The sequence below is a fragment of the Candidatus Methylomirabilota bacterium genome (assembly GCA_035709005.1).
GTDB lineage: Bacteria > Methylomirabilota > Methylomirabilia > Rokubacteriales > CSP1-6 > 40CM-4-69-5.
On sequence record DASTFB010000109.1, the window covers coordinates 1 to 48,156 of the forward strand.

Below are 48,156 nucleotides of genomic sequence, written 5' to 3' on the forward strand. Positions count from 1 at the left end.
TCCGGGTCGACGGGCAGGCGCCCGGCCCGCGCGGCCCCGCGCCCTACCGGGTCGGTGAGCACACGCACAAGGTCCTCACCGAGATCCTGGGCTACGCGCCGGAGCGGATCGACGAGCTCTGCACGCTGGGGGCGATCGAGACCGGATAGGTGCTCACCACGGGTCCGGTCGGTGCCATTGCGTTTCCTTTGAACGTGGCCGAGGCCCGCACGGCTGGCCGGTGACTCCTGCCGACGCTCGGCCGACGCCCCCCGGACAGCGGTGGGCGGCCGCGGTGCTCACCGCGTTCGGGATCGCGGCCATCGTGGCGGCCCGGCCACTACCGTTCGGCAGCATCACGCGGCCCGGCGCCGGCTTCTTCCCGTTGTGCCTGGCCATCGGGCTCACGGTGGTCTCCGCCGCCATCCTCGTGCGCTCGCTGCGGTCGCCGGACGCCGAGGCCCGGGCGGCCGGTCCCTCGCGCCGAGGGCTGACGCGCGCCGGGGCCACCTTCGCCGCCCTGTTCGTCTACGCGTGGGCCCTCACCGCGCTCGGGTTCGGCGTGGCCACCTTTCTGTTCCTCGCGTTCCTCTTCCGCGCCATCGAGCCGCAGCGCTGGGCGGTGGCGCTCGGCGGCGCCGGGGCGACGGTCATGGCGAGCCACCTGCTCTTCCGCGTCTGGCTGGGCGTGCGGCTGCCCGTCGGCCCGTGGGGCTTCTGAGCGCGCTCGTGTTCGATGCCGTCGCCTTCGGTTTCGGCGTCGCGGTGGAGCCCGGCAACCTGCTCGCCTGCTTCCTGGGAGTCTTCGTCGGCACGCTGATCGGCGTGCTGCCCGGTATCGGCCCGGTGGCCACGATGTCGCTGCTCCTGCCGGTCACGTTCGCGATGTCCCCGACGGCGGCGATCATCATGCTGGCCGGCATCTACTACGGAGCCATGTACGGCGGCTCGACCACGTCGATCCTCGTGAACATTCCCGGCGAGGCCGCCTCGGTCATCACCTGTCTCGACGGCTATCGGATGGCGCGGCAGGGCCGCGCCGGCGCCGCCCTCGGCATCGCCGCGTTCGGTTCGTTCCTCGCCGGCACCTTCAGCGTCGTCGGCATCATGCTGCTGGCGCCGCCGCTGGCCCGGGTGGCGCTCAACTTCGGCCCGCCGGAGATCTTCGCCCTCCTCCTCATCGGCTTCACGATGGTCACCTGGCTCTCGAGCGGCTCCCGGCTGAAAGCCGTGGCCATGGCCCTGCTCGGCCTGTTCCTCGGCACCATCGGCCTCGACCCCATCACGGCGACGCCGCGCTTCACCTTCGACACGCTCGCGCTCTCCGACGGCATCGGGCTCGTCCCCATGATCATGGGACTCTTCGGCGTCGCCGAGGTGCTGGTGAACATCGAGGAGGGGATCAGGCCGGAGGTCTTCCGGCCCCGGATCCGGGGCCTGCTGCCGTCGTGGCCCGACTGGAAGGCGTCGGCCGGCCCCATCGCCCGCGGGAGCGTGCTGGGCTTCTTCCTGGGGATCTTGCCGGGCATCGGCTCGATCATCCCGACCTTCATCTCGTACGCCGTGGAGAAGCGCGTGTCGAAGCACCCCGAACGGTTCGGCACGGGCGTCATCGAGGGCGTGGCCGGCCCGGAGGCCGCCAACAACGCCGCCACCGGCGGCGCGATCATCCCGCTGCTGACGCTCGGCATCGCGCCCAACGTGGTGATGGCCGTTCTCCTCGGCGCCTTCCTGATCCAGGGAGTCCAGCCTGGGCCCCTGCTCATCGCCGAGCACCCGAGCCTCTTCTGGGGCGTCGTCGCCAGCATGTACGTCGGCAATGTCATGCTGCTCGTGCTGAACCTGCCGCTGATCGGGCTGTGGGTGCAGCTGCTGCGGGTGCCCTACGCGATCCTCTTCCCGCTGATCCTGCTCTTCTCCGTCGTCGGCGTGTACGGCGTCGCCGAGAACATCTGGGACGTCGTCGTGATGCTGGTGTTCGGCGCGGTGGGCTACGCCATGCGTCGGCTCGCCTACGAGCCAGCGCCGCTCGTCCTCGCCTTCGTGCTCGGCCGGCTGGCCGAGGAATCGATCCGCCAGTCGCTGCTCATGTCGCGGGGCAGCTTCGCCATCCTCGTCGAGCGGCCGGTCGCCGGCTTGCTCATCGCCCTGGCCCTCGCGATCATGATCGCCCCCGCCGCCGTCGGCCGCGTCCGGAGCGTCCTCGCCTTGACCCGGTCGGCCTCGGCGGGCTAGAGTTCGGCGGGCATCCTCAGGGTCGTCTCGGGAGACTGAATGCTCTTCAACCAGCCGCGCGCTCGACGCATCATGGCGGACCAGGCCCTGGACGCGCTGGTCGCGACCTCGCCCGACAACGTCACCTATGCCTCCGGCTACTGGGTCATGTCGCACTGGGCCCGCCCGGGCGGACCCCAGGTGTATGCGGTGATTCCCGCCGCCAGCGCCGGCTCGCCGTGCGTCGTCGCCGGGTCGGGCAACCTCGATCTGGTCGTCGACGGCGAGGCCTGGGTCACCGAGGCGTACCGCTACGGCTTCTTCGCCACGAAGACGGACGGCCCTGCGCTCTCGGACCTCGACCGCCGCTACGCGGCGCTCCTCGGCGCACCCGATTACGGCGACGCGGCCGCGGCGCTCGTGGCCGCGCTCCGCGACCGCAAGCTCGATCGCGGCCGCATCGCGATCGAGGAGACGGGCATCCAGCCCGCGCTCCTCGAGCGCGTTCGCCGCGACCTGCCGGGGGCGGAGATCGTGCCCGGCGCCCGCGTGTTCCGGCAGGTCCGCACGCTCAAGACGCCCGAGGAGATCGAGCGCCTGCGCGGCGCCGTGCGCGTGACCGAGCAGGGCATCCTGGCCGCGCTCCGCCGGGCCCGGCCCGGCGTGCCCGAGCGCGAGCTCATCGCCGAGTTCGACCGGACGGTCGTCACCGAGGGCGGCGTGCCCGTGACCTCGATGTGCATCGGCAGCGGCCCGCGCAGCGCGCTGTCGAACTGCCAGGCGGGCGAGCGCCGTCTCGCCTCCGGCGAGGTGATCCGGTTCGACGGCGGCGTGCGGTTCAAGTGGTACCGGTCCGACATCGCCCGCATCGCCGCCCTGGGCGACCCCGGCGAGCGCGCCCGGCGCTACTACGCCGCCCTTCGCGCCGGCGCCGAGCGCGCGATCGAGGCCATCAAGCCCGGCGTGCGCACGGCGGAGATCTTCCGGCTGGCCATGGACACCGTGCGCCGCGAGGGCATCCCCCACTACGAGCGCGGCCACGTGGGCCACGGCATCGGCATCAACAACTACGACGCCCCCGACCTCGCCCCGACATCCGACGAGGTCATCGAGGAGGGGATGGTTCTGTGCGTCGAGACGCCCTACTACGAGCTGGGCTGGGCGGGGTTGCAGCTGGAGAACACGCTCGTCGTGCGCGCGCACGGCGCCGAGCCCCTCATGACGCTCGGCAACGAGCTACGCATCCTGTGAGCGCCGCGGGCCCGACGATCCCCGGCGACGCCGGCCGCCCCGGCCGGTAAGGGTGGCCTCGCTCGGCGTCGCTTTCGACGGTCGCAACCCGCTCGACGTCCTGCAGGAGCAGGCGCGCGCGGCGGAGATGGCGGGCGCCAGCACGTTGTGGATGTCGAGCCACCTGTTCCTCCGCGACCCCTTCACGATGGCCGCCCTCGTGCTGGAGGCCACGCAAACGCCGCGCGTGGCGTTGATGGCCGTGAGCCCCCACGCCGTGCATCCCGTGCACATCGCCATGGCGGCGGCCACCCTCGACGAGCTGGCGCCGGGCCGCGTCGTGCTCTGCCTGGGCACGGGCGCGCCCGGCGATCTCGCCGACGCCGGCGTGGAGCCCCGTCGGCCGCTGCGCATGCTCGCGGAAGCCGTCGAGGCTGTCCGCCTGCTGCTCTCCGGCGAGCCCGCCAGGTACGCCGGCGAGCTGGTACGGCTCCGCGGCCGTCGGATGGGGACCGGTCGGCACGCGATCCCCGTGTTTCTCGCCGCCTCGCACCCGCGCTCGCTGGAGCTGGCGGGACGGATCGCCGACGGCGTCGTTCTGTCCACGGCCTCGTCGGTGGAGTTCGTGCGCTGGTGCCTGGAGCACGTCGAGCGGGGCGCCCGCGGCCGCCGCCTGGTCTGCGCGGGACTGGTCTATGCGACGGCCGCGGACCGCCCGGCCGACGCGCTCGGCCGCTTCCGGCGCCAGCTCGCCATCACGCTCCGCGCGCCCCACCATGCGAGAAACCTGGAGCTGGCGGGCGCCAAGCTCGACCAGCCGGCCGTGCGCGAGGCGCTCGCGCGGGAAGACTGGGCCGCCGTCGAGGCGCTCGTCACCGACGAGACCGTGCGGCGTCACACCGCCTGCGGCACGCCGCAGGAGATGCGCGCCCGCCTCGCCGCCTACCGCGCCGCCGGCCTGGACGAGATCGTGCTCGCCGGCCTCTACGAACCCGAGGAGACGCGGCGGAGCGCGGCCGCCGCGCTCGATGGCGAGACCTGACACGATGCGGGTGAGCGTGCAGCTGCCCACGTGCACCGAGGGACTCGTGAACCCCATCCCCTTCGCGACGGCGCCCGCCGACCTCGTCCGGTTGGCGCAGGCCGCCGAGCGGCTCGGCTACGACGGCGTGTGGGGCAACGACCACGTCACGGCCGCGCCCTACGTCCGCGAGCACTGGAGCGTACCGCCCAACTTCTACGAGGTGCTCGTCACCCTGGCCACGGTCGGCGCCCACACGCGGCGCGTGCACCTCGGCACGGCCGTCATCGTGCTGCCGCTGCGCGACCCCGTGCTGCTGGCCAAGCAGGTGGCCACGCTGGACCGCATGACGGGCGGACGCGTCATCCTCGGCGTCGGCCTCGGCGCCTACCGCGAGGAGTTCGAGGCCCAGTGGCCGCGGCGGCGCGACGTGCGGCGGGGCGACCTGCTCGACGAGGGGCTCGCCGCGCTGCGCGCGCTCTTCACCGAGCGCGAGGCCTCGTACGCCGGCCGGCACGTGGCGTTCGAGCGCGTGGAGATGTTCCCCAAGCCGGTGCAGGAGCCGCTGCCGATCTACGTGGGCGGCCACAACGAGCAGGCGGTCGCCCGCGCCGCGCGGCTCGGCCAGGGCTGGCTGCCCGGCTGGCGCCCCTTCGACGAGATCCGACAGCGCACGGCGCTGCTTCGCCGGCTGGCCGCCGAGGCCGGCCGCGACCCGAAGGCGATCGAGGCCGCCGTGCAGTTCACCGTCATGCTCGGCCGGACTCCGGAGGAGGCCGCCGCCCGCTACCGGAAGACGGGCATGGTCCAGCACCGCCGCTCGCTCGCGCACACCGGCCGCGATCCGGCGCTGGCCGAAGCCAACAATCTGATCGGCAGCCCGTCCAGCCTGCTCGACATGCTTCCCGTCCTCGCCGGGGCCGGCGTCGATCACCTTTGCGCGCTGCAGTTCCCCCACGACTCGGTCACCGAGATGCTCGAGCAGATGGAGTGGTTCGCCCGCGACGTCGTCCGCATCTTCACAGGGAGGAAACCATGAGGCCTTCGTCCGTGATCCGTGCTCTCGTCGTCGTCGCCGCGCTGTCCACCCTGGCCGGCCTGGCCGCCGACGGCGTCGGCGCCGCCGACTACCCTACGCGCGAGGTGGAGCTGGTCGTATCCTTCCCGGCCGGCGGTCCGGCCGACAGCGGCGCCCGCGTCCTCGCTCCGCTGCTGTCCTCGATCCTCAAGCAGCCCGTCGTGGTGGTGAACAAGCCTGGCGGCGGCGGCGCGGTCGGCGCCGACTACGCCGCCAAGGCCAAGCCCGACGGTCACACGGTGTACTCCTCCACCAACTCCGTGCAGACGATCGCCCCGCAGCTCAAGAAGCTGCCGTACAAGCCCTCCGATTTCACGCCGCTCGGCGCCTTCGCGGCCGACCTCGGCGTCATCACCGTGCGCAACACCTCGCCGGCCAAGACCCTGGACGAGTTCGTGGAGTACGCGAAGAAGAATCCCGGCAAGCTCAACTACGGCTCCGCCGGCTACGGCACCGTCTCGTTCTTCACGATGGAGATGTTCAAGATGGCCTACGGCCTCGATCTCGTCCACGTGCCGTTCCAGGGCACGGGTCCGGTCAAGACGGCCATCATGGGTGGCCACGTGGGCATCGCCACCAGCGGCTTCGGCTCGCTCTCGCCGCTCATTCGCTCCGGCGACCTGGTGGCGCTGGTGACGACGTCGCCGACTCGGCTGAAGGATCTTCCCAACGTCCCGACCATGGCCGAGAAGGGCTTCCCCGACGCTTCGCTGAACATCTGGCTCGGCCTTTTTGTCCCGGCGCGGACGCCCCAACCCATCGTCGACACGCTGGTGAAAGCCCTCGCCCAGGCGGCCAAGGACCCGGCGCTGGCCGCCGGCCTCCAGAAGGCGGGGATGCACCTGGACTACCGCGACCCGGCCGCGACGCGGAAGCTGCTCGAGAGCGAGACCGCCGGTGTGGCCAAGGTCATCGAGAAGCTGAAGCTGCCGAAGGAGTAGCCGGGTTGGCGCAGCCGGGTAGGCTACGCTCCGAGCTCGTCCAGCAGCGCCTTGGCCGTACGGAGATCCTGGGTGTCGAAACCCTCGGTGAACCAGCCGTAGACGTCGGCGAGCGCGTGCCGGGCATCCTGATGCCGGCCCTCGTCGCGCCACAGGCGGGCGAGGCTCGTCGCCGCGCGTAGCTCCAGCGACTTGAGCTCCTGACGGCGCGCGAGCTCGACGGCGCGCTGAAAGCAGCGCGCGGCGTCATCGGGGGCCCGGGGGGCGAGACGCCGCCGCAGCTCGCCTTCCACCCGGCTGACCTCGGCGCTGTAGAGCCCGCAGTTCTCGGGGTCCCCCTGCGCGGCCAGCGCCTGCAGCCCCTGCGCGGGGGCATCGGCCTCACCGTACAACGAGGCGATGATGCACCCGCTCATCACGTAACGCCAGGTCCGCATGAACCCCTGGGCCGCCCGCTCGCGCTGCAGCACGTCCAGCGTCGCCACGTCGGGGCGATCGCCGCGGGCGGCATGCATGAGTACCGCGTGATCGATGGCGCGGGCGCGGAAGCCGTGCGTGTCGATGATGGCCGTGCACCGATCACCGGCCGCGAGGGCGGCCAGTCGATCGCCGCGCAGATGGAGGATCGCGGTCACGAAGTTCAGCGTCATGGTGGAGGTCATCGCGTGGCCCAGCGCATCCGCCAGGCGCGACGCCTCGTGCGCCGCGGCCAGGGCGCGCTCGGGGTACCCGAGGCTCCAGTGGCCCAGGGCCAGGTGGTAGCGACAGCAGGTGCCCGGATCATGGCCGCCGTACAGCGAAGCGAAGGAGCCGTGGCGCTCGCGGTCGTACAGGGCGATGCCGCGCTCCAGGTGGGGCAGGGCCCGGCGCACTTCCCCCATCGACACCAGCGTCGGCCACAGCGTGTGGTGGGCCTCGAGGAGTTGTCCCACGTCCGTCCCCCGACGGGCGATGTCGAGCAATCGCTCGCCGGCCTCGAGGGCGGATGGGTAGGCGGCCCGGGTGAACTGGACATACCAGAGCCCCCACAGGACGGGAAAGCGGCGGGACGCATCGTCCAGCCGGTCCACCAGCGCGAGGGCGGCCCGGTACGACGTCTCCACCGGCGGCGACGGTGGCCCGTGCATCGCGATGAGCGGGGCGCCCAGAGCGATCCGCACGTCGAGGGCGGCGGACAGCGTCTCCCGGGTCTCGGGAAGCTCGGCCAGGAGGGCCAGGGCGCGCTCCAGGAACTCGATGGCCTCCCGGTTCGCGGAGCGCGCGACCGCCTTCGTCCCAGCCTCGCGTAGATAGCGAACGGCTTTGTCGGGGATGGCGGCTCGCTCGGCGTGATGCGCAAGCAACTCGGCGTGTTCGCCGAGACGGTCGGCATAGAGTCGCTCGAGGGTCTCGAGGATCGTGGCGTGCAGGGCCCGGCGCCGCTCCTGCAGCACGCCGCCGTAGGCGACCTCGTGGGTGAGGGCGTGCTTGAAGGTGTACTCGAGGTCGGGAAATAGTCGCGCCTCGTAGAGCAGCTCCGCCGTCTGCAGCTCGTCGAGGGCCGCGTCCAGCGCGTCCTCTGCCATCTCGGCGACGGTGGTGAGCAGGGCCACCGGCACGTCTTTGCCCACGACGGCGGCGGCCTGAAGGAGGCGCTTGAGCTCGGGTCGCAGGCGATCGATGCGCGCGGCGAGGATGGCCTGCACGGTCGCCGGCACCTGGATAGTCGCCGCCGGGCGCGCCAGGCGGTAGGCGCCGGCCTCCCCCACCAGCGCGCCCGTCTCCACGAGCGTCCGCACGCTCTCCTCCAGGAAGAGCGGGTTGCCCTCCGTCCGCGTGATGAGCAGCGGGGCCAGGGGGGCGGTGGACGGGTCGGCGCCGAGCAGGGTGCGCAGCAATGCATCCGCGCTCTCCGGCGGCAGGGGGTCGATGCGGAGCTGGCGGTAGTAGGTCTTGCTGCCCCAGCCGTGACGGTACTCCGGCCGATAGTTGACGGCGAGGAGGACGGGCGCGCTGCCCAGGCTCTCGGCCAGGCTGTCGAGCACGGCCTGGGTCTCGGCGTCGATCCAGTGCAGATCCTCGAAGACGAGCAGCAGGGGCTGCACCTGGCTCTCGCGCAGCAGCACCCGCTTGACGCTCTCCAGGGCGCGCCGGCGGCGCTGGGGCGGCTCCAGCGCGAGAAACGCCTGCCCGGGCTCGGGGACGTCGAGAATCCACAGCATCGCCGGCACCGTGTCCTCGAGCGCCCGATCCAGGGTGAGGAGCGTGCCCGTCACCTTCGCGCGGATGGCGCGCAGGTCGTCCCGGTCGTCGATGTGGAAGTAGCCGCGCAGCAGCTCGGCCACCGGGAGGAACGGCGTGGCCTTGCCATAGGACACCGAGCTCGCCTCGAGCACGCGCCAGCCACCGGCCGGCACGTGGTGCGAGTGGAGGAACTCGTAGAAGAGCCGTGACTTGCCCACGCCCGCCTCGCCGACGACCGCGACGAGCTGGCCCCGTCCCTGCCGGGCCTGGGCGGCGGCCTGCCGGATCTGGTCCATCTCGGCGTCGCGACCCACGAAGCGGCTGAAGCCGCGGGCCCGCGCCGCCTGCAGGCGGGTCCGGACGGCAGCGGCGCCCGTGAGCTCGAACACCTCGACCGGCGCGGCGAGGCCCTTGACGGGGATCGGCCCGAGCGGCCGGACCTGCACGAACTCCTCGGCCAGGCGCAACGTCTCGGCGGTGAGCCGCGTGGTGGCCGCCGGCGCGAGCTGCTCCATGCGCGCGGCCAGATGCGTGGTCTGCCCAACGGCGGTGTAGTCCATGTGGAGGTCGTTCCCCACCGAGCGGACCACCACGTCGCCCGAGTTCAGACCGACGCGGATCTGCACCTCGACGCCGTGGGTGCGCCGCACCTCCTCGGCGTAGCGGCGGATCGTCTCGTGCATGCGGAGCGCCGCGTAGCAGGCCCGCACCGCATGGTCCTCGTGGGCCAGGGGCGCGCCGAAGAGGGCCATGATCCCGTCGCCCATGACCTGGTTCACGGTGCCCTCGTAGCGATGCACCGCCTCCATCATCCGCTCGAGCACGGGATCGAGGATCTTCCGCGCCTCCTCCGGGTCGCGGTCGGCGAGCAGCTCGGTGGACCCCTTCATGTCGGCGAAGAGGACGGTGACCTGCTTGCGCTCGCCCTCGACGGCGGTCTTGGAGGTCAGGATGCGCTCGGCCAGATGTCGCGGCGTGTAGCTCTGCGGCGACCCGAAACGGGCCGCGGCATCCGCAGCGACGATCGCGCTCCCACACTCGCCACAGAACTTCTGGCCCGGCGGGCTGACGGTGCCGCAGCTCGGGCAACGGGCGGCGAGCCGGGCCCCGCACTCCCCGCAGAACTTCTGGCCTGCCGGGTTCGCGTGGCCACACCGTGGACAGGAGCCTTCCATAGGCATCTCCAGGGGCGCAGCTAAGGCGCGCACGATCGCGCCCCCGGCGGCCGAAGTCAAGCGCTTCGGGAGAGCGATACCCGTGGCGGTGCTGGAGGCACTTGCCCGAAGCCGTGCCGGCGTTCCATGATGCACGGACGAGGCTGGAGGAAACGATGAGACAGGGGCTCCGGGTGATCGATTCGGACACGCACGTCAACCCGTCGCTCGACGTGCTGCTACGGTACGCCGACCAACCCCTCCGGGACCGCCTGGACGAGCTTCGCCCGTATGTGCGGAAGGTCAAGCCGGGCCTCGGCCGGGGCGATGCGGAAGATCAGGATGAGAGCAGCCTGCTGTCCATCAAGCAGCTCCGGTATCAGCGGGTGGCTGGCGAGAAGCCGAGCGCTCCGACCGGTCCCGAAGGCGATCGCGGCTTCCTCTCGGGACGGACCCAGATGGTCACGCGAAAACCCATCACCACCCGGGTTGCCGAGGACAACGCCCGCGGCCGCCTCGCGGACATGGACACCGAGGGACGCGATATCGATTTCATCATCCCCGGTCCCTGGGCCTACGGCGCCCCCGCGCTGCCGCCGCCACTGGTCAAGGGTCTCTACGGTGCCTATCACCGGTACATGGCCGACTACTGCGCGGCGGACCCTCGCCGATTGAAGAGCATGGTGCTGGTCCCGGCCGCCGATCCGGCGTGGGGCGCTCAGGTGATCCAAGACCTGGCCGACGAGGAGTGGGTGGCCGCCGTGTGGCCTCTGCTGCCCGAGGGACTGCCGATCGACGATCCCGACCTCGAACCGATCTGGGTGGCAGCCAACGACGCGGATCTGCCCATCATGTACCACGGCTTCACCATCGAGACGCCGTACTTCCCCGGCTATCGTGACGTCTGGGACAACCCGGCCATGGGCCGCTGCGCGGGCCAGACCTGGGGCGGCCAGCGGTTTCTCTCGTTCATGCTCATGGCAGGCGTGCTCGACCGCCATCCTCGACTGCGGATCGGCACGCTCGAATGCGGCCATGGTTGGCTCCCCCACTGGCTGCTCCGCCTGACCAGACAGATCGAGTACGTCCGGGGCTCGGTCTCACCCAAGCTCGCGCACACGCCCCTGGAGTACGCGCGGATGGGACGGGTCTTCTGCGGCATCGACTTCTCCGAGGGCGTGGAGATGACGCGCGCGGTGACCGAGCTCATCGGCGATCACGTGCTCATGTTCGAGTCCGACTATCCGCACCCCGAAACCATCTTTCCCGACCATGCCGACACGGTCATCGACTGGCGGCGAACACTGGGCGAGCCGGCCACACAGAAACTGATGTGGCAGAACGCCGCCCGCTTCTTTCGCCTGGCCTCCACACCGTGGCGTGACTGAGGACCCGGGAGGATTCGTCGCGAGCGCGGTGGAGACTGATGGCCGCTCCGGCCATGGCCTGGGGGCGATCGAGACCGGCCAGCCTTACATCCCCAGATAGGCGCGGCGCACGCGTGGATCCGTCATCAGCGTGTCGCGCGAGCCGCTCAGGGCCACCCGTCCCGTTTCCAGGACGTAGCCGCGATCGCAGGCCTCCAGAGCCTCCACCACGCGCTGCTCGACCAGCAGGACGGTCAGGCCGTGATGACGATGCACGAGGCGGATCCGCTCGAAGATCGCGTCCACCACCGTGGGCGCCAGCCCCATGGAGGGCTCGTCGAGCATCAGCAGTACCGGCGCGGACGCGAGCCCCCGTCCGATGGCGAGCATCTGCTGCTCGCCGCCGGACAGCGTGCCGGCGAGCTGGCCGGCGCGTTCGGCCAGGACGGGGAACAGTTCCAGGATCGTCGGCAGCGCTGCCGCCCACCGGGCCCGGCCGTTGCGGGTGTAGGCGCCCATCTCCAGATTTTCCATGACCGTCATGGAGGCGAAGACCTGGCGCCCTTCGGGGACGTGGGCGATGCCGAGCTGGGCGCGCTCGGCCGGCGGGAGCGCCAGGAGGTTGCGGCCCCGATAGACGATCTCTCCCGCCACCGGCGCCACCGTCCCCGATATCGTCTTGAACAGGGTCGACTTGCCGGCGCCGTTGGGTCCGACCACGGCCACGAACTCGCCCTCCTCCACGTCGAGCGAGACGTCGGTCAAGGCCCGCAGGCCCCCGTAGGCGACGCTAAGCGATCGGATCTCGAGCACGCTCCATCCACTTCTTGCCGAGATACGCTTCGATCACCGCCGGATTCATGACCACCTCGGCTGGCGGGCCCTCGGCGATCAGCTTGCCGTGGTCGAGCACGGTGAAGACGTCCGCGAGCTTCACCATGGCGTGCATCGTGTGCTCGATGATGACGATCGTGACGCCATCGCGGTTCACCCGCCGGATGATGGTCAACACGTCCTCGAGCTCGGTCGGGCCCAGGCCGGCCAGCGTCTCGTCGAGCAGGAGCAGGCGCGGGCGGGGCGCCAGCGCCCGCGCCAGCTCCATCAGCCGGAGCTGCCTGGTCGTCAGGCCGCTGGCGATCGCCTCGGCCTGGGCGCCGGCCAGTCCGACGCGGGCCAACGCCTCGTTGGCCAGCCGCTCGGCCTCCGCGTCGGTGGCGGCGCCGACGTAGGCGCCGACGATCACGTTCTGCAGCACGGTCATGCGCGAGAAGGCGCGCGCCACCTGGAACGTGCGTCCCACGCCCTGGGCGCAGATGTCATGCGGCGTCAGCCCCACGAGCTCCCGGCCGCGGTACCGGATGCTGCCGGCATCGGCGGCGAGGAATCCGTTGACGACGTTGAACAGCGTCGTCTTGCCGGCGCCGTTGGGCCCGATGATCCCGTGGATCGCGCCTTCCTGGATGGTCACGGTGACGCCGTCGACGGCCCGGAGGCCACCGAACCGGCGCACAACGCCCTCCAGCCGGAGGACCGCCTGCCCGGCCCGCTGTGCCGGCCCGCCACCGCCACGCGCCGTCAGGGGCGGCTCGACCGGCGCCGGGGGGGGCTCCGTCCACGCCGGCCGCGACTCCGCCCGGCCCGCCACGACACGATCGCGGATCCGCCAGTAGATCCCGTCGGGGGCCAGGAGGATGATGGCGATGATGGCGAAGCCGTACACCACCCCCTGGATGCCGGGAATGATGTGCCCGAGCTCGGCGTGCAGGGTCTCGGCGAGCGGCACCAGCACCGTGGCCCCGATGATCGGCCCCCAGAAGACTCCCACGCCACCGAACAGCGTGACGATGAGCGCCTGGGCCGACACCAGCATGCCGAAGACCGTCGGGGGAGTGACGACCAGGAGCACGACCGCGTAGAGCCCCCCGGCCGCCGCCGCCATCGCCGCGCTCAACGCCATGGCGCGCATCTTCCAGCCCCAGGCATCGATCCCCGCGGCTTCCGCCGCGGGCTCGTTCTGCTTGATGGCGAGCAGGGCCAGGCCGAAGCGGGAGCGTTCCACGTGCAGCGACACCGCCATGCCGATCACCACCAGGACGAGGGCAAGGGCCATATAGACGCGCGGATCGGCGAACTGCAGGTAGAGGGCCGGCGACTCGCGTTTCATCGGCAGCGACACTTCTTGATAGCCGAGCCACTCGAACACGTACAGCATGGCCAGCGGGTAGGCCAGCATGGACAGGGCGAAGTAGTGACCGCGCAGGCGGAACGTGGGGATCCCGATGGCGATGCCGGCCAGCATGCCCACGAGCACTCCGGCCGGGATGCCGACCCAGGGCGACACGCCGAACACGACGAACGCGATCGTCACCGTGTAGGCCCCCAGGCCGAAGAACCCGGCGTGGCCGAACGAGATCATGCCACTGTAGCCGCTCAGCATGTTCCAGCTGAGGCCCATGGCCGCCCAGACCAGGACCAGGGTCATCATCAACTGATAGTAGGAGTTGGTGACGGTGAGACCGATCAGCAGATAGGCGGCCGCGAAGGCGGCGATCAGCGCATATTGTCGGATCAGGCCGCGCCTCGCCGGCCTCGTCACGTCCGCTCCCAGACGCGGCCGAACATGCCGCGGGGACGGAAGAAGATGATGAGCAGGAAGACGACGAAGATCGCCGTGTTCTGCAACTGGTACGGCAGGATCAGGGTCGACATCTGCTGGACGAGACCGATCGTGAGCCCGCCCCAGAAGGCGCCGAAGATCGAGCCCATGCCGCCGAGCACCACGCCGGCGTACATGACGATCACGAAGTCGAGGCCGATGTAGGGCTGAAAGGACTGGGAGATGGCCAGGAGACCACCCGCCACGGCGGTGATCCCGACCCCCAGCCCGAAGGCCAGGCTGTGCGCGCGATCGACGTCCACGCCGACGTAGGCGGCCGCGATCGGATTGTCGGCCGCGGCGCGCAGGGCCTTGCCCAGCTGGGATCGCGTGAGGAAGAGGTACAGCGCGATGGCGAAGGCGACCGCCAGCACGAAGCCCACGGTCCGCGCCTGATTGAGGAAGACGGCCCCGATCTCCCAGGACTCGCGGGACAGCGGGGTCTGCACCGAGATCGGCATGGAGCCGAACAGGATGAGGCCGCCGTTGGCGAGGACCAGCGCCACCCCCAGGGTGAGGATGATCTGGGCGTAATGGCCTTCGGCTTCCGCCGTGACCACGCGGGCGCCGGTCACGCTCGACACCAGATAGCGGTGCACCAGCCATCCGACGGCGAAGACGATCGGGCCGGCCAGGACCGCGCCGACGACGGGGGCGGCGTACGGCCCCAGGAAGGTCAGGACGCCGACGCCGGTGACCAGGTAGTAGGCCGCGTACATCCCGAGCATCATGAAGTCGCCGTGCGCGAAATTGATGACGCGCATGACGCCGAAGATCAGGCCGAGGCCCACGCACATCAGGCCATAGGTGCCACCGACCAGCAGGCCGGCCACCAGCGCCTGGAAGAAATCCACGAGCACCCAGTAAAAGGCGTCCACGCCTCACCGTGCGGGGGGCGGCGGCGGGGCGGCCGGGCGCGCGCCCGGCACTACCGCTTCGGCCAGATCGGCTTGGCCACCGCCGCGTCCGCCGGATATACGGTGACGGGAACGCCGTTCTGCCACTGCACCACCACGACGTCCGCGTCCACGCGGCGGCCATTGCCGTCGAACTTCACGCGCCCGCCGGGGAAATACTTCGCCGGACCTTCGGTGGTGTCCATGGCCCGGATGGCCTCGGCCACCTTCCGGCGGTCGGCCGACCCGGCCTTCTCCAGCGCGTCCTTGAAGATCAACATCGACCCCGCCAGCGACATGGTCTCCTGCGTCGGCCAGAGCTCCCCCGTCTTCTGCGTGTACTCCTTGACGATGGCCTCCTGCCCCTTGATGCTCCAGTTGGCGACGATGGTCATGACGCCCTCGAGGAGGTCCTTGCCCAGGTTCTTCAGCATGTCGGGGGCGGCGATGTGCGCGCCGTTGGAGATGACCGGCACCCGCCCCCGCCCGAGACCGAACTCGTGGAGCTTTTCGAGGCACAGCTTGTCGTCGGGAATGGCCGTGGGCAGCAGGAGCAGGAGATCGGGCCGCGACGAGCGGACCTTCTGGACGAGCGGCGTGCAGTCGGACAGCGGCGGCGTGAAGGTCTCGTCGACCACGAGCTTCAGGCCGAGGGCGGCGATGCCGCCCTCGCGCATCGGCTTCACGAAGCTGACGGGCGCCGCCGTGTTGTCCATGATGATGGCGACGGTGCCCGGCTTCCTGCCGGTCGCGCTCTCGGCCAGCTTGACCAGCGCCGGCAGGGCCTGCTTGGCCTGGGTGCCTCCGGTCGGAGAGGTCTGGAACACGTACTTGAAGCCCCGGGCGGTGATCTGATCCGAGTAGGACAGGGTGAGGACGGGCAGCTCGGTGCGCTCGGTCACCTCCGTGACGCCCAGCGTGAAGCTCGACAGCCAGGCGCCGGCGGCGCCGATCAGGTCAGGCTCCTGGGCGACCATCCGCTGGGCGGCGTTCTTCGCCTTCTCGACGCTGTCGCCGGCGTCGAAGACGACGATTCGCATCTTGGCGCCGCCCAGCGCCTTGATGCCGCCCTGGGCGTTGATGCGGTCGACGGCGAGCGTGGCGCCCTTGAGCATGAGGTCGCCCTGGCGCGCCCACGGTCCCGACATCGGTGCGATCAGGCCGACCTTCACGTCCGCGGCCTGGGCCGCCGCCGGGGCGAGAACGCCGAGGGCGATTCCGAGCGCGAGCGGCAGTGCGGCGAATGCTCTGAAGCGATTCATGGTGTCCCCCGTAGCCTGGTGTCGGTGTTGAGCAGCGCGGTCGCGAGGCCGGAGCACGGCGCCACGGCGACCCCTGGCGCGGACAAACGGATAGCGCTATCGCCGCGGTCCGTCAAGATGAATATGGCGGGACGCTACTTGTCGTAGCCCAGCGCGCGATCCCGCTCGACGAGGGCGGGCTCGCGCTCGGCGGGCGAGCCGTAACCGCCGCCGCCCGGCGTGCGGAGCAGCACCGTGTCGCCGCGGCTCACGACGTGCTGGCGGCGGTGGTCGATCGACCGGCCGTTGATCTGCACGTCGCCCAGCCCGCCGTCGTGGCCGCCGGCGAACCCGGGCGCCGCGCGCCGCGTGCGCTCGGCCATGAAGCTCAGCACGATGGGCGTGTCCGACTCGCAGACCATCAGGATGTCCTGGCCCAGGCCCCCGCGCCGGCGGCCGGCGCCGCCGGAGCCCGGGCGCAGGCGCTTGTGCCGGAAGAAGAGGGGGCTGTTGCGCTCGGCCACCTCTACCGGCGTGGAGGAGATGTTGCTGGGCCACGAGCAGGCGCTCTCGCCGTCCTTGAGCGCGGTGGCGCCCATGCCGCCGTTGAAGAACAGCACGTTGGCGTAGGGCGTGTGATCGGCGCGCAGGCCCGACTGGGTGAGAGCCCACAGGGGTGAGCCCGCGCCAGCCATCACCCGCTCGGGAATAACCTGCTGCAGGGCGCCCAGCACCAGCGTGGGGACATAGTGGCCGGTATTGGAGCGGCTCACCACCGCCGCCGGGAAGCGGGGATTGAGCAGGCAGCCCTCGGGCGCGATCACCCGCACCGGGCGGTACATGCCTTCGTTGTTGGCGAGCGTCGGCAGCAGCGCGCAGCGGACGGCATAGGCCGTCATGGCGTAGGTGTAGGCCAGCACGCAGTTGATGGCCCGCGGCTGACTGGGCGAGGTCCCCGTGTAGTCGGCCACGATCTCGTCGCCGGCCACGGTGAGGGCCAGGCGGAACTGATAGGGCTCATCCACGCCGTCGGACTCCATGGCATAGCGGTAGGTGCCGTCGGGCACGGCGGTGATGGCGGCCCGCATGGCCCGCGCCGTCCGCGTGAAGAGCTCGTCGGCCAGATCCCCGAGGTCGGGCAGCCCGTAGTCGACCAGCAGGGCCAGGAGCCTGCGCTCCATCAGCTCGTTGGCGCCCGCCTGGGCCCAGATGTCGCCGGCGGTCTGATCGGGCGTGCGCACGTTGGCCCGCAACAGCTCGACCAGCGTCTCGTCGGTGCGCCCCTCGCGCTTGAGCTTCATCAGCGGGATGTAGAAGCCCTCCTCGAACACCTCGCGGGCCTCGATGGCCCGCACCCGCCCGCCGATGTCGGGCATGTGGGAGGTGGTGGCCGTGAAGGCCACGAGCCGCTGGCCGTGGAAGATCGGCTTCAGCACGCAGACGTCGCTCTTGTGGCCGGTGCCCATCCAGGGGTCGTTCGTGATGAGCACGTCACCCGGGCGCATACCGGCGGGGCCCCAGTGCCTCAGGAAATGACGCACGGTGGCCGGCAGCGTGGCGATGAACGAGGGGATGCTGCCGGTGTTCTGGGCCAGGGCGTAACCACGGGCGTCGGTCAGCACGCAGGCGAAGTCGTTGGCCTCGTTGGAGAGCGTGGAGAACGCGGTCCGGACGATGGCCTTGGCCGCCTCGTCGACGACGGAGATGAGCCGGGTCCACAAGACCTCGAGCGTCACCGCGTCGAAGTGGATCGCCGCCACGTCAGCTCCTTGTCGCCAGCGCGAGGACGATGTTGCCGGTGGCCGCCACGCGCGCGGTCGCCCCCGGACCGATCACCAGCGTGGAGCCGGCGTCCTCCACCACCGCCGGGCCTTCGAGAATCTCGCCGACCATCAGCCCGGCGCGGTCGAGCACGGCCGTGTCCACGAAGCCGCCGGCCTCGGGGAAGTAGGCCCTGCGGCGGCCCTTCACCGCGCTCAGCGGGGTCCGGCTCCGGCCGCGCAGCACGACGTCGCTTCCCGCCACCGGCGCCCGCACCGCCACCCGGATGTTGATGAACTCCACCGGCACGTCGGGAGGCGTGAGCGCGAACTTCTCCCGGTAGGCGATCTCGAAGGCCTCGCGCAGCACCCGGCGGGCGCCGTCGGCGTCGGGGCCGTCGTAGGGGCCGGGCGGCAGCGGCACCACCAGGTCGAAGCCCTGACCGACGAACCGGCCGTCGGCCAGGCGCTGGACGGTCGCGCTCTCGAGCTTGAGGCCGGTGTCGGCCATCACCGTGCGCGCCTCGTCCTCCAGCCGCCGGAAGGCGGCCTCCAGGGCCGCGCAGTCGCCGCGATCGAGGCGCAAGCCGACGGTGGCCACGCGGTCCACGCGCGCCGGCGCCACCAGCAGGCCCAGCGCCGAAGCCACCCCGGCCGAGGGCGGACAGATGACCCGGCGAAGCCCGAGCTTGCGAGCGACCTCGTAGGCATGGACCGGTCCGGCGCCTCCGGTGCACAGCAGCGCGTACTGCCGGGGATCGCGGCCGCGCTCGGCGACGTGCACGCGGGCCGCGGAGGCCATGTTCTCGTTGACGACGTCGTGGATGCCCCAGGCCACCTGCACGACCGACAGGCCGACCTCCCCGGCGATCCGGGTCAGGGCGAGCTGCGCGGCCTCCACGCTGATCGGCAGCGTGCCGCCCGCGAAATAGTCCGGGTTCAGATAGCCGAGCACGAGGTCGGCGTCGGTCACCGTCGGGGCCTGACCGCCCAGCCCGTAGCAGGCCGGACCGGGTTGCGAGCCCGCGCTGCGCGGCCCCACCTTGAGCAGGCCGATCTCGTCGACGTGGGAGATGCTGCCGCCGCCCGCCCCGATCTCGATCAGCTCGATGGTGGAGATTCGGATGGGCAGGCCACTGCCTTCCATGAAGCGCTTCTGGCGGGCCGCCTCGAACCCGTAGGCCGTCAGCGGCTCGCCGCCCTCGACCAGCGAGAGCTTGGCCGTGGTGCCGCCCATGTCGAAGGCCAGCAGGTGGCCCCCGCTGTCCTCGTGTCCGAAGAACGCGGCGGCAATGGCGCCGGCCGCCGGTCCCGACTCCAGCATCTGCACCGGCACGCGCCGGGCCTCGGCCACGTGGGTGAGGCCGCCACTCGACTGCATGAGCAGCAGCGGGGCCGCGATGTCCTGGGCGGCGAGCTGCCCGGCCATCAGCTTCAGATATCGCTGGGCCAGCGGCTTGATGTACGCGTTGGCCACCGTGGTCGAGGCGCGCTCGTACTCGCGGATCTCCGGCGCCACCTCGTGCGAAGCCGACACGGCGATCCCCGGATGGCGCTCGGCGATCGCGGCCAGCGCCGCCGCCTCGTGGGCCGGATTGGCGTAGGCGTGCAGAAACACCACGGCGATCGAGGTGACGCCGGCGCTCACGAGCTGGCCCACCTGCTCCAAGAGCTCCTTCACCTCCAGCGGCTGGCGAACGGCGCCGTCCGGGCCCACGCGCTCGGCGACTTCCCGGCGCCAGTGGCGCGCCACCAGCGGCTCGGGGCGCGCGATGTTCAGGTCGTAGAGCTCGTACTTGCGCTCGCGCCCGATCTCCAGCGTGTCGCCAAACCCCGCCGTGGTGAGAAGCCCGGTGAGCGCTCCCTGGCGCTCGATGAGCGCGTTGGTGAAGAGCGTGGTGGCGTGCACCACGCGGGTGAAGCGCGAGGCCGCCAGCCGCTCGTCCCGGAGCATGGCCGCCACGCCGGCCGCCACCGCCCGGGCCGGGTCGTCGTGCGTGGTGAGCACCTTGCGGCTCCACTGCCGCCCACTGTCGTGGTCGTAGACCACCAGGTCGGTGAAAGTGCCGCCGATGTCGATGCCGAGGGAATAGTTCATGGCGTTGGAGGAGCGATGTGGGTTGGACGGTAGCAGGAGGCCGAGAGTCCGTCAAACGGTGGAGCGGGCTTCTCCCGCGGGATCTGGATCACACCGTCACCTCGCAGCCGTAGCGCTCACGGATCGCCTTCGCCAGCCGCAGCAGACTCGCCGGCCGCGGGAAGCCCGGCATCGGGGGTGCCAAGTCGATCAGCGCCGGGTAGGCGTACTGCGCCCGGTAGCCGCGCTCGTGCTCGATGACGGTGCCCCAGAGCGCAACCTGGCCCACCACCATGCCGGACTGATCGGCCGTCAGGGTGTAGCCGCGCCCGTCCAGCTTGGTGCGGTCCTTGAGCGCGTAGACACCCTCGCCCGGGTTCTTGGGGTTGGCGCGGAGCGGGGTGCCGGCACGCCAGAGCACGTCCTTGTAGACGGACATGAGCGTGCCGTCCGCCGTCGTGCGCCAGAGGCGCCAGCCGAGGATCGGGCCAGCGACGAAGGCCTCCTCTAGCCACTCCCCAAAATTTTGACCCATCACTTCTCCTCCTCCGGCTCGGCCACCGGCTCGGCGTGCGGCTTCATCTTCTGCGGCTGCACGGCCGGCCACTGCATGGGCTCCACCTGAAGTTCCCGTTGCGGTTGCCCGAGGTCCATCAGCTTCCTCCCGAGATTTGCCCGGACACCATCCCCTGCGAGGTCGAGCCCGACGGCAAGGCGCCGACCAAACCTCGAGCGTCGACGGCTGCGCGACCAGGGGGGCGGAGTATGGCCCGGATATCGAGGCCGAAGATGTCCACGACCGTGCCGACCTTGCCGCGCCTGGGCCGCACCAGTGCGATGCCCAGCGGGCCGGGAATCTCGTCGGCGTCCACACGGTCGATCCGGAGGACGTTCCCGCTCGCGTCGTAGGTGCACAGCGCGATGTTGCCCTGCTGATCGACCACGGCGATCAGCCGCCCGACCTCGGCGTAGACGTACTGGACGACTGCGTCCCGCGCCACAGCAGCGGCCGACCGCAGTCCCATCGAGATCGCAACGGCGATCGCGAGAACGGCCAGCGGGCGTCGGATACGCAGCGCGTCCATGAGCGAGCGCAAGATTCATCGACGCGCGACCGGTGTCAATGGACGAATCGGTCGAAAAAATGAGTTTTTGGGGATGGCGCTGTCTTCAAAAAGCTTGGTGCGAGCCGGCGGCGGGCCGATACTTCAACAACTTATCGTGACAACCGGCGACCGTCAGGCTCGGCCCACTGTGCTGGCAGTCGATGACGACCCGGGTTTCCTCGAGGCCCTGGACGTTATGCTTTCCGGTGATTTCACACTCCTCGCCGAGCAGAGCGGACCGCAGGCCCTCGAGCTCGTCCGCAAGCACCGTGTCGACGTCATCCTGCTCGACCTCGTGATGCCCGAGATGGATGGCTTCGAGGTGCTGAAGCGCCTGCGGGCGTCGCGCTCGACCATCCCCGTCATCATCGTCACCGCGTACAAGGACGTCGATCGTGTCGTGAGGGGCATGAAAGGGGGGGCCTATAACTACGTGACGAAGCCCTGGGACGACGATGACGACCTCATCGAGCTGATTCGCGCCGCGGAGCGGGACCGCGCGGAGAGGACGGCCGTGCTGTGCGTCAGCGATGACCCTGCCGCACTGGCGCCCCTGGAGGTGGCTCTCCAGGCGCAGACAAAGGTGGTCGCGTGCACGCCGCAGCACGCCGCCGCCATGGACATCCAGCCCGACATCGTCGTGATCGAAAGCCCCCTCGCCGCGATCGACGAGATGAAGTCGATCCTAGCCGTCCGCGCCCGTTTCTGGGACGTGCCCCTTGTGCTCATCACGAACGGCGCACACGGGGAGGCCAGCCTGACGGACATCGCCGCCCTTGCCCCGACGGCGATATTCGTCAAACCCTATCCCCTGGATGAGATGCTAGGCCGCCTCGCCGCGCTGCTCGCGGCACGTGGCCGGCTCGTACGTGGCTGGCCCCGGTTCGGTCCTCAGTTAGAGCGCGCCATCGATACCCTGGCGCGGCGCTATTCAGACCCGCTGACCGTGCACGAGCTCGCCCGAGTAGCGGCCCTGTCGACCGACCGGCTGGTCCACGCGTTCCGGGAGGCGCTCGGGATGAGCCCGAAGGAGTTCGCGAAGCGGCTCCGGGTGGCCGTCGCCTCGCGGCTGCTCCGGGAGACCGATCTCAAGCTCGAGGAGATCGGGTGCCGGACTGGGTTCAGCGACGGCTCTCACCTGTCGCGGCAGTTCGAGGAGGCCAAGGGAGTCAGACCGGGCGAGTATCGGCGGAAGGCAACCGGATTCGGAGGCGTCCGGCCGCACCAGTCTGGTCAGTGACCGTCGTTATCAACCTCCGCCCCCACCGCGGGTTCGGCCACGACGGGCAGGGCGATGCGGAACGTCGTGCCGGCGCCGGGCCGGCTGCGGAAGTCGATGGCGCCGCCGTGGTCCTCCACGATCTTGTGGGTCAGAGCCAGGCCCAGCCCGGTCCCGCGATCCCTGGTGGTGAAGAAGGGGTTGAAGACGCGCTCGGCGTCGCGCGGCGCGATTCCGGTACCGGTATCGCTCACCTCGATCATGATCCGGCGGTTGAAGAGGCGCAATCGCCCGGCCCGCATCTCGGCGCCCTCCGGCCAGCCCAGTCGGAGGGTCAATCGCCCTCCCTGGCCCATCGCGTCCACCGCGTTGCTCACCACGTTGACCAGCGCCCGGTAGATGGCTTCCTCGTCGGCCTGGATCGGGGGCACGTCACGGGCGTACTCGCGCACGACCAAAATCCCGCGCGCCTCCAGCTCGTGGGTGTGGAGCTCCACTACGCGGTCGAGGAGCAGGGGCAGCCGCACCGTCGAGAACGTCAGGCGGGCCGGGCGGGCCAGCTCCATCAGCCGCTCGACGATGCCGTTGATCCGCTCCAGCTCCCGCGGCACCACGCTCTGAAAGCGCCCACGGAAGTACTCGTCGTCGAAGCGACGCACCAGCTGACGGGTGAAGGTCAAGATCGACGTGAGCGGCGTCTTGATCTCGTGGGCCAGGCCGGCGGCCAGCGTCCCCAGGGCCGCCAGACGATCCGAGCGTCGGAGCTGGGTCTCGAGATTCCGCACGGTGGTGAGATCGCGCACGACACTCACCGCGCCCAGATCTTTGCCGTCGCCGCCCTTGAGCGGCGCCGTGCTGACCTCCACCGGCAGCGCCGCTCCCGTCCGCCGGCGCAGGCTCATGTTGACGTTGACGATCGATGCGCGGCTGGCCAGGGTCTCCATCAAAATCTCGCCCAGCTCGGGCGTGGCGGCGAAGACCTCGGTGCAGTAGCGGCCCGCCGCCTCCCCGGCGAAGTAGCCGGTCAGCAGTTCGGCCACGGGGTTGAGCGTCACCACCCTTCCCTCCAGATCCACCGTGACGATCCCGCTCGTGACCGAGCTCAGGATGCTGTCGGTGTACGTCTTGAGGTCGGCGAGCTCCTCGAACCGCCGCTTCAGCTCGCCGTGCACCTCCTCCAGCGCCGCCCGCTGCTGCGAGAGCTGGGCCGCCATGTGATTGAAGGCCGCGGCCAGGCGCCCGATCTCGTCGGAGGTCGTCGGCGCGATCCGCTGGTTCAGCTCACCGCGGGCGATGGCCGAGGCCCCGGCCTCGAGCTGCTGGACCGGGCGGGCGATGCGGCGGGCCACGAGCGCGGCGGCGGCGGCGCCCAGGAGGAGTGTCACCCCCGCGATGGCGATCAGCTCCAGGCGCGTCCTCGTGATCTCGGCGTCCATCCGCCAGCGCGAGAGTCCGACACGGACCGTGCCCCATTTCTGGGCGCCGACGAAGACTGGCATGGCGAAGTCGTAGATGGGCTCGCGCGTGTCGCCGGCGAGGGTCTGCTGCACCAGCGGCCCGGCGGCCCGGGCGGCCGCCTCGTGAATCGGTCCGGCCAGCACCGTTCCCACCCGCTCGGGACGGCGGTTGTGCGCGGCGACCCGGCCCTCCGCGTCGAGGACGATGGCGTAGACCACGTCCGTCTCCCCGCTCACGCGCTCGACGTTCTGCTCGAGCGCGGTGAAGTTGTAGAGGAGCAGGGGGCCGTAGGACATCGCGGCCAGGTTCCGCGCCAGCACCGCGCCGCGCCGCTCGAACTCCGCCACGATGGCGTCGCGTTGCCGGTGCTCGACCACGGCGGTGACCGCTCCCATCACGAGCACGATGATGAGCACCGTGCCGGCCAGCAGCCGGGCCCGCAGAGACGAGAAGGCGAGTCGGCCGCCCATCAGCGGGTCCGATCCAGCCAGATTTTGCGGAAAGGGATGTAGGGATCGCCCAGGCCGTTCACCTCGACGCTGCGCACGTAGGGCTGAAAGAGCCGCTCGTACGTGTGGTGCAGGATCGGGATGACCGGGACGTCCGCGATGACCTGCTGTTCCGCCTTCCGGTACAGGGCGATCCGCCGGCTGAGGTCCCGCTCGCCGCGAGCCTGATCGAGCAGGTCGTCAACGGTGGCGTTCGCGTACCCGAAGAAGTTTTGGGGACTGCGGGACTGGAACAGCTTGGACAGGAAATTGTCGGGATCGGGCACGTCGGCATACCAGCCGTGCAGGAACACGGGGAACTTGCCCTGGTCCAGCCCTCTGGCGAACACGGGCCAGTCGGTCAGGTACTCGACGTCAGCGTCGACGCCGATGGCCGCCCAGTATTTCAAAACTTCCTCGTGCTGCCGCACGATCTCGTGCCGCTTGACGCTGGACCAGATCACGATTCGGGGCAGGCCTCGCCCGCCGGGAAAGCCAGCCTCGGCGAGCAGCGCGCGGGCCTTGTCGGGATCGTAGACATACCCGCGCAGGGCCGGGTTGAAGCCCTGCGTTCCTGGCGGCAGGATTCCCCGGGCCAGGACGTGACGATTGGCGTACACGTCCCGGAGCAGCGCGACGCGGTCGACGGCATGGATGAGCGCCTGGCGGATACGGCGGTCATCGAGCGGTTTGTGGCGCGCGTTCAGGCCGTACCACCGGATGCTGATCATCGGGCGTCTGACGTGTAGATGGTCCTTGGAAGCGAGAGCCTGCTCGTACTCTCGCGCGGGCGCCGGGGCATCCTCCAGGCGGCCCCGCGCGAACTCCCGGTACATCTCATCCGCGTCATTGCCGGGGAAGATTTTGAACCGGATCTCCGACAAGCGCGGAGGGCCATCGAAGTAGGCGGGATTGGCCGCGAGCACGATCTCCCGGCCGCGATCCCAGCGGACGAAGCGAAACGGGCCGCTCCCGACAGGGCGGCTCCCGAAGCCCTCCCCCTCTCGCTCGACGACATCTCGGGGCACGATCTTGGCATGACCCACGGCCAGCGCCGAGACGAACGGCGTGAACGCCTTGCTCAGGGAGATCCGCACCGTGTGGGGGTCGACCGCTACGAGGCCGGCCAGGTGGCTGGCCCGTCCCTCGCGGAAGTCTCGAGCGCCTTTGATGCCCAGGACCAGATCAGCGGCTCCCGACCGGGTCCTGGGATCCAGGAGTCGGGTGAGAGAGAAGATCACGTCGTCGGCGGTGACGTCTCGTCCGTGGTGGAACTTCGCTCCCTTGCGCAGCGTGAATGTCCAGTTGAGCCCGTCGCGGGACGCCTTCCAAAACTGGGCCAGGCCAGGGACGATGCTCAGTGTCCGGTCGAACTGAACGAGACCGTCGAAGATCTGCTGGGACACCGACCGACTATAGATGTCCTTGATCCGGGCAGGATCCAGGGTCGCCGGGTCGTGCCCTAGGGGACGTCGATACACGGTGGCCGCGGCCGGCGCCGTCGGCCGGTCGTCGGCGTCGGCGAGCGCCGCCGGCCAGACGAGCAGGAATGCCAGCAACAGGGCAAGGAGAGGCAAGCGGAACCTGCCTGCCTCTCCCTCGACCGGCTGACACCGTGACGTCAAGCCGTCCCCGTCAAAACGGGGCCGACCCCGCTCGGCTAGTCGCCACCACTGTCCGCGGTACCGACCGCCTGGAAGAGCTCCGTGGACGAGGTGCCCGACTCCATCACCGGGGCTGCCAGCAGGAACGACGCGAGGATGAGAACTGCCGCCCAGAACTTGGCCATATCGCTCTCCTCCTGTCTCCGAGTTGCGGACTCTCCCCATGAGAGTCCGACCAGTCGGGCGACCGGAGAGCAACACCCTAGCCAGTTTTGCAGTGAGCGCCGTTGTCAGAGAACCACTCCGTTTCGCGACCTTGCGCGGTGGGCTCCAGCCCCGGCCACCGTAGGCCCTGGCCCGTGGCGGTACAGCCTGGACGAAACGCCGGCCCGGAACCTCGGCAACCTGCCGTCCCACCTGACGCTTTTCACCTCTGCCCTGCTACGAGCAACGTTGGCCAGAACCTGATGGCTAGGCGGCTCCCTCCGGACGCCGCAGGCCCCAGCGGGCCAGCTTCACCTTGAGCGAGTTACGGTGGACGCCCAGCAGGCGGGCGGCCTCGCTGACGTTCCACCGCACGCGCTCGAGGATGCGCAACACGATCTGACGTTCGAAGTCCTCGGTGGCCTCGACCAGGGAAAAGCCCGCCGCGGGCGGGCGGACGCGCTGGTCAGGGACGAGCAGGTCGAGCGGGAGGTCACCGAGGCCGATGACCGGCCCCTCGGCGAGCGCCACCAGCCGCTCGACGACGTTCAGCAGCTCCCGCACGTTGCCTGGCCAGCGGTACTCCTGGAGGACGGCCATGGCTTCCGGCGAGAGCCCTTCGATGCGGCGGTTGAACTGCTGGCTGTACTGGCGGACGAAGTGCTGGGCGAGCAAGGGGATGTCCTCCCGCCGTTCGCGCAGCGGCGGCACCGCGATCGGCACCACGTGCAGGCGGTAGTAGAGGTCCTCCCGGAACCGTCCGTCGGTCACGGCCTGCTTGAGGTCGACGTTCGTGGCCGCGATGATCCGGGCGTCGAACCGTATCGAGCGAGTGCCGCCTACCCGCTCGAACTCGCGCTCCTGCAACACGCGGAGCAGCTTGGCCTGCAGCTCGGGCCGGATCAGGCTGATCTCGTCCAGGAACAGCGTGCCGCCGTGGGCCATCTCGAACCGTCCTACCTTGCGCTGGAAGGCTCCGGTGAACGCGCCCCGCTCGTGGCCGAACAGCTCGGACTCCACCAGGCTGTCCGACAGCGCGGCCGGGCTCACCGGCACGAAGGGCCGGTCGCGCCGCGGTCCCTGACGGTGGATGGCCCGGGCGACCAGCTCCTTGCCCGTGCCACTTTCCCCTGCGATGAGCACCGTCGTGGTCGTCCGGGCCACCTGGGCGATCAGGTGGTAGAGCTTCTGCATCTCGGGGTGCTGTCCCACCAGCTCGTCGAAGTCCTGCTGGCGGGCCAGCTCCGAGCGCAGGAAGACGATCTCCCGCTCCAGCGAGCGCCGCTCCAGGGCCCGCCGGATGAGCGCCAGCAGCTCGTCTTCCTCGAAGGGCTTGGTGAGGTAATCGAAGGCTCCGAGCTTCATCGCCGCCACGGCCGTGCGCACGGTCTTGACGGCGGTGACGAGGATGACCTCGACCGCCTCGTCGATCGCCTTGATGCGCTCCAGCACCTCGATGCCGTCCATCTCGGGCAGGCGGATGTCGAGGAGCACCAGATCGACCTGGCTGGCGCGGAGGATCCCGAGCGCGGTCGCGCCGTCGGCGGCTTCGACCACCTCGTACTCGTCCTCCAGGATCAGGTGGAACGACTCGCGTAGTCCTGGATCGTCGTCGACGACGAGCACGACGGGCCGCATCGTGCGGCCCGGCTCAGCCCCCCCGGAGGGCCGCACCTCGGGCATTCGAGGACTCTACCACCGCCCGGGACGGAGTTGAACCGCTCCCCGGGACGAGCGCCGGCGGGCCCCACGCTGCACGAGCACGCGGGCTGGGCCTCCGCGGAGGCGCCAACGGACACCGTTCGACGCCCGATCACCCGGTCGGCCGATACACGCAGGCGGTGGCCACCGCCTGGGCCAGGTAGCCGTAGTCGAACGGTTTGGACACGTAGTCGAGGGCCCCCATCTTCAGCGTCGCCCGCGCCAGGCCGATGTCGTCGTTCGCCGTGATCATGATGACCGGGAGCGTCGGGTGCGCGGCCCGGATCCGACGGAGCACTTCGACGCCGTCCATGTCGGGCATCCGGATATCGAGCAGGACGACGTCGGGCGGCGCCCGCTGGATCAGCGTCAGGGCATCCCGGCCCGTCAGGGCGACGTCCACGGTGTAGCCGGCCTCCGCGAAGAAATCCAGGAGCACCTCGGCGACCGCCGGTTCATCGTCGACCACGAGGATTCGGGACGCCTCACTCATGGGAGCTGGCAAGTCTGCGGACGTCACTGCACAGCAATCATCGGACCAGGCCCCGTCGGCGCAATCCCGAGCAAAGTCGCCGTTTTCGAGGTGTCCCGGCCGACCCGGCCGTGTGGAGATGCACAGCCGTTGGTCAGCCGAATGGGGTGCGGGCCGAATTTTCTTAGTTGCTGCGAACTTGGTGGGCTGTCCGTGACCTGGCCACTGATGGCCCGCCACGGTGCGCCGTCGTCGAGCTGAACGCGTCCGAGGAAGCTCTACGACATCGCGGCTCTGCTGCGCGATCCCGAGCGGTACGTCGTCGAGTCGTGTGGTGGAGGACGACGGGAGAGCAGGCGGTCGGGCCGACGACGACCAGGCAGCGGCGCCCCACCTGTCCCGCGATCGCCCCACCCTGTCTGGTAGGCCGCAGGATAAGTGCGGCTACCAGGTATCCGGGTCTTCGGCACGAGCCTTGCTGATATGATGAGGGCAAGGAGGGGCGTATGGCGACGATCAAAGGCTTTCTCGTCGGCCTTATCACCGGCGCCGTGGTGGCCTACTGGTTCAGAGACTGGATCGCCGCTCGGATCGACGCCCGGACCGAGACCGTCCGCTCGCGAACTGCCCATAGGCTCCACGCCGCGGCGGACGCCATCGAGAAAGGGATCGCCGGCGCGGAGGCGACCGCCACGCCTACCCGGATCGTCCGTAGTTCCTGATCAGGGTCGGCGCCAGGTGTCGTGATGACGCCCCGCCGAATTCTGGTGCCGCTCGACGGACGCCGGGCCTCCGAAGCCGCGCTGGCCATCGCCGGCGAGCTGGCAAGCGCGGCCGGAGGAACCCTCTACGTGATCCGGGTGCTGGAGACGCCGGGGCCCAGTGCAGAGGCGTCGGTTCGGCACCGAGCCGCCGCGCAGCAAGCCACGCGCTACCTGGGCTCGGTCCGCCAGCGGGTCACGGCTGAGGCCGGTGTCGAGCTCAGTACCGCCGTGTGGTCGGGGTCGCCGGCCGCGGCCATCGTCAAGGCCGCGGAGTTGATCGAAGCGGACATGATCGTCATGGCGACCGGTGCCCGTTCCGGTGCCCCGCCGAAGCTGGTCGGCAGTGTCGTCGAACGTGTGCTCGCCGGGACGAGACGCCCCGTGGTCGTGGTCACCGCCCCCGAGGCGCTGGTCGACACATCGCTCGGTGATGCCGCGCCGCTCCCCAACCGCGTGCTGACCGACGCGGAAACTCGTCTGCCGGCCGACCCGCCAGCGGCTGGCGATCGCGCGCTGGCGCCGACCGAGGCCTACCTCGAGTCTCTGCGCCCCGTGGAGGAGTGCGAGCGAGACGTCGTCCGCATGGTGACGACGATCCAGGACGCGGCCAAGCGCCTCGAGCGCTGGCAGGCGGTCCACGTTGCCCACGCCGGGGCCGGCTTCCCGAAGGAAGTCACGATGGCGGGCCGGGCCATCGACGCCACCACGTGGCCCACGGCCGGACAGCTGGCCGACACCCTGGCCGACTGGCATTCCGCGGCGGAGTCGGCGCGGGTCGCCTGGAGCCACGTCCCGGACGAGGAGCGCTCCGGGCTCCCGCCACCGCCGTAGCGCGCGGGCGGCGACGGTCAGCCGGCGCGCCCTCGGCCCCGGCCTGGCGCTCGGACGCCGAGGCGGAACGCACGCTCTCGCCCGCCAGCACGCGGGTGCGGGTGCTCGGCCAAATCGCGAGCTGCACGGAGACAACCGCCCGAGCCGGATTTCGGCCGATCAAGACAAGTAAATCAGCTAGTTATAAAGACAATGTGAATAGTTGATAATTTCGCTCGGAATTGTTGTATTCTCCCGCGCATCGTGCGGGAGGAACGCGTCATGAGCGAGCTCGAGCTGCACCACCACTGGGCGGACGACGAGGAAATCGACACGTTCGAGTGCTTCGTCCAGGATTTCTGGACCGGCCGCGTCAACCCGGACGACTTCAAGCGGTTCCGTCTGCAGCACGGCGTCTACGGCCAGCGACAGCAGGACGTGCAGATGGTGCGCGTGAAGATCCCGTGGGGTGGGCTGACCGCCGATCAGATCGAGCGTCTCGCCGACGTCGCGGACAGGACGCCGCGCGGCGTCGGGCACGTGACCACGCGCCAGAACGTGCAGTTCCACTTCGTCCCCCTGGCCGAGGTCACCCCCCTGTTGCGCGAGCTGGCAGAGGTGGGGCTCACCACGCGCGAGGCGTGCGGCAACACGGTGCGCAACGTGACCGTCGGGCACTGCGCCGGCGTGTGCCCCGCCGAGATCTTCGATCCCACTCCGTACGCGGATGCGGTGGCCCGCTTCCTTCTGCGCAATGCCATGAACCAGAACCTGCCCCGCAAGTTCAAGATCGCCTTCTCCGGTTGTCCCGACGACACGGGCATCACGCCGATCCATGACGTCGGTGTCCGCGCCGCCGTGCGCGAGGCGGAGGGCGTCGCGACGCACGGCTTCGAGGTCCTGCTCGGCGGCGGACTGGGACCGGCGCCGCAGCTGGCCCAGGCCCTGGAGGAGTTCACGCCCGCGGCCGACCTGTTGCCGACCGTCGCCGCCATCGTGCGCGTGTTCGACCGCCACGGAAACCGGGAGAACCGGAACCTGGCCCGGCTGAAGTTCGTCGTCAAGAAGCTCGGCATCGACGCCGTCCGTGGCCTGGTGCACAAAGAGCGCGAGGCGCTGCGGCTGACGATGACGTTCCCCGCCGTCACGCCATGGGTGGAGACGCCGCCGCCCGCCGGCCCGGCCGATGGATGGCCCGCCGGTCCGGCCGATCCGGGGTACCCTCGCTGGCGGTCCACCAACGTGCTGGCCCAGAAGCAGCGGGGTTACGCGATGGTCCACATCCGGCTCGTCCGCGGCGACGTCACGGGGCGCGAGCTGCGCACGGTGGCCCGGATCGCGCGCGAGCTCGGCGATGGTCGGGCGCGGACGAGCAACCAGCAGAACCTGGTGCTGCGCTGGATCCCCGTGAAGGCGCTGCCCGGGGTCCACGCCGCGCTGGCGGCCGTGGGCCTCGCGCTGCCGGGCGCCGAGCGCCTCATCGACGTGACGACGTGCCCGGGCGCCGATACGTGCCAGCTCGGGATCACATCGTCGCGGGGGCTGGCCCTGGCCCTGAGCGAGCGGATCGAGCGCGCGCTGCCCGAGCTCGCCGACGCCGAGGGCGTGCGCATCAAGATCTCCGGTTGCCCCAACTCCTGCGGACAGCACCACATCGCCGCCATCGGGCTCTTCGGCGGCGCGCGCAAGTTCCACGGCGAGCAGGCGCCGACCTACCAGCTCCTGGTCGGCGCGCGCCTCGCCGGCGGCGCCCCGCGCTACAGCAAAGCCCTGGCCCGCATCCCGGCGCGGCAGGTCCCCGACGCCGTGCAGGCGCTGCTCGAGCGCTTCCGGGACGAGCGCGCGCCGGCCGAGACGTTCGACAGCTTCGTGGACCGCGTCGGCGTTCAGCGCCTCGCCGAGATCGTCGCGCCGTGGTCCGAGCTGCCGCCGCTGGCCGAAGCGCCCGAGCGGTACCTGGACTGGGACTCCGGCCAGCGGTTCACCCTCGAGACCGGCCCGGGAGAGTGCGCGGCGTAGCCGCGATCACATGCCGTCGCTTCTCGGCAGGACGATCGCGCTGACGGAGTCCCGTCGTGCCGCCGAGCTGGCCACGCTGGTCAGCAACCTGGGCGGCCGGCCATACGCGGCCCCGGCCGTCCGCGAGGTGATCCGGCGCGACCGCGGTCCGGCGCTGGCCGCGCTGGAGCGGGTGGTCGCGGGCGAGGTCGCGGCGGTGATCTTCATGACCGGCGTCGGCGCGCGGGCGCTGTTCGCCCTGGCCACGGAGGCGGGGCGACGCGAGGCCCTGCTTTCCGCGCTGGCGCGGTTGCTGGTCGTTCCGCGTGGCCGCAAGGCTCTGGCGGCCCTCCGGGAGGCGGGGGTGACGCCGGGCGTGGTCCCCGCCGTCCCGACGTCCGCGGGGGTGCTCGACGCGCTGGCCGCCTGGGACCTGTCCTCGCGGGCGGTGGCGATCCAGCTCGCGGGGGACGAGAACGCGGTGCTCGTCGATGGGCTTCGCGCGCGGGGTGTCGAGGTCGTGGAGGTCCCGCTCTACGAGTGGACCCTGCCCGAGGACTGCCGGCCGCTCGAGCAGCTCGTCCACGACTTGCCGACGGGGCGGGTGGACGCGATCGCCTTCACCAGCGCGCCCCAGGTGCGGCATCTCTTCCTCGTCGCCGAGCGGGCCGGCCTGGCCGACACCGTGGCGGCGGCACTGCGCGACCGGGTGCTCACCGCCGTCGTCGGACCCGTGTGTGGCGCGGCCTTGAAGGAGCGCGGGGTGACCCCTGCGGTGGAGGCGGAGAAGGACACCATGGGCGCGCTCATCCACGCGATCGCCGCCCGCCTGGGGCAGGCGTGAGCTTCTCCTACCCGATCGCGCTGGATCTGGCGGGGCGCGCGGTGGTCGTCATCGGCGGCGGCGCGGTGGCCCAGCGCAAGGTCGAAGGCCTTGGTGCGGCAGGCGCTCGGGTGACCGTGATCGCGCCCGAGCTGACGTCCGCGCTCGGTGACCTGGTCCGGGCACAGGTGTTCGTTCATGTCCCGCGCGAGTACCGCGACGGCGACCTGGAAGGGCAGGACCTGGCGTTCGTCGCCGTCGGTGACCCGGCCGTGGGCGACGCCGTAGTCGACGAAGCCCGCCGCCGGCGCGTCTGGGTGAACGCGGCCGATGATCCAGCGCGCTGCGACTTCGTCCTGCCCTCCATCCTGCGCCGCGGCGCCCTGATCGTCGCCGTGACGACAAGCGGGACCTGCCCGGCGCTGGCCCGGGCGGTGCGAGAGCGCGTCGCCGACGTCGTCACCGAGGAGTACGGCGAGCTAGCGGCAGTCGTGGCCGACGTCCGCCGGGAGCTACGCCAGCAGGGGGCCAGCCCGGAGGCCGAGATCTGGCGCCGGGCGATCGACGACGAGCTGCCGCGGCTGATCCGTGAAGGCCGACGGGCCGACGCCCGCCGGCGCCTGCGCGAGCGGCTCGGAGCCACCTGATGCCTCGGGGAACGGTGGCCCTCGTCGGCGCCGGACCCGGTGATCCGGGCCTGCTCACCGTGCGCGGTCGCCGCCTGCTCCGGCGCGCCGACGTGGTGGTCTACGACCGCCTGGTCGATCGGCGGCTGCTGGCCCTGGCCCCGGACGGCGCCGTGCGCATTTTTGCGGGCAAGGCCACCGGCCGGCATGCCCTCGACCAGCGGCGGATCAACGACGTGCTGATCGCACACGCCCGGCAGGGGTGCCGGGTCGTGCGGCTCAAGGGCGGGGACCCGTTCGTGTTCGGCCGCGGCGGCGAGGAGGCCGAAGCCCTGGCGGCGGCCGGAATCCCGTTCCAGATCGTGCCCGGTGTCACCTCGGCCATCGCCGTCCCGGCATACGCCGGCATCCCGGTCACCCACCGGCGGCTGGCGTCGTCGTTCGCCGTCGTGACGGGGCACGAGGACAGTCGCCGGGCGAGCCCCCGGGTCGACTGGACGCGACTCGCCACCGCGGTGGACACGCTGGTGATCCTCATGGGCCGCACGGCCCTGCCGAGCATCGCGCGCGAGCTGGTCACCGCCGGACAGGCGCCGTCGACGCCGGTCGCCGTGGTGCGGGCGGGGACAACCCCGGACCAGCAGGTGCTCAGGGGAACCCTCGGCGACATTGCCGCCCGGGTGGCGGCGGCGCACCTCGACTCGCCGGTCGTCATCATCGTCGGCGAGGTCGCGCGCCTGCGGCTCACCGCGCCCCGAAGGCCGCCGCCGGCCTCCACGAACGGCTTGACTGGAAGGGGACGTCCAGAGTACGTCTAGAGTGGGTGTCCAGCGAGCAACAGGTCGAGGCGCTCCTCGCCGCCGCCCGTGACGGCGTGATCGTGGTCGATGACGAACGGACATTCGTCGATGCCAACCCGGCCGCGTGCCGGCTGCTTGGCCGCTCCGTCCAGGATCTTGTCGGTCGCCGGTTCGACGACCTCCTCCAGCCCGGCGTGAATCTCGAGAGCGCCTGGCAGGGGTTTCTCCACTGCGGCGAACAAGTCGGCGAGGTGCGGCTCATCCGCCCCGACGGGGCGGTCACGCACATCGAGTACAGCGCGACGGCTCGGTTCGTGGCCGGCCGTCACCTGGCGATCCTGCGCGACATCGCCGACCGCAAGCGAGCCGAGAGGGAGTGGACGGAGTTACGGCAGCGCGAGCAGTTGCGCTTGCGGGAGACGGAGACGTTACTGGCGGTGAGCCGGGCGCTGAGCTCGACGCTCGACCCCGCCGAGACGATGCGGCGGGTGGCCCGGGAGATCGCCCGGGCGATCGGGGCCGACATGGTGGGCGCCTACCTCTCCGACGCCGCGGGGGAGCATCTTTGGCCCACGGCCGGGTATCACGTGCCTCCCGATCTGCTCGACGCCTTCCGGCAGATCCCGATCCCGATCAACAACCATCTGGCCATCGAGGAGGCGTGGGCGCACCGGCGCGCCGTGTGGACCGACGACATGCCGAGCGACCCGCGCGTCGACGTGTCGATCCTCCGGCAGTTCCCGCATCAGTCCTGCGTCTTCGTGCCGATCTGTACGAAGGACCGCCCGGTCGGCGGCTTCTTCGTCGTCTGGTGGACGGCGCGGCGCTCCATCACGGAGTGGGAGATCGGTCTGCTCCAGGGCATCAGCGACTTCGCGGGGATCTTCCTGGAAAACGCCCAGCTCTATCGCGAGACGGCCGAGGCCAATCGCGCGAAGGAACAGTTTTTCGCCATGCTGTCCCACGAGCTGCGCAATCCGCTCGGTGCGATCGCCAATGCGGTGGCCGCCCTCGATCGTTGCCGGGCCGGCACCGACACGGCCGTGCGGCTGCGTCAGATCATCGATCGCCAGACCCATCACCTTACGCGGCTGGTGGATGACCTGCTGGACGTGGCCCGGGCGACGGCCGGCAAGATCAGCCTGCAGCGTCAGCCCGTGGATCTGAGCGACGTGGCCGGCGGCTGCGTGCGCTCGCTGCGCGAGAGCGGGCGTGTCCGGCGCCACCGGTTGACGTTTCGGGCCGAGTCCGTCATCGTGAGCGCCGATCCCACGCGGCTCGCGCAGATCATCACGAACCTGCTCGACAACGCGGTGAAGTTCACCCCCAGCGGGGGCTCGGTAGACGTGGACATCCTCCGGGAGGGTCAGGAGGGCGTCGTCCGCGTCAGCGACACCGGGATCGGCATGGATCCCCAGATGCTGCCGAGGGTCTTCGAGCTGTTCGCCCAGGCCCAGCAGCCGGCGGACCGAGCGGTCGGCGGGCTCGGTATCGGCCTGGCCCTGAGTCGCCACCTGGTCGAGCTGCACGGGGGCACGATCGCCGCGGCCAGTGAGGGCCGCGGGCGCGGCGCGCAGTTCACCGTGCGCCTGCGACTGGAGCCGGCCGGCGTACCGGCGGCGGCGCCGGCGGCGCCGAGCACGGATCGCAGCCGGAGCGTGCTCATCGTCGAGGACAAGGACGACACGCGCGAGGCGCTGCGGCTGCTGCTGGAGTCGCTGGGGCATCGGGTGCTCGAGGCGCCCGACGGCCCCCGCGGTCTCGAGCTGGCGCTCGATCACCAGCCCGAAGTGGTCTTGATCGACCTGGGGCTGCCAGGGCTGGACGGCTACGAGGTCGCGCGAGCCCTCCGGGCAAGCCCGGCTGGCAAGACGGCCCTCCTCATCGCCGTCACCGGGTACGGGCAGGCCGAGGATCGGCGCCGGTCGAAAGAGGCGGGGTTCGACGCCCACCTCGTGAAGCCGGTGTCGCAGAGCTTGCTCCTGAGCTTCATCACGGCGCCGTCAGCCTCGGACTCCGACCTCGCCGCCCGCTGACGGTCGGTCAGTCCTCCTTCGCCGGGACCTGCCGCGCCGCGCGCGGTGACGGGCTGGCCATCGCCCGCGCTCTCCGCGGGGCCGCGATCCAGGCGGCCAGCGCGGAGGCGCCGATGGCGAGCGCGGCGACGGCGAACGCGATCCGGTAGCTTCCGGTGACGTCGAAGAGCCAGCCGCCGAGGAACGGCCCGATGAACCCTCCCAGTCCGCCGCCGCCGTGGGCCGCCCCGAGAATGACCCCCAGATGCCGCCCCGCGAAGAGGTCGGTCGGGATGGCCGCCAGCAGAGAAATGCGCATGCCGAAGCCCACCCCCGACACCACGTAGCCGAGCAGTCGCCAGAAGTGTTCGGGGCCATCGAGCCAGGCGAGGCATCCGATGCCCGCCATCCCGATGGCCGAGCCGAGGGCAAAGACCCACTCGCGGCCCCAGCGATCGGAGAGGGCCCCGCCGAGCACGTTCCCCGCGACCGTGCACACGCCGCTCAGCCCGAACAGCCACCCGAGCGTCACGGCGCTGAACCCCCGGTCGAGCGCGTGCGCCACCTGATGTGTCGTCACGATCTGGTACCCGATCACCCCGAACCCCCACATCGCGAACACCGCCCAGAACGGGACGCTGCGCAGTGCCATGCCGAGCGTCCAGTCGCTGCCGGCCATCGGCGGCGGATCGACGGTGAGCCCGCGCGAGTGTTCGCGCGTGTCCGGCGGGTCACGATAGAAGAACGCGGCGAGAGGGATGGTGACGACGGCCACGAGGAGGCCGAAGATGGCGAGCGCTTCGCGCCAGCCGAACGTGACGATCAGCCAGGTGTTGAGGGGATAGAAGACGATGGCGCTGGCCGAGGCGCCCGCGCTGATGATACCCATCGCCACGCCGCGCGAACGAACGAACCATCGGCTGACCACCGCCGCAGCCGGCATCTGGATCCCGGCGATCCCCGCACCCGCCAGGACGCCGAACGCCAGGTAGTACTGCCAGAGCGTCGTGACGTGACCGGTCAGCGCCAGAGCGACGCCGAGGAGGATCCCGCCCGCCGGTACCAGGAGCCGGGCCCCCCAGCGATCGTAGAGCCAGCCGGCCAGGGGAGAAAACACCAGGAGCAGCAACCAGCTCAAGGAGTACCCCAGCGCCGCCTCGCCGCGTCTCCAGGCGAACTCGCCGAGGAGCGCGACGTAGAACACCGCGAACGTCGAGCGAACCGACCAGGCGAGCGAGTTGACGGTGGCGGAGACGCCGACCACGACCCAGCGATACGGTGACTGCGCCTCCCCGCCCAGCGGCGCCACAGGCGCGATCACGAGTCCTGTTGAAGCTGCCCGCCGACGGGCATACCGTTTAGCGGTGACCAGGGAGACGAGGCTGAAGCGGCCCGACGCGTCGAAACGCATCCGGATCAAGCGGGCGTACGACCCCTCTGCCGCGCAGGACGGCCGGCGCATCCTGGTCGACCGCCTGTGGCCGCGCGGGCTCAGCCGGCAGAGCGCCCGGATCGAGGAGTGGGCCCGCGACCTGGCGCCCTCGGCCCCGCTGCGCAAGTGGTTCGGCCACGACCCGAAACGGTGGCCCGAGTTCCAGAAGCGGTACCAGGCCGAGCTGCGCGCGCGCCCGGATCGGCTCGCCTGGCTGGCGGGACTGGCGCGGCGGGGGCGGATCACCCTCGTCTACGCGGCCCGGGACCCCGACCACAACAACGCCCGCGTGCTGCAGCGTCTGGTGGCCAGACGGTTGGGACAGCCCGGCCGGCGCTGGCGCGATACGGCGCGTTGAGTCAGGCATCGATGTCAATCGTGTCGGTCTCGACCTCGCTGAGCTCGGTGGCATCCAAGTTGCCACACTCTCACTCAGTACACCAACGGGAGGCGAGCTGCATGGCGACCATCGAGCAATCCATCAACGTCGACGTGCCCGTGCGCACCGCGTACAACCAGTGGACCCAGTTCGAAGAGTTCCCCAAGTTCATGGAAGGCGTCAGAGAAGTGCGCCAGCTCGACGACAAGCGCTTGCACTGGCGGGCGGAGATCGCGGGCAAGGAGAAGCAGTGGGAGGCCGAGATCACCGAGCAGACGCCCGACCAGCGCATCGCCTGGACCAGCCGCACGAAGCCCTGGAACGGCGGCGTGGTCACGTTCCACCGACTCGCCGATAGTGTCACCCGCGTGATGGTCCAGCTCGAGTACGACCCGGAGGGCGTCATCGAGAACGTCGGCGACACGCTCGGCGTCGTCTCGGCCCGAGTGAAGGGCGATCTGCAGCGGTTCAAGGAGTTCATCGAGACCCGCGGCTACGAGACCGGGGCCTGGCGCGGTGAGATCAAGCAGGATCGCGTGGAGAAGACCGACAGAGAGCGCCGGGCCTCGTAACGCCCGGGCCGAGCCTGGCGGAAGGGCCGCCGCGACGGCCCTTCCGCCTCCGTCATGCCCGCCATTGACTGCCGGAGACACCCCGGCTACGCTTGCCGCGCCCGGGTCCACGCATCCCAACACAGGGACGCTCCGCGGTCAAGAATCGAGCCGAGGAGGCAGCCATGGCCCGTCCACAGCCGTCTTCCCCTTTCGTGTCCGCCATCATCATCCTGTCGTGCGCCATCGTGCTCGTGAGCGGCGCCGCCGGCGACGTCGCAGCGCAGGCCAAGCCGGGGGCGGCGTACAAGCCCGAAGGGGAGATGCGCTGGGCGCTGTACGTCACGCTCGCTCCGGCGTGGTTCGATCCCGGCGACGTGGCCGGGTTCATCACGCCCTTCTGGGTGCTCTACGCGATTCACGACGCGGTGGTGAAGCCGATGCCGGGCAACCTCATGACGCCCAGCCTGGCCGAGTCGTGGACGGTCAGCAAGGACCAGCTCGTCTACGAGTTCAAGCTGCGGCAAGGGCTGAAGTTCCACAACGGCGATCCCTTCACCGCCGAGGACGTGAAGTTCAGCTTCCTGCGCGCCAAGAGCTCCAAGATCTTCAAGGACAAGGTGCGCGAGGTCGAGGTGGCCAGCCCCCACCGGGTGCGGTTCCATCTCCACGAGCCGTTCCCGGACTTCATGGCCTTCTACGGGACGCTGGCGACCGGCGCCAGCTGGGTGGTGCCGAAAAAGTACGTCGAGAAGGTGGGGCCGGACGGCTTCAAGAAGCACCCGATCGGGTTGGGCCCCTACAAATTCGTGAGCCACACACCCGGGGTCGAGCTGGTCATGGAGGCCTTCGAGGGCTACTGGCGCAAGATGCCGCACGTGAAGCGGCTGGTGTTCAAGAGCGTTCCCGAGGCCACCACCCGCGCGGCCATGCTGAAGAACGGCGAGGTCGACATCGCCTACCTCCTGGATGCGCCGACGGCCATGGAGATCAAGCGCGACCCGCGTTTGACCCTGGCGTTCTCGGGCGCGATCGGCATCCACTTCCTCGAATTCTTCGATCAGTGGGATCCGAAGTCTCCGTGGCACGACCGGCGGGTGCGGCTGGCCGCCAACTACGCGATCGATCGCCGGGCGCTGAACGAGGCCGAGACGCTCAGCGCCTCGCGCCTCACCGGCGGCATGGTGCCGCGCAAGTTCGAGTTTGCCCTGAGCATCGAGCCCTATCCCTACGATCCCGCGAAGGCCAAGCAACTCCTCGCCGAAGCGGGCTTCCCTAACGGCTTCGACGGGGGCGACTTCTACCCGTATCCGCCCTATTTCTCGATGGGCGAGACCATCGCCGGCTACCTCGCCGCCGTCGGCATTCGGACGAGGTTCCACACCATGGAGCGGGCGGCCTTCCAGACGGCGTGGAGGAACAAGAAGCTACGCGGGATCTGCTCGTGCATCACGGCGCAGTACGGCAACGCGGCCACACGACTGGCCGACCTGGTGACGAAGGAAGGGGTCCTCGCCGTGGGCCACGATCCCGACGTCGACGCGCTCTTCAAGCGCCAGGCTCGCGAGACCGATCGTGGCAAGCGCGAGGCGATGCTCCACCAGCTCCAGCATCTCATCCACGAGCGGGTACGGTTCGGACCCATCTGGGAGTACATCTGGCCGAGCGCGATCGGACCACGCGTGGCCGAGCCGGCGCTGCTGGCGATCGACCCCTACCCGTGGTCGGCGCCCCTGGAGGACGTGCGGCTCAAGCCGTAATCGGCTCCGAGGCGAGACGCCCGAGGAGGGCTAATCGGCCCGGAAGACCAGGTCGGGCTTGAGGTCCGCGATCCTGGTCCGGCCGCAGAGCCCCATCGCGACGTGCATCTGATCGCGCAGGATCTCGAAGACGCGCGCAACGCCCTCGGCGCCGTCGGCGGCCAATCCCCAGAGCGCGGTCCGTCCGATCATCACGACCTTGGCCCCGCGGGCCAAGCCCTTCAGCACGTCGGTCCCCCGCGAGAAGCCGCCGTCCACGACGATCTCGGCGCGACCGCCTACCGCCTCGACGATCGGTGGCAGCGCCTCGATGGACGACTGGGTGTGGTCGAGCTGACGCCCACCGTGGTTGGAGACCCAGATGAGGCGTACGCCGATCTCGACCGCGCGCCGGGCGTCGGCCACCGTCATGATGCCCTTGAGGCCGACCGGCAGCTTCGTCGTCTTCATGAGCCATTCCACGTCGGACCAGGTCAGGCGCATCTGGTAGTCGTGAAACGGGCCGCGGGGGTTGGGCGCGATCTCCATGGCCTTGCGCGGGCTCCAGCGCGCGAGGATGTCGCGCTCCCGCCGGCTGTAGTGCTGGGTGTCGACCGTGAGGGCGACGGCCTTGTAGCCGGACGCCTCGACTCGCTGGAGCAGCTCGCTCACCCAGCCGCGATCGCCGTGGTGGTAGAGCTGGAACATCTGCGGCGCCCCGCCCGCTTTGGCGACGTCCTCCACTGGCCACCCCGTGGCGCCGGAAAGCCACTGGAGCGTGTCGGCCTTGCCGGCCCCACGGGCCATCTGCACGTCGCCCTCGGGGTGGAAGAGGACGAGACCGCCCATGGGCGCCACGCCCACCGGCGAGGAAAGGGGCACGCCGAGCAGACTCGTGCGCAGATCGATCTCGCGCACGTCGACCAGGACGTTCTGCGCGATCGCCAGACGGTCGAGGTGGCGGCGGTTGCGCCGCAGCGTCGCCTCCGACTCGCTGCCGCCGTCGCCGAAGTTCCAGGCCTCACGGGAGAGCCGAGCCCGCGCGGCCCGCCGGATCTCGGACAGTGTCGCGAATGGACGTGGGAATTCCTCTTGTGGCGTCATGGCCCGGTACTATACGACAGTCCGGCCCGCGGAGTCTGGCAGGGAGGCGCCTCCTACGGCCTCTGTCCTGCTCACGTCCGAAGGTAGGCGTGGCGGACGATCTCGGAGGCCCACAGCTCCGCGGCGGTGCCGCGGGCGACGATCTCGCCCTTCTGGATGAGGAACCCGGCCCGGGCGATGTCGAGCGTCTTGCGCGCGTTCTGCTCGACGAGGAACACCGTCGTGCCCGAGTGGTTGATGGTGGCGATCATGCCGAAGAGCTGCTCGACCAGGACCGGGGCCAGGCCCAGCGAGGGCTCGTCCAGGAGCAGGAGCCGGGGCCGACTCATGAGCGCGCGCCCCATCGCGAGCATCGCCTGCTCGCCGCCGGACATCGTGGCCGCCTTCTGGTCGCGCCGCTCGGCCAGGCGCGGAAAGAGCGTGAAGACGTGGTCGCGCCGGGCGGCGAGGTCGGCCACGGCCCACTCCCGGAAGGCGCCCATCCGGAGGTTCTCGTCCACCGTCATGCGGGGGAATACCCGCCGGCCCTCCGGCACGACCGCGATGCCGCGCTGCACGATCTGGTCGGGACGCAGCCCGTCGATGCGCTCGCCGTCGAACAGGATGGTGCCGGCAACCGGCTTCACGACGCCGAGGATCGTCCGGATCAGCGTGGTCTTGCCCGCGCCGTTGGGGCCGAGCAGGCAGGCGATCTCGCCCCGCGCGACCGCGAGCGACACCGAGCGGAGAACCGTGATCGGCCCGTAGCGGACCGAGACGTCCCGCACCTCAAGCACGGACGGTGTCCCGTCCGAGGTACGCCTCGCGCACCTCCGGGTGCCCGGCCACCGCCGCGAAGGACCCCTCGGCGATCTTCCGTCCGTAGTTGAAGGCGATCACGCGCTGGCTCACGCCCTCGATCACGAACATGTCGTGCTCGATGATGACCACCGCCAGCCCCGGCATCTCGTCGCGGACGATCTGGAGGTCCTTCATCAGCTCCGCCGTCTCCTCGGGGCTCATGCCGGCCGAGGGCTCGTCGAGCAGGAGGAGCCGCGGCCGCGTCGCCAGAGCGCGGCAGATCTCCACGCGGCGCCGGTCGATCTGGGGCAGCTGGCCGACCCGTTCCCACCCGCGGGCCGGCAGCTCGGGATTGAACAACCCCAGGAGATGGCCGGCCCGAGCGATCGCCTCCTGCATCTCGACGCGCACCCGCCCGCGCCGCACGACGGCGTCGAGGAGCCCCGTGCGCCGCGCCGCGACCATGCCGGCGAGGACGTTGTCGAAGACCGAGAGGTTCGGGCAGAGCCGGCTCGACTGAAACGTCCGCGCCACCCCGAGGCGCGCGATACGGTGCGGCGGGAGGTCGCCGACGTTCTCGCCGCCGAGGAGGATCGTTCCCGCCGCGACCCGGTACAGCCCGGTGAGGGCGTTGAACAGCGTGGTCTTGCCCGACCCGTTGGGCCCGATGATCCCCACGCTCTCGCCCTCGGCGACGCGCAGATCGACGCCGTCGAGCGCGACGAGCCCTCCGAAGCGGATGGTCAGGCCGCGCGTCTCGACCAGGCTCACCGGTAGCGCCGCACGGCGGCCGGCCACAGACCCTGGGGCCGGTAGAGCAGCATGACCAGGATGACCACCCCGTAGAGGAGCAACCGGTATTCGTGGAGAAAGCGGAAGCGCTCCGGCAGCGGCACCAGCAGGCAGGCGCCGAGGACGACGCCGGGGATGGAGTCGACGCCACCGATGATGATCACGCTCAGCATGATCAACGAGTACCCGAAGTCGAAATCCGGGGGCGATACGAACCCGACCATGACCGCGTAGAAGGCGCCGCCGAGCCCGATGAAGAAGTTCCCGACGCAGAACGCGGTGAGCTTCGCGCGGGCGATCGAGATGCCGCAGCACTTCGCGGCGATCTCGTCGTCGCGGAGCGTGTTGAGCGCTACCCCGAGCCACGAGTCGTGGAGCCGGCGGATGACGCCCGTGGCGAACGCGGCCAGGGCCACAGCGGCGAAGTAGAAGTTGGCGTGGGCCGGCAGGGCGATGCCCAGGACCGTCGGCGCCGTGGTGAACGAGTACCCGAACAGGCGCAGGGTGGGGATGTTCTTGATGCCCTGGGGGCCGCCCGTGAACTCGAGGTTGTTCATGAGGACGTTGAAGATGAAGACGAACGCGATGGTCACCAGCGCCAGGTAGTGCCCCCGCGTGGTCAGGATCGGCACGAAGAGCAGGGTGCCGACGACGACCGCCACGACCGGGCCGGCGAGGAAGGCCAGCCACGCCGGCCAGCCGGCCGACACGGTGAGCAGGCCGACCGTGTAGGCGCCGAGGCCCGCGAAGGCGGCGCCGGCGAGGTTGATCAGGCCCGCCGTGCCGATCTGCAGATTCAGGCCCTGCCCGATGACGACGTAGAGCAGGGCCAGGGTGGCGACGAACGTCCAGTAGGGGCTCGTCCGCAGCGCGAACGGCAGCGCGAGCGCGCACACGGCGCCGCCGGCGAGGGCGGCCGTCGGGTGCCCGGCGAAGGCGCCGGCCAGCGCCGCGCGCAGCCGCGGCAGCGCGCGCACCAGCACGAGGGCGGCCAGCCCGGCCGCCGCGGTGCCCGCCAGCGCCAGCGGCGACTCCGCCAGGATGCCGAGGATGACCAGCACGAGCACCACGGCCTCCGCCGCCCAGACCAGGATCACACGCGCTCCACGCTCTTCGCGCCGAGGATGCCGCTGGGGCGCGCGACCAGGAAGAGCAAGACCACCGCGAAGGCGACAACGTCTCGGAACTCCGAGCCTCGAGGGATCAGCGCCGCGGCCATCGTCTGCACGAGCCCGAAGAGGAGGCCGCCCAGGATGGCGCCGTAGACGTTGCCGAGCCCGCCGATGGCCGCCGCCGAGAACCCGATGACGCCCCCGGTGACCCCCATGATGAAGTGGATCTCGCTGTAGTAGAGGCCGCTCAGGATGCCGGCCACGGCGGCGAGTCCCGACCCGAGAAAGAACGTCGCGTCGACGGTCCGGTCGAGGTTGACCCCCATCATCTGCGCCGCTTCCGGGTCCTGGGCCACCGCGCGGATAGCGGCGCCCATGCGGGTGCGGTTGATGATCCGGTCGACGGCGACCATGGCGGCGAGACCGATGGCGAGGATGGCGAGGTTGTCGTAGCGGATCACCACCCCGCCCACGTCGAACGCGCCCTGCGGCAGCAGCCACGGGAAGGGCTTGGGGTCGGCGCCGCGGGGGTAGAAGATCAGCACCGACTCGCGGATGACGAGACCGAGCGAGAGCGTCGCCAGCAGGGTCATCAGGGGCGACGAGCGGGCGAGCGGCTTGACGCACACCCGCTCGGCGGCCACGCCGATGAGCCCCGTGATCACGATGGAGGCCGCGAACGCCACGGGGAGGGCCACGGCCGGCGTACCGGCGCCCGCGGCCGCCAGCCCGGTCAGGACCGAGAGCCCCGCGAAGGCCCCGAGCATGTAGATGTCGCCGTGCGAGAAATGGATCACGTCGAGGACGCCGAAGAACAGCGTGAACCCGACGGCGATCAAGGCGTACATGACTCCCAGCATCAGGCCGTTCAGCGCCTGCTGGAAGAGCAGCTCGAGCGGCGGCATCGAGCCCGCAGCTACATCTTCTTGTACTTCAGGCCCGGCAGCGTGCGCTTGCCGGAGGCGTACTCCGAATCCTCCCAGAGCACCCACTTGCCGTCCTGGCTGACGTACTTGGAAATCAGCGGCACCGTGTTCTGTCCGTACTCGTCGAACTCCACCGGGCCGATGATCGTGTCCTGCTTCTTGGTGCGCTTGAGCCGCGCCGCCACCTTGGCGCGGTCCGGCCCCACCGCCTCGATGGCATCGATGACGAGGTTGGCGGCCACGTACGCGAACGGGCCGTAGGCCTCCGACGGCTCCGGGAACCCGGCCTTGGCGTAGGCCGCGAGGAACTTCTTGCCGCCGGGCAGCTTCTCGGTCGGCGCGCCCTCGACGAAGGCGAGCGTGCCCTCGGCCGACGGCCCGGCCGTCTCGTTGAAGGTGTCCGACTTGATCCCGCTCGTGCCCTGGAACTGCGCGCGGAAGCCGAGCTTCTCCATCTGCACGCGCACGCGCACGCCGTCCGGGGTGAGGCCCCCGTACCACAGCACCTCCGGCTTGTCGGCCTTCGCCCGCGTCAGCTCCGCCGCGTAGTCCTTCTGGTCCTTGGCCGTGCCCTGGCTCGAGAGGATCTTCCCGCCAGCCTTCTCCACGAACTGCGAGAACCACTTGGCGTGCGCGCGCCCGTAGTCGGTCGTGTCGTGGACGAGGGCGAAGGTCTTGAACCCGAGGGTCTTCACCGCGAAGTCGGCGGCCACGTTGTTCTGGTTGATCATCGTCCCGTTGACCCGCGTGATCTCGACGTGCTTGTGGCCGTACGTGATCTCCGGCAGCACCGCACCCCACACCATGGCCGGCATCCCGGCCTTGTGGTAGGTGTCCACGGTCGCGATGGCGGTGACCGAACAATAGTGAGTGACGCCCGCAATGACCGCCGGGTCCGAGGAAGCCTTGAGGGCCGCCTGCACGGCCACCGTCGGCTTGCACTCGTCGTCGAGGATTTCGGCCTCGTAGCGGTACTTCGCTTTCGGGTCGGCGTTGCGCTCCCGCAGCGCCAGCTGGAACGAGTTGCGGCCGCCGAGCCCGTTCGACGCCGTCCCGCCCGTCAGGGGACCGATGAAGGCGAGCTTGACGGCCGGTTTCTGGGCCCAGCCGCGGAAGGGACGCAGCCCGAGCCCGAGGGCCGCTCCTCCCGCGAGAAGCTGACGACGGCTGACGTGGTAAAGAGTCGCTCTCATGTCGCTCCCTCCTCAACCCCGACCGTGGACGTGGGTGCCCGGCGGCAGGGTCCACACATTAGCCGAGGACGCCGCGCCGGGGCGGAAAAAAGTCACCGGGGGCGGTCCGCCCCCCCGGATGTGGGCGGGGGGACGAAGAGGTAGCGGGCGATCAGCTGGAGCGTCCTCGCCTCTTCGAACACCCGCACGCCGTCGGCGTGCGCGATGCGCGCGAGGACCTCGAGGAACGCGCGCCGCTCGTCGCTCGTCGTGCCGTCCACGATCGTCCGGGCCAGGTATGTCAGCTCGAGCAGCTCGTCGGGAATCTGGAGGAGCTGGTGGACCAGCGGGCTGGCCACGTCCGGCGCGACCCCTGCCTCGCGGGCCACGAACGTCCGGAAGGCTTCCAGCTCGTGGTCGTGCACCGTGTCGTCGGAATGGAGCACGAGCAGCACCATCCCGATCCTTGCCGCGTGAACCTCGTCGATCGCGGTGCCGCCCGCACGCCGCGCCAGGGGCAGCACGGGATTGCGCCCGTATTCCTCAGCCTCGCGCTCCAGCCGGGCCATCGCGGGGGCCAGCGGCAGAGACCGTCGCCATGCGAGACGGAGGGTCTTCGTCACATAGGCGATCGGCGAGGTCCCCACGGCGTCGACCCTCGAATCGATGAGGTTCAGGACCTCTCGCTCCGCGCCGCTCAGGACCTCGTCGGCCTGCGCCATCTGCCGGACCGCCTCCAGGAGCTGCTGCCGGTCCGCCCTGGTGCGGATCTCCCCGAGCACGGTGTCCACCATCTGGCCGAGCTCCTCCCGGGAGAGGCGAGCGGCCTGATAGTACGCGAGCTCGGCCCACTCCTGCTCGGTGAGCGTGTGCTCGAACACGAAGTCCTTGAGGAGGTTCTGCTCCTCGAGCGTGACGTTGTCGTCGGTGGCGGCAATCGCCATGAGGAGCTTGAAGAACAGGAGCTGGAGCCGCCGGCCAGGCTCCTGCTGGATCGGCGCCGCCACGCTCTCGAAGCGTCTGACCACGGCGCGCCGGCTCGGCGTCTGCACGAGCGACCGGAGACGCTCGAACATCGCCTCAGGCGGGACGCCCGGGCAGGGGGTGCCGGAGCGAGATCACGACCGGCGGGGCGGGACGCATCGTTCCGTCGAGAGTGTACTCGCGGGCCCCCACCGGCCTCAACCCCGTGAGGGTCCGCCAGCCGTAATCGGCTCCGAGGCGAGACGCCCGAGGAAGCGCTATGGGCGAGGGCCGGCGCCCGCCGGGGCGTAGACGAAGCCGCCCGCCCGCATGAGGCGCTCGCGGGAGGCCAGCAGATCGTCCTTCAACCGGGCCAGCCGCGCCGCCGGGAAGGTGAGCTGGCCGCCGCGCTTGACGATGCGGCCGGCGATCAGAACGGTGTCCACGTTGCCGCTCTCCGCGCTCATCACCACCGCGTGCACGGGGTCGCCCAGGGGAACCGACGGGAAGATGTTGAGGTCGGTGGTTTGGACCATGACCACGTCGGCCTGCTTGCCGGGCGTCAGCGAGCCGATCCGGTGCTCGAGGCCGAGGGCCCGGGCCCCACCGAGCGTCGCCCACCGGAGCGCCGAGCGCGTCGTCGTGGCGTGCTGCTGCGCGGGGTAGCGCCCGGCGGCGGCCAGGGCGCGATTGTCCAGCTCCCGCTGGTGCAGGAACGCGCGCCGCATCTCGGCCAGCATCGAGGCGGCGAAGTAGGGATCGACGTCGGTGCCGAGCGACGGCAGGCCGCCCAGCTTCTCCACCCGGCCCAGGAGCGCCGGCCGTTCGCAGTTCAGCATCTCGGCCATCACCGTCGCCGAGATCGAGCAGCCCGAATTCACGATCATCGCCAGCTCGTCGTCGTCCAGGCAGTTGCCGTGCACCACGTTGTGGTCGGGCCCGAGCAAGCCGGCCTTGGCGAGCCGGTACATCCCGTCGGGAACCATGCGCTTGCCCGGGCGTCCGAAGGTGTGGGCGCTGGTGATCAGGCCGTACTCCCGGGCCAGGGTGATGTCGGCCTCGGCCACCTCGTAGGCGCCCCAGTCGGGTCCCAGGATGGCCAGGGCCAGCGTGACCAGGCGATCGTCCGAGGCCAGGCGACCGGTGCGCAGGCGATGAATCTCCTCGCGGGGCTGGGGGATCTCGAAGAACGGTCGCGGGTCCGGCCGGCCGATCGGCTTGGCCGTGCCGTGGCCGAACACCGCGCGGATGCCCGATTCCTCCAGCCCGTCGAGCGCGGCG

41 protein-coding genes are annotated in these 48,156 nt (G+C 70.5%); 18 read left to right on the forward strand and 23 right to left on the reverse strand.

Going from position 1 to position 48,156, the window contains the following annotated elements; translation table 11 throughout:
- The first annotated feature begins 220 nt into the window (after window positions 1-220).
- From VFR64_20035 to VFR64_20060, 6 genes are read left to right on the forward strand one after another with little or no spacing between them, the layout of a single operon-like run.
- A complete protein-coding gene (locus VFR64_20035) occupies window positions 221-700 on the forward strand; it encodes a tripartite tricarboxylate transporter TctB family protein (GenBank protein HET9492026.1) in 480 nt (159 codons plus the stop codon).
- A complete protein-coding gene (locus VFR64_20040) occupies window positions 688-2,214 on the forward strand; it encodes a tripartite tricarboxylate transporter permease (protein HET9492027.1) in 1,527 nt (508 codons plus the stop codon). The genes VFR64_20035 and VFR64_20040 overlap by 13 nt, the downstream gene beginning before the upstream one ends.
- Before the next feature lie 39 nt (window positions 2,215-2,253).
- The gene (locus tag VFR64_20045) at window positions 2,254-3,444 is read left to right on the forward strand and encodes a Xaa-Pro peptidase family protein (protein HET9492028.1); all 1,191 of its coding nucleotides are present in this window, start codon (window positions 2,254-2,256) and stop codon (window positions 3,442-3,444) included.
- Between the two features lie 52 nt (window positions 3,445-3,496).
- Window positions 3,497-4,465, forward strand: coding sequence for an LLM class flavin-dependent oxidoreductase (locus VFR64_20050; protein ID HET9492029.1), 969 nt, complete (start codon window positions 3,497-3,499; stop codon window positions 4,463-4,465).
- Window positions 4,466-4,481: 16 nt separating this feature from the next.
- A complete protein-coding gene (locus tag VFR64_20055) occupies window positions 4,482-5,483 on the forward strand; it encodes a TIGR03619 family F420-dependent LLM class oxidoreductase (GenBank protein HET9492030.1) in 1,002 nt (333 codons plus the stop codon).
- Window positions 5,480-6,463 (forward strand): tripartite tricarboxylate transporter substrate binding protein, encoded by a 984-nt coding sequence (locus tag VFR64_20060; GenBank protein ID HET9492031.1) that lies wholly within the window; start codon window positions 5,480-5,482, stop codon window positions 6,461-6,463. Before VFR64_20055 ends, VFR64_20060 begins: the two co-directional genes overlap by 4 nt.
- A 23-nt stretch (window positions 6,464-6,486) precedes the next feature.
- Here VFR64_20060 and VFR64_20065 read toward each other — a convergent pair whose 3' ends face one another.
- Window positions 6,487-9,861, reverse strand: a complete 3,375-nt coding sequence (locus VFR64_20065) for an adenylate/guanylate cyclase domain-containing protein (protein HET9492032.1) — start codon at window positions 9,859-9,861, stop codon at window positions 6,487-6,489.
- A 155-nt stretch (window positions 9,862-10,016) separates the two neighbouring features.
- Here VFR64_20065 and VFR64_20070 point away from each other — a divergent pair, with 155 nt between their 5' ends.
- Window positions 10,017-11,228, forward strand: coding sequence for an amidohydrolase family protein (locus VFR64_20070; GenBank protein ID HET9492033.1), 1,212 nt, complete (start codon window positions 10,017-10,019; stop codon window positions 11,226-11,228).
- 84 nt (window positions 11,229-11,312) lie between these two features.
- Here the strand turns inward: VFR64_20070 and VFR64_20075 are convergent, their stop codons facing one another.
- From VFR64_20075 to VFR64_20110, 8 genes are all read right to left on the reverse strand, one after another.
- Window positions 11,313-12,020, reverse strand: a complete 708-nt coding sequence (locus VFR64_20075; protein HET9492034.1) for an ABC transporter ATP-binding protein — start codon at window positions 12,018-12,020, stop codon at window positions 11,313-11,315.
- Window positions 11,998-13,803: an ATP-binding cassette domain-containing protein gene (locus VFR64_20080; GenBank protein HET9492035.1), complete on the reverse strand. Its 1,806-nt coding sequence runs from the start codon at window positions 13,801-13,803 to the stop codon at window positions 11,998-12,000. Before VFR64_20080 ends, VFR64_20075 begins: the two co-directional genes overlap by 23 nt.
- Window positions 13,800-14,741, reverse strand: coding sequence for a branched-chain amino acid ABC transporter permease (locus tag VFR64_20085; GenBank protein ID HET9492036.1), 942 nt, complete (start codon window positions 14,739-14,741; stop codon window positions 13,800-13,802). The genes VFR64_20080 and VFR64_20085 overlap by 4 nt, the downstream gene beginning before the upstream one ends.
- A gap of 50 nt (window positions 14,742-14,791) precedes the next feature.
- Entirely contained in the window at window positions 14,792-16,021 is a 1,230-nt protein-coding gene (locus tag VFR64_20090; GenBank protein ID HET9492037.1) for an ABC transporter substrate-binding protein, read from the reverse strand.
- 134 nt (window positions 16,022-16,155) lie between these two features.
- The gene (locus VFR64_20095) at window positions 16,156-17,760 is read right to left on the reverse strand and encodes a hydantoinase B/oxoprolinase family protein (GenBank protein ID HET9492038.1); all 1,605 of its coding nucleotides are present in this window, start codon (window positions 17,758-17,760) and stop codon (window positions 16,156-16,158) included.
- Window position 17,761: 1 nt separating this feature from the next.
- Window positions 17,762-19,858, reverse strand: a complete 2,097-nt coding sequence (locus VFR64_20100; protein HET9492039.1) for a hydantoinase/oxoprolinase family protein — start codon at window positions 19,856-19,858, stop codon at window positions 17,762-17,764.
- An 88-nt stretch (window positions 19,859-19,946) separates the two neighbouring features.
- On the reverse strand, window positions 19,947-20,372 hold the full coding sequence (locus tag VFR64_20105; protein ID HET9492040.1) for a hypothetical protein: 426 nt from the start codon (window positions 20,370-20,372) through the stop codon (window positions 19,947-19,949).
- A gap of 118 nt (window positions 20,373-20,490) precedes the next feature.
- Window positions 20,491-20,922: a hypothetical protein gene (locus VFR64_20110; protein HET9492041.1), complete on the reverse strand. Its 432-nt coding sequence runs from the start codon at window positions 20,920-20,922 to the stop codon at window positions 20,491-20,493.
- On the opposite strand from VFR64_20110, the gene VFR64_20115 reads away from it, so the two are divergent.
- On the forward strand, window positions 20,921-22,183 hold the full coding sequence (locus tag VFR64_20115) for a response regulator (protein HET9492042.1): 1,263 nt from the start codon (window positions 20,921-20,923) through the stop codon (window positions 22,181-22,183). The genes VFR64_20110 and VFR64_20115 overlap by 2 nt on opposite strands.
- Here VFR64_20115 and VFR64_20120 read toward each other — a convergent pair.
- The 5 genes from VFR64_20120 to VFR64_20140 form a co-directional block, all read right to left on the reverse strand.
- Complete coding sequence (locus VFR64_20120) at window positions 22,177-24,090, reverse strand: ATP-binding protein (protein HET9492043.1); 1,914 nt, start codon at window positions 24,088-24,090, stop codon at window positions 22,177-22,179. The two genes, VFR64_20115 and VFR64_20120, sit on opposite strands and share 7 nt — an antisense overlap.
- Window positions 24,090-25,685: an ABC transporter substrate-binding protein gene (locus tag VFR64_20125; GenBank protein ID HET9492044.1), complete on the reverse strand. Its 1,596-nt coding sequence runs from the start codon at window positions 25,683-25,685 to the stop codon at window positions 24,090-24,092. Before VFR64_20125 ends, VFR64_20120 begins: the two co-directional genes overlap by 1 nt.
- An 83-nt stretch (window positions 25,686-25,768) precedes the next feature.
- Window positions 25,769-25,897 (reverse strand): hypothetical protein, encoded by a 129-nt coding sequence (locus VFR64_20130; protein ID HET9492045.1) that lies wholly within the window; start codon window positions 25,895-25,897, stop codon window positions 25,769-25,771.
- Between the two features lie 286 nt (window positions 25,898-26,183).
- Window positions 26,184-27,554 carry a sigma-54 dependent transcriptional regulator gene (locus VFR64_20135; GenBank protein ID HET9492046.1) on the reverse strand — a complete coding sequence of 457 codons (1,371 nt, stop codon included), beginning with the start codon at window positions 27,552-27,554 and terminating at the stop codon, window positions 26,184-26,186.
- 175 nt (window positions 27,555-27,729) lie between these two features.
- Window positions 27,730-28,110: a response regulator gene (locus VFR64_20140; GenBank protein HET9492047.1), complete on the reverse strand. Its 381-nt coding sequence runs from the start codon at window positions 28,108-28,110 to the stop codon at window positions 27,730-27,732.
- 485 nt (window positions 28,111-28,595) lie between these two features.
- Here VFR64_20140 and VFR64_20145 point away from each other — a divergent pair, with 485 nt between their 5' ends.
- The 7 genes from VFR64_20145 (at window position 28,596) to VFR64_20175 (ending at window position 35,946) form a co-directional block, all read left to right on the forward strand.
- Entirely contained in the window at window positions 28,596-28,811 is a 216-nt protein-coding gene (locus tag VFR64_20145) for a hypothetical protein (GenBank protein ID HET9492048.1), read from the forward strand.
- Between the two features lie 24 nt (window positions 28,812-28,835).
- Window positions 28,836-29,684 (forward strand): universal stress protein, encoded by an 849-nt coding sequence (locus VFR64_20150; protein ID HET9492049.1) that lies wholly within the window; start codon window positions 28,836-28,838, stop codon window positions 29,682-29,684.
- Window positions 29,685-29,945: 261 nt separating this feature from the next.
- The gene (locus tag VFR64_20155; GenBank protein ID HET9492050.1) at window positions 29,946-31,682 is read left to right on the forward strand and encodes a nitrite/sulfite reductase; all 1,737 of its coding nucleotides are present in this window, start codon (window positions 29,946-29,948) and stop codon (window positions 31,680-31,682) included.
- Window positions 31,683-31,692: 10 nt separating this feature from the next.
- The gene (locus VFR64_20160; GenBank protein ID HET9492051.1) at window positions 31,693-32,505 is read left to right on the forward strand and encodes a uroporphyrinogen-III synthase; all 813 of its coding nucleotides are present in this window, start codon (window positions 31,693-31,695) and stop codon (window positions 32,503-32,505) included.
- Entirely contained in the window at window positions 32,502-33,131 is a 630-nt protein-coding gene (locus VFR64_20165) for a bifunctional precorrin-2 dehydrogenase/sirohydrochlorin ferrochelatase (protein ID HET9492052.1), read from the forward strand. Before VFR64_20160 ends, VFR64_20165 begins: the two co-directional genes overlap by 4 nt.
- Window positions 33,131-33,928, forward strand: a complete 798-nt coding sequence (gene cobA / locus VFR64_20170; protein HET9492053.1) for a uroporphyrinogen-III C-methyltransferase — start codon at window positions 33,131-33,133, stop codon at window positions 33,926-33,928. The genes VFR64_20165 and cobA overlap by 1 nt, the downstream gene beginning before the upstream one ends.
- Window positions 33,929-33,933: 5 nt before the next feature.
- Window positions 33,934-35,946 carry an ATP-binding protein gene (locus tag VFR64_20175; protein ID HET9492054.1) on the forward strand — a complete coding sequence of 671 codons (2,013 nt, stop codon included), beginning with the start codon at window positions 33,934-33,936 and terminating at the stop codon, window positions 35,944-35,946.
- 7 nt (window positions 35,947-35,953) lie between these two features.
- Here VFR64_20175 and VFR64_20180 read toward each other — a convergent pair whose 3' ends face one another.
- Window positions 35,954-37,246 (reverse strand): MFS transporter, encoded by a 1,293-nt coding sequence (locus tag VFR64_20180; GenBank protein ID HET9492055.1) that lies wholly within the window; start codon window positions 37,244-37,246, stop codon window positions 35,954-35,956.
- A gap of 43 nt (window positions 37,247-37,289) precedes the next feature.
- On the opposite strand from VFR64_20180, the gene VFR64_20185 reads away from it, so the two are divergent.
- The 3 genes from VFR64_20185 (at window position 37,290) to VFR64_20195 (ending at window position 40,047) form a co-directional block, all read left to right on the forward strand.
- On the forward strand, window positions 37,290-37,715 hold the full coding sequence (locus VFR64_20185; GenBank protein ID HET9492056.1) for a DUF488 family protein: 426 nt from the start codon (window positions 37,290-37,292) through the stop codon (window positions 37,713-37,715).
- A gap of 101 nt (window positions 37,716-37,816) precedes the next feature.
- A complete protein-coding gene (locus VFR64_20190; protein ID HET9492057.1) occupies window positions 37,817-38,308 on the forward strand; it encodes an SRPBCC family protein in 492 nt (163 codons plus the stop codon).
- A gap of 164 nt (window positions 38,309-38,472) precedes the next feature.
- Window positions 38,473-40,047, forward strand: a complete 1,575-nt coding sequence (locus VFR64_20195) for an ABC transporter substrate-binding protein (protein HET9492058.1) — start codon at window positions 38,473-38,475, stop codon at window positions 40,045-40,047.
- 30 nt (window positions 40,048-40,077) lie between these two features.
- On the opposite strand, the gene VFR64_20200 is transcribed toward VFR64_20195, so the two are convergent.
- From VFR64_20200 to VFR64_20235, 8 genes are all read right to left on the reverse strand, one after another.
- Window positions 40,078-41,130, reverse strand: coding sequence for an alpha-hydroxy acid oxidase (locus VFR64_20200; GenBank protein ID HET9492059.1), 1,053 nt, complete (start codon window positions 41,128-41,130; stop codon window positions 40,078-40,080).
- 71 nt (window positions 41,131-41,201) lie between these two features.
- On the reverse strand, window positions 41,202-41,906 hold the full coding sequence (locus tag VFR64_20205) for an ABC transporter ATP-binding protein (protein HET9492060.1): 705 nt from the start codon (window positions 41,904-41,906) through the stop codon (window positions 41,202-41,204).
- Window positions 41,899-42,681, reverse strand: coding sequence for an ABC transporter ATP-binding protein (locus tag VFR64_20210; GenBank protein HET9492061.1), 783 nt, complete (start codon window positions 42,679-42,681; stop codon window positions 41,899-41,901). The genes VFR64_20205 and VFR64_20210 overlap by 8 nt, the downstream gene beginning before the upstream one ends.
- Window positions 42,678-43,799 carry a branched-chain amino acid ABC transporter permease gene (locus tag VFR64_20215; GenBank protein ID HET9492062.1) on the reverse strand — a complete coding sequence of 374 codons (1,122 nt, stop codon included), beginning with the start codon at window positions 43,797-43,799 and terminating at the stop codon, window positions 42,678-42,680. The genes VFR64_20210 and VFR64_20215 overlap by 4 nt, the downstream gene beginning before the upstream one ends.
- Window positions 43,796-44,719 carry a branched-chain amino acid ABC transporter permease gene (locus VFR64_20220; GenBank protein HET9492063.1) on the reverse strand — a complete coding sequence of 308 codons (924 nt, stop codon included), beginning with the start codon at window positions 44,717-44,719 and terminating at the stop codon, window positions 43,796-43,798. Before VFR64_20220 ends, VFR64_20215 begins: the two co-directional genes overlap by 4 nt.
- 11 nt (window positions 44,720-44,730) lie before the next feature.
- Window positions 44,731-45,933, reverse strand: a complete 1,203-nt coding sequence (locus VFR64_20225; GenBank protein ID HET9492064.1) for a branched-chain amino acid ABC transporter substrate-binding protein — start codon at window positions 45,931-45,933, stop codon at window positions 44,731-44,733.
- A 92-nt stretch (window positions 45,934-46,025) separates the two neighbouring features.
- Window positions 46,026-46,988, reverse strand: coding sequence for a TerB family tellurite resistance protein (locus tag VFR64_20230; protein ID HET9492065.1), 963 nt, complete (start codon window positions 46,986-46,988; stop codon window positions 46,026-46,028).
- A gap of 165 nt (window positions 46,989-47,153) precedes the next feature.
- Window positions 47,154-48,156: amidohydrolase family protein (locus VFR64_20235; GenBank protein HET9492066.1), on the reverse strand; the 1,003-nt coding region annotated here is incomplete at its 5' end.

Excerpts from the sequence above, each read along its gene's own strand:
- VFR64_20060 (HET9492031.1), top strand. The coding sequence starts at position 5,480 with ATGAGGCCTTCGTCCGTGATCCGTGCTCTCGTCGTCGTCGCCGCGCTG.
- VFR64_20160 (HET9492051.1), top strand. The coding sequence starts at position 31,693 with ATGCCGTCGCTTCTCGGCAGGACGATCGCGCTGACGGAGTCCCGTCGT.
- VFR64_20110 (HET9492041.1), bottom strand. The coding sequence starts at position 20,922 with ATGGACGCGCTGCGTATCCGACGCCCGCTGGCCGTTCTCGCGATCGCC.
- VFR64_20155 (HET9492050.1), top strand. The coding sequence starts at position 29,946 with ATGAGCGAGCTCGAGCTGCACCACCACTGGGCGGACGACGAGGAAATC.
- VFR64_20090 (HET9492037.1), bottom strand. The coding sequence starts at position 16,021 with ATGAATCGCTTCAGAGCATTCGCCGCACTGCCGCTCGCGCTCGGAATC.
- VFR64_20190 (HET9492057.1), top strand. The coding sequence starts at position 37,817 with ATGGCGACCATCGAGCAATCCATCAACGTCGACGTGCCCGTGCGCACC.
- VFR64_20140 (HET9492047.1), bottom strand. The coding sequence starts at position 28,110 with ATGAGTGAGGCGTCCCGAATCCTCGTGGTCGACGATGAACCGGCGGTC.
- VFR64_20120 (HET9492043.1), bottom strand. The coding sequence starts at position 24,090 with ATGGGCGGCCGACTCGCCTTCTCGTCTCTGCGGGCCCGGCTGCTGGCC.
- VFR64_20045 (HET9492028.1), top strand. The coding sequence starts at position 2,254 with ATGCTCTTCAACCAGCCGCGCGCTCGACGCATCATGGCGGACCAGGCC.
- VFR64_20100 (HET9492039.1), bottom strand. The coding sequence starts at position 19,858 with ATGAACTATTCCCTCGGCATCGACATCGGCGGCACTTTCACCGACCTG.
- cobA (HET9492053.1), top strand. The coding sequence starts at position 33,131 with ATGCCTCGGGGAACGGTGGCCCTCGTCGGCGCCGGACCCGGTGATCCG.
- VFR64_20070 (HET9492033.1), top strand. The coding sequence starts at position 10,017 with ATGAGACAGGGGCTCCGGGTGATCGATTCGGACACGCACGTCAACCCG.
- VFR64_20225 (HET9492064.1), bottom strand. The coding sequence starts at position 45,933 with ATGAGAGCGACTCTTTACCACGTCAGCCGTCGTCAGCTTCTCGCGGGA.
- VFR64_20105 (HET9492040.1), bottom strand. The coding sequence starts at position 20,372 with ATGGGTCAAAATTTTGGGGAGTGGCTAGAGGAGGCCTTCGTCGCTGGC.
- VFR64_20130 (HET9492045.1), bottom strand. The coding sequence starts at position 25,897 with ATGGCCAAGTTCTGGGCGGCAGTTCTCATCCTCGCGTCGTTCCTGCTG.
- VFR64_20230 (HET9492065.1), bottom strand. The coding sequence starts at position 46,988 with ATGTTCGAGCGTCTCCGGTCGCTCGTGCAGACGCCGAGCCGGCGCGCC.
- VFR64_20145 (HET9492048.1), top strand. The coding sequence starts at position 28,596 with ATGGCGACGATCAAAGGCTTTCTCGTCGGCCTTATCACCGGCGCCGTG.
- VFR64_20115 (HET9492042.1), top strand. The coding sequence starts at position 20,921 with ATGAGCGAGCGCAAGATTCATCGACGCGCGACCGGTGTCAATGGACGA.
- VFR64_20150 (HET9492049.1), top strand. The coding sequence starts at position 28,836 with ATGACGCCCCGCCGAATTCTGGTGCCGCTCGACGGACGCCGGGCCTCC.
- VFR64_20220 (HET9492063.1), bottom strand. The coding sequence starts at position 44,719 with ATGCCGCCGCTCGAGCTGCTCTTCCAGCAGGCGCTGAACGGCCTGATG.
- VFR64_20200 (HET9492059.1), bottom strand. The coding sequence starts at position 41,130 with ATGACGCCACAAGAGGAATTCCCACGTCCATTCGCGACACTGTCCGAG.
- VFR64_20195 (HET9492058.1), top strand. The coding sequence starts at position 38,473 with ATGGCCCGTCCACAGCCGTCTTCCCCTTTCGTGTCCGCCATCATCATC.
- VFR64_20135 (HET9492046.1), bottom strand. The coding sequence starts at position 27,554 with ATGCGGCCCGTCGTGCTCGTCGTCGACGACGATCCAGGACTACGCGAG.
- VFR64_20065 (HET9492032.1), bottom strand. The coding sequence starts at position 9,861 with ATGGAAGGCTCCTGTCCACGGTGTGGCCACGCGAACCCGGCAGGCCAG.